Annotated in this window: 62 protein-coding genes and 1 tRNA gene (2 of these 63 only partly in view); 35 read left to right on the top strand and 28 right to left on the bottom strand. The window is 40.5% G+C overall.

Annotated elements, in window-relative coordinates:
• The 6 genes from PVK79_RS21800 to PVK79_RS21775 all read right to left on the bottom strand — a co-directional run.
• Positions 1–1640, bottom strand: the 5' portion of a protein-coding gene (locus tag PVK79_RS21800; RefSeq protein WP_257324741.1) for a M1 family metallopeptidase. Its footprint begins 931 nt before the window's first position; only the first 1640 of its 2571 coding nucleotides appear in the window; its start codon is at positions 1638–1640; the stop codon falls past the left edge of the window.
• A gap of 94 nt (positions 1641–1734) precedes the next feature.
• A complete protein-coding gene (locus PVK79_RS21795; RefSeq protein ID WP_149980621.1) occupies positions 1735–2415 on the bottom strand; it encodes a site-specific integrase in 681 nt (226 codons plus the stop codon).
• Positions 2416–2492: 77 nt separating this feature from the next.
• Positions 2493–2843 (bottom strand): DUF2750 domain-containing protein, encoded by a 351-nt coding sequence (locus PVK79_RS21790; RefSeq protein ID WP_145236925.1) that lies wholly within the window; start codon positions 2841–2843, stop codon positions 2493–2495.
• Between the two features lie 17 nt (positions 2844–2860).
• Positions 2861–3439, bottom strand: a complete 579-nt coding sequence (locus tag PVK79_RS21785; RefSeq protein ID WP_182758750.1) for a glutathione S-transferase family protein — start codon at positions 3437–3439, stop codon at positions 2861–2863.
• Positions 3440–3507: 68 nt separating this feature from the next.
• Positions 3508–3789: a peptidylprolyl isomerase gene (locus tag PVK79_RS21780; RefSeq protein ID WP_145236931.1), complete on the bottom strand. Its 282-nt coding sequence runs from the start codon at positions 3787–3789 to the stop codon at positions 3508–3510.
• Positions 3790–3874: 85 nt separating this feature from the next.
• Positions 3875–4447: a glutathione peroxidase gene (locus PVK79_RS21775; RefSeq protein ID WP_182731635.1), complete on the bottom strand. Its 573-nt coding sequence runs from the start codon at positions 4445–4447 to the stop codon at positions 3875–3877.
• A 124-nt stretch (positions 4448–4571) separates the two neighbouring features.
• Here PVK79_RS21775 and PVK79_RS21770 point away from each other — a divergent pair, with 124 nt between their 5' ends.
• The 3 genes from PVK79_RS21770 to PVK79_RS21760 all read left to right on the top strand — a co-directional run bounded on the left by PVK79_RS21770 (position 4572) and on the right by PVK79_RS21760 (position 8328).
• Entirely contained in the window at positions 4572–5060 is a 489-nt protein-coding gene (locus PVK79_RS21770; protein ID WP_182731634.1) for a GNAT family N-acetyltransferase, read from the top strand.
• 139 nt (positions 5061–5199) lie between these two features.
• Positions 5200–7113, top strand: a complete 1914-nt coding sequence (locus PVK79_RS21765) for an ATP-binding protein (protein ID WP_257324737.1) — start codon at positions 5200–5202, stop codon at positions 7111–7113.
• A gap of 84 nt (positions 7114–7197) precedes the next feature.
• The gene (locus PVK79_RS21760; RefSeq protein ID WP_257324736.1) at positions 7198–8328 is read left to right on the top strand and encodes a response regulator; all 1131 of its coding nucleotides are present in this window, start codon (positions 7198–7200) and stop codon (positions 8326–8328) included.
• Positions 8329–8353: 25 nt separating this feature from the next.
• Here the strand turns inward: PVK79_RS21760 and queG are convergent, their stop codons facing one another.
• The 4 genes from queG to PVK79_RS21740 form a co-directional block, all read right to left on the bottom strand.
• Positions 8354–9487, bottom strand: coding sequence for a tRNA epoxyqueuosine(34) reductase QueG (gene queG / locus PVK79_RS21755; protein ID WP_257324735.1), 1134 nt, complete (start codon positions 9485–9487; stop codon positions 8354–8356).
• A 70-nt stretch (positions 9488–9557) separates the two neighbouring features.
• Positions 9558–10775, bottom strand: a complete 1218-nt coding sequence (locus PVK79_RS21750; protein ID WP_182758753.1) for a methyl-accepting chemotaxis protein — start codon at positions 10773–10775, stop codon at positions 9558–9560.
• A gap of 95 nt (positions 10776–10870) precedes the next feature.
• The gene (locus tag PVK79_RS21745) at positions 10871–11569 is read right to left on the bottom strand and encodes a glycerophosphodiester phosphodiesterase (protein WP_145236954.1); all 699 of its coding nucleotides are present in this window, start codon (positions 11567–11569) and stop codon (positions 10871–10873) included.
• Entirely contained in the window at positions 11566–12432 is an 867-nt protein-coding gene (locus PVK79_RS21740) for a DMT family transporter (protein ID WP_182731629.1), read from the bottom strand. The genes PVK79_RS21745 and PVK79_RS21740 overlap by 4 nt, the downstream gene beginning before the upstream one ends.
• 217 nt (positions 12433–12649) lie before the next feature.
• Between PVK79_RS21740 and PVK79_RS21735 the strand changes: the two genes are divergently transcribed.
• From PVK79_RS21735 to alr, 19 genes are all read left to right on the top strand, one after another.
• A complete protein-coding gene (locus tag PVK79_RS21735) occupies positions 12650–12976 on the top strand; it encodes a DMT family transporter (protein WP_182731628.1) in 327 nt (108 codons plus the stop codon).
• A 13-nt stretch (positions 12977–12989) separates the two neighbouring features.
• On the top strand, positions 12990–14090 hold the full coding sequence (locus tag PVK79_RS21730; RefSeq protein ID WP_425607868.1) for a sensor histidine kinase: 1101 nt from the start codon (positions 12990–12992) through the stop codon (positions 14088–14090).
• On the top strand, positions 14090–14704 hold the full coding sequence (locus PVK79_RS21725) for a response regulator transcription factor (protein WP_182718062.1): 615 nt from the start codon (positions 14090–14092) through the stop codon (positions 14702–14704). The genes PVK79_RS21730 and PVK79_RS21725 overlap by 1 nt, the downstream gene beginning before the upstream one ends.
• Before the next feature lie 120 nt (positions 14705–14824).
• Complete coding sequence (gene rnr / locus PVK79_RS21720; RefSeq protein ID WP_257324729.1) at positions 14825–17320, top strand: ribonuclease R; 2496 nt, start codon at positions 14825–14827, stop codon at positions 17318–17320.
• Positions 17317–18063, top strand: coding sequence for a 23S rRNA (guanosine(2251)-2'-O)-methyltransferase RlmB (gene rlmB / locus PVK79_RS21715; RefSeq protein ID WP_145236971.1), 747 nt, complete (start codon positions 17317–17319; stop codon positions 18061–18063). Before rnr ends, rlmB begins: the two co-directional genes overlap by 4 nt.
• Before the next feature lie 253 nt (positions 18064–18316).
• The gene (rpsF, locus tag PVK79_RS21710; RefSeq protein ID WP_145236974.1) at positions 18317–18658 is read left to right on the top strand and encodes a 30S ribosomal protein S6; all 342 of its coding nucleotides are present in this window, start codon (positions 18317–18319) and stop codon (positions 18656–18658) included.
• A gap of 54 nt (positions 18659–18712) precedes the next feature.
• A complete protein-coding gene (gene priB, locus PVK79_RS21705) occupies positions 18713–19030 on the top strand; it encodes a primosomal replication protein N (RefSeq protein ID WP_182731625.1) in 318 nt (105 codons plus the stop codon).
• Between the two features lie 12 nt (positions 19031–19042).
• Entirely contained in the window at positions 19043–19270 is a 228-nt protein-coding gene (gene rpsR / locus PVK79_RS21700) for a 30S ribosomal protein S18 (RefSeq protein ID WP_002962753.1), read from the top strand.
• 36 nt (positions 19271–19306) lie between these two features.
• A complete protein-coding gene (gene rplI / locus PVK79_RS21695) occupies positions 19307–19759 on the top strand; it encodes a 50S ribosomal protein L9 (RefSeq protein WP_145236982.1) in 453 nt (150 codons plus the stop codon).
• 277 nt (positions 19760–20036) lie between these two features.
• The gene (locus tag PVK79_RS21690; protein WP_310736427.1) at positions 20037–20474 is read left to right on the top strand and encodes a type IV pilin protein; all 438 of its coding nucleotides are present in this window, start codon (positions 20037–20039) and stop codon (positions 20472–20474) included.
• A 2-nt stretch (positions 20475–20476) separates the two neighbouring features.
• Complete coding sequence (locus tag PVK79_RS21685; RefSeq protein ID WP_257324707.1) at positions 20477–20926, top strand: GspH/FimT family pseudopilin; 450 nt, start codon at positions 20477–20479, stop codon at positions 20924–20926.
• Positions 20926–21339 (top strand): type IV pilus modification PilV family protein, encoded by a 414-nt coding sequence (locus PVK79_RS21680; protein ID WP_182778612.1) that lies wholly within the window; start codon positions 20926–20928, stop codon positions 21337–21339. Before PVK79_RS21685 ends, PVK79_RS21680 begins: the two co-directional genes overlap by 1 nt.
• Positions 21339–21863: a PilW family protein gene (locus PVK79_RS21675; RefSeq protein WP_182731622.1), complete on the top strand. Its 525-nt coding sequence runs from the start codon at positions 21339–21341 to the stop codon at positions 21861–21863. The genes PVK79_RS21680 and PVK79_RS21675 overlap by 1 nt, the downstream gene beginning before the upstream one ends.
• The gene (locus PVK79_RS21670) at positions 21863–23695 is read left to right on the top strand and encodes a pilus assembly PilX family protein (RefSeq protein ID WP_182731621.1); all 1833 of its coding nucleotides are present in this window, start codon (positions 21863–21865) and stop codon (positions 23693–23695) included. The genes PVK79_RS21675 and PVK79_RS21670 overlap by 1 nt, the downstream gene beginning before the upstream one ends.
• A 191-nt stretch (positions 23696–23886) precedes the next feature.
• Positions 23887–24438 (top strand): RNA polymerase sigma factor, encoded by a 552-nt coding sequence (locus PVK79_RS21665; RefSeq protein ID WP_182758759.1) that lies wholly within the window; start codon positions 23887–23889, stop codon positions 24436–24438.
• Complete coding sequence (locus PVK79_RS21660) at positions 24425–24907, top strand: hypothetical protein (protein ID WP_182731620.1); 483 nt, start codon at positions 24425–24427, stop codon at positions 24905–24907. The genes PVK79_RS21665 and PVK79_RS21660 overlap by 14 nt, the downstream gene beginning before the upstream one ends.
• An 11-nt stretch (positions 24908–24918) precedes the next feature.
• On the top strand, positions 24919–25863 hold the full coding sequence (locus tag PVK79_RS21655; protein WP_145237012.1) for a DUF4097 family beta strand repeat-containing protein: 945 nt from the start codon (positions 24919–24921) through the stop codon (positions 25861–25863).
• A gap of 100 nt (positions 25864–25963) precedes the next feature.
• Entirely contained in the window at positions 25964–27343 is a 1380-nt protein-coding gene (gene dnaB, locus PVK79_RS21650) for a replicative DNA helicase (protein WP_145237015.1), read from the top strand.
• Positions 27343–28422, top strand: a complete 1080-nt coding sequence (gene alr / locus PVK79_RS21645; RefSeq protein WP_182778616.1) for an alanine racemase — start codon at positions 27343–27345, stop codon at positions 28420–28422. Before dnaB ends, alr begins: the two co-directional genes overlap by 1 nt.
• A gap of 9 nt (positions 28423–28431) precedes the next feature.
• On the opposite strand, the gene PVK79_RS21640 is transcribed toward alr, so the two are convergent.
• Positions 28432–28671, bottom strand: a complete 240-nt coding sequence (locus PVK79_RS21640; RefSeq protein ID WP_145237021.1) for a DUF2960 domain-containing protein — start codon at positions 28669–28671, stop codon at positions 28432–28434.
• 131 nt (positions 28672–28802) lie between these two features.
• Between PVK79_RS21640 and PVK79_RS21635 the strand changes: the two genes are divergently transcribed.
• The 3 genes from PVK79_RS21635 to PVK79_RS21625 are packed head-to-tail and all read left to right on the top strand — an operon-like array spanning position 28803 to position 30518.
• Positions 28803–29054 (top strand): hypothetical protein, encoded by a 252-nt coding sequence (locus tag PVK79_RS21635; RefSeq protein WP_145237024.1) that lies wholly within the window; start codon positions 28803–28805, stop codon positions 29052–29054.
• A gap of 25 nt (positions 29055–29079) precedes the next feature.
• The gene (pnuC, locus tag PVK79_RS21630; RefSeq protein ID WP_145237027.1) at positions 29080–29703 is read left to right on the top strand and encodes a nicotinamide riboside transporter PnuC; all 624 of its coding nucleotides are present in this window, start codon (positions 29080–29082) and stop codon (positions 29701–29703) included.
• A gap of 8 nt (positions 29704–29711) precedes the next feature.
• Complete coding sequence (locus tag PVK79_RS21625; RefSeq protein ID WP_257324706.1) at positions 29712–30518, top strand: phosphotransferase; 807 nt, start codon at positions 29712–29714, stop codon at positions 30516–30518.
• On the opposite strand, the gene PVK79_RS21620 is transcribed toward PVK79_RS21625, so the two are convergent.
• Positions 30515–30697: a helix-turn-helix domain-containing protein gene (locus tag PVK79_RS21620; RefSeq protein WP_145237033.1), complete on the bottom strand. Its 183-nt coding sequence runs from the start codon at positions 30695–30697 to the stop codon at positions 30515–30517. The two genes, PVK79_RS21625 and PVK79_RS21620, sit on opposite strands and share 4 nt — an antisense overlap.
• 256 nt (positions 30698–30953) lie before the next feature.
• Between PVK79_RS21620 and PVK79_RS21615 the strand changes: the two genes are divergently transcribed.
• Together PVK79_RS21615 and PVK79_RS21610 are read left to right on the top strand one after the other, a co-directional pair.
• Positions 30954–31028: transfer RNA gene (locus PVK79_RS21615), tRNA-Arg, on the top strand.
• Positions 31029–31381: 353 nt separating this feature from the next.
• Positions 31382–33487 carry an ATP-binding response regulator gene (locus PVK79_RS21610; protein ID WP_145237036.1) on the top strand — a complete coding sequence of 702 codons (2106 nt, stop codon included), beginning with the start codon at positions 31382–31384 and terminating at the stop codon, positions 33485–33487.
• A 6-nt stretch (positions 33488–33493) separates the two neighbouring features.
• Here the strand turns inward: PVK79_RS21610 and PVK79_RS21605 are convergent, their stop codons facing one another.
• The gene (locus PVK79_RS21605) at positions 33494–34465 is read right to left on the bottom strand and encodes a zinc transporter ZntB (RefSeq protein ID WP_145237039.1); all 972 of its coding nucleotides are present in this window, start codon (positions 34463–34465) and stop codon (positions 33494–33496) included.
• Between the two features lie 149 nt (positions 34466–34614).
• Between PVK79_RS21605 and PVK79_RS21600 the strand changes: the two genes are divergently transcribed.
• From PVK79_RS21600 to PVK79_RS21590, 3 genes are read left to right on the top strand one after another with little or no spacing between them, the layout of a single operon-like run.
• Positions 34615–35043: an ATP-dependent zinc protease family protein gene (locus PVK79_RS21600; RefSeq protein WP_145237042.1), complete on the top strand. Its 429-nt coding sequence runs from the start codon at positions 34615–34617 to the stop codon at positions 35041–35043.
• A gap of 10 nt (positions 35044–35053) precedes the next feature.
• Positions 35054–35959, top strand: coding sequence for a 30S ribosomal protein S6--L-glutamate ligase (rimK, locus tag PVK79_RS21595; protein ID WP_145237045.1), 906 nt, complete (start codon positions 35054–35056; stop codon positions 35957–35959).
• Positions 35946–37004, top strand: a complete 1059-nt coding sequence (locus tag PVK79_RS21590; RefSeq protein ID WP_145237048.1) for a succinylglutamate desuccinylase/aspartoacylase family protein — start codon at positions 35946–35948, stop codon at positions 37002–37004. The genes rimK and PVK79_RS21590 overlap by 14 nt, the downstream gene beginning before the upstream one ends.
• Before the next feature lie 72 nt (positions 37005–37076).
• Here PVK79_RS21590 and PVK79_RS21585 read toward each other — a convergent pair whose 3' ends face one another.
• From PVK79_RS21585 to recQ, 4 genes are all read right to left on the bottom strand, one after another.
• Complete coding sequence (locus tag PVK79_RS21585) at positions 37077–37643, bottom strand: mechanosensitive ion channel domain-containing protein (RefSeq protein WP_149980644.1); 567 nt, start codon at positions 37641–37643, stop codon at positions 37077–37079.
• A gap of 52 nt (positions 37644–37695) precedes the next feature.
• Positions 37696–39402 carry a BamA/TamA family outer membrane protein gene (locus PVK79_RS21580; protein ID WP_425607899.1) on the bottom strand — a complete coding sequence of 569 codons (1707 nt, stop codon included), beginning with the start codon at positions 39400–39402 and terminating at the stop codon, positions 37696–37698.
• 69 nt (positions 39403–39471) lie between these two features.
• Positions 39472–39771, bottom strand: coding sequence for a DUF3630 family protein (locus PVK79_RS21575; protein WP_257324702.1), 300 nt, complete (start codon positions 39769–39771; stop codon positions 39472–39474).
• Positions 39772–39786: 15 nt separating this feature from the next.
• Positions 39787–41610, bottom strand: coding sequence for a DNA helicase RecQ (recQ, locus tag PVK79_RS21570; protein WP_257326410.1), 1824 nt, complete (start codon positions 41608–41610; stop codon positions 39787–39789).
• A gap of 110 nt (positions 41611–41720) precedes the next feature.
• Here recQ and PVK79_RS21565 point away from each other — a divergent pair, with 110 nt between their 5' ends.
• A complete protein-coding gene (locus PVK79_RS21565) occupies positions 41721–42176 on the top strand; it encodes a thioesterase family protein (protein WP_149980646.1) in 456 nt (151 codons plus the stop codon).
• 52 nt (positions 42177–42228) lie between these two features.
• Positions 42229–43152, top strand: coding sequence for an EamA family transporter RarD (gene rarD / locus PVK79_RS21560; protein ID WP_149980647.1), 924 nt, complete (start codon positions 42229–42231; stop codon positions 43150–43152).
• Here rarD and PVK79_RS21555 read toward each other — a convergent pair.
• Together PVK79_RS21555 and PVK79_RS21550 are read right to left on the bottom strand one after the other, a co-directional pair.
• Complete coding sequence (locus PVK79_RS21555; RefSeq protein ID WP_257324699.1) at positions 43149–44384, bottom strand: response regulator; 1236 nt, start codon at positions 44382–44384, stop codon at positions 43149–43151. The genes rarD and PVK79_RS21555 overlap by 4 nt on opposite strands.
• 89 nt (positions 44385–44473) lie before the next feature.
• A complete protein-coding gene (locus PVK79_RS21550) occupies positions 44474–44848 on the bottom strand; it encodes a MaoP family protein (RefSeq protein WP_145237075.1) in 375 nt (124 codons plus the stop codon).
• A 91-nt stretch (positions 44849–44939) separates the two neighbouring features.
• On the opposite strand from PVK79_RS21550, the gene PVK79_RS21545 reads away from it, so the two are divergent.
• Both PVK79_RS21545 and PVK79_RS21540 read left to right on the top strand, forming a co-directional pair.
• A complete protein-coding gene (locus PVK79_RS21545; protein WP_145237078.1) occupies positions 44940–45815 on the top strand; it encodes a LysR family transcriptional regulator in 876 nt (291 codons plus the stop codon).
• Between the two features lie 159 nt (positions 45816–45974).
• Complete coding sequence (locus PVK79_RS21540; RefSeq protein WP_182735124.1) at positions 45975–46892, top strand: porin; 918 nt, start codon at positions 45975–45977, stop codon at positions 46890–46892.
• Between the two features lie 50 nt (positions 46893–46942).
• Here PVK79_RS21540 and recG read toward each other — a convergent pair whose 3' ends face one another.
• From recG to asnC, 3 genes are read right to left on the bottom strand one after another with little or no spacing between them, the layout of a single operon-like run.
• Entirely contained in the window at positions 46943–49024 is a 2082-nt protein-coding gene (gene recG / locus PVK79_RS21535) for an ATP-dependent DNA helicase RecG (RefSeq protein ID WP_182718081.1), read from the bottom strand.
• 60 nt (positions 49025–49084) lie between these two features.
• The gene (trmH, locus tag PVK79_RS21530; RefSeq protein WP_182732244.1) at positions 49085–49771 is read right to left on the bottom strand and encodes a tRNA (guanosine(18)-2'-O)-methyltransferase TrmH; all 687 of its coding nucleotides are present in this window, start codon (positions 49769–49771) and stop codon (positions 49085–49087) included.
• Between the two features lie 54 nt (positions 49772–49825).
• Positions 49826–50284 carry a transcriptional regulator AsnC gene (gene asnC / locus PVK79_RS21525; protein WP_257324695.1) on the bottom strand — a complete coding sequence of 153 codons (459 nt, stop codon included), beginning with the start codon at positions 50282–50284 and terminating at the stop codon, positions 49826–49828.
• A 198-nt stretch (positions 50285–50482) separates the two neighbouring features.
• On the opposite strand from asnC, the gene asnA reads away from it, so the two are divergent.
• The gene (gene asnA / locus PVK79_RS21520; protein ID WP_257324694.1) at positions 50483–51478 is read left to right on the top strand and encodes an aspartate--ammonia ligase; all 996 of its coding nucleotides are present in this window, start codon (positions 50483–50485) and stop codon (positions 51476–51478) included.
• Positions 51479–51529: 51 nt separating this feature from the next.
• On the opposite strand, the gene PVK79_RS21515 is transcribed toward asnA, so the two are convergent.
• The 6 genes from PVK79_RS21515 to PVK79_RS21490 all read right to left on the bottom strand — a co-directional run.
• Positions 51530–53134, bottom strand: coding sequence for a flagellar assembly protein A (locus PVK79_RS21515; protein ID WP_145237098.1), 1605 nt, complete (start codon positions 53132–53134; stop codon positions 51530–51532).
• A 153-nt stretch (positions 53135–53287) separates the two neighbouring features.
• Entirely contained in the window at positions 53288–53680 is a 393-nt protein-coding gene (locus PVK79_RS21510) for a RidA family protein (RefSeq protein ID WP_145237101.1), read from the bottom strand.
• 12 nt (positions 53681–53692) lie between these two features.
• Positions 53693–55798 (bottom strand): bifunctional GTP diphosphokinase/guanosine-3',5'-bis pyrophosphate 3'-pyrophosphohydrolase, encoded by a 2106-nt coding sequence (gene spoT, locus PVK79_RS21505; protein WP_145237104.1) that lies wholly within the window; start codon positions 55796–55798, stop codon positions 53693–53695.
• A gap of 128 nt (positions 55799–55926) precedes the next feature.
• Entirely contained in the window at positions 55927–56202 is a 276-nt protein-coding gene (rpoZ, locus tag PVK79_RS21500; protein ID WP_064667923.1) for a DNA-directed RNA polymerase subunit omega, read from the bottom strand.
• A gap of 117 nt (positions 56203–56319) precedes the next feature.
• Positions 56320–56940, bottom strand: a complete 621-nt coding sequence (gene gmk / locus PVK79_RS21495; RefSeq protein ID WP_145237107.1) for a guanylate kinase — start codon at positions 56938–56940, stop codon at positions 56320–56322.
• A 112-nt stretch (positions 56941–57052) separates the two neighbouring features.
• Positions 57053–57671 carry the 3' portion of a YicC/YloC family endoribonuclease gene (locus PVK79_RS21490; protein ID WP_145237110.1) on the bottom strand. Its footprint extends 242 nt past the window's final position, so only the last 619 of its 861 coding nucleotides appear in the window; its start codon lies off the right edge, out of view — the gene reads right to left on this strand; the stop codon is at positions 57053–57055.

Genomic DNA, 57671 nt, shown 5'->3' with positions numbered 1-57671 from the left:
AATGCAGCAAATTGTTTATCATCCATCACCCAGCGGTAATAACCTAAAGCGCCTTGATCTGGATAAATCCACTCAGGTTCAAATTCAAGTTCAACAGTTTGATTGGCTTTAGTTAGTAATACATTGGCAGTTTTAACTTTATCGCCAGCACCGTATTTTATTGCAACTGGCACATTCCAAAGCTGTGCAGGAGCATCAACGCCCGCGTTAGTAAAGCGGCTTTGATTAATGGTAATCGTTTTACCTTGCTGAGTTACTTTGATCAGTGGGAATGAAGATTGTTCGATAAACGATTTTAAAACCGCTGCCACATCTTTATTTGACGCTTTACCAAGGGCTTGCCATAAGTCGGCTGCTTCGGCGTTTTTATACGAGAACTCTTTTAAATAAGCGCGAATACCCTGCTGGAAAGCCTCTTCGCCAATCCAGTTTTCAACCATAGCTAATACCGAGCTGCCTTTGCTATAAGCTAAGCCTAGGCCGTCCATAATATCGGCTTCGGTTTTGATTGGTTTACGAATTGGCTTAGTACTTAAACGAGCATCTAACGCCATAACGTTATTTTGCGGCAGGTCTAAATGTGATTCAAATTCAGGGTTAAGCTGGGCTGTGATTTTAGCAGCCATCCAGCTTGCAAACGCTTCATTTAGCCATAAGTCATTCCACCATTTCATGGTTACTAAGTTACCGTACCACTGGTGAGCAAGTTCATGAGCGATGATAGATACATTACGTTGTTTTTTATTGCGAGTCGCTGTAGCCAAATCAAGCAGCAAAATATCTTCACGGTAGGTAACTAAGCCTGCGTTTTCCATGGCACCGAATGGAAACTCTGGAACAGCGACTGAATCTAGTTTTTTATAAACGTAAGGAATACCAAAGTAGCCTTCAAGCGCGGCCAACACTTTTGGCATTGCTTGCTCGGCATATTCACCTAAGTGAATTTTACCTTGTGGCGTGATCACACGACCTGGAATTGGCATGCCTTTGACTTCACGCTCCTCAAATGGACCGACAGCCATGGCCACTAAGTATGAAGGAATTGGCGGTGTTTTATCAAAAAAGTGAGTGGTCATATCGCCATTAACGGTCGTTTTTAACTCAGGTGTATTGGCATACACTTTTTGAGAGCTAGGTGCTGTAATCGTTAATTGGAATGGAATTTTATAACTTGGTTCATCAAATACAGGGAATGCGCGGCGGGCATCGCTCATTTCAAATTGGGTAAATAAATACGGCACACCCTGATCTAAGGTTTTATACAGGCCAACACTTTGGCGATTATAGGGGGCAGTGAAGTCGACTTTAAGCGTGTATTTACCTGGTTGAATTTGCTCATCGCAGCTAAATTTTACTTTACCTGTTTTTAGCATTTCAGCACTTAAGTCACAGTTTTCTGCCCCAAGCAGTTTTGCCATTTGCGTTGCGTAAGCAACACCATTTAGCTCGATATAGTTAGTTGGCTTAAGTACTTCAAGGGCGATTTCGGTCATACCGCTAAAGGTTTCTTGAGCTGGATCAAGCGTTAGAGATACGTGTTGAGAACTTGGTTTTGCGAGCTTTTCTAGGACAAACTCATTAGCATGAGCTGAACTTACTGCAACGGCCACACTGAGTGTGAGTAGGCTTTTAATAAACATAGATATCCCTGATATTTTCTTGTTAGAGTTTTGTGCTCAGTTATCGTAACAGTTTTTAAGCAGTGAGTAATGAGCTAGTTGGTAACAAAGTTTGTCAAATGGTGTGGCGCTGATTAAAGCGGTGCCAATCAATGTGCTGGTTGATCACGCGTATTTGTTGGCAGATCTGATTAAGGGTGATTACATCGCTAAATTCAGTCAATTCATATTCATTAAAACCCAGCAGATAATTAAAAGCATCTTTATTGCCTGCTTGAATTGCATAAATGCGGATTTGCTGCTCAAAATTGAGCCTGAGACTGCTGACAGCGGTTTTCATACCAAGTTGATCGATATTGGGAATATCACACTTTTGTAAGTAGCCGGCACGCTCTCCTTCACCAGAGAACCAAATGCGAACTTTCTCGCTATAGCGACCTGACTTAGATGGTAAGTCAAACAATAGGCGATTGTGTCCTTGTTGTTTAACTGCTGCGATATACTCGTTTAAGCCAGCATCAAAAAGTGCTTGATGGATAGGCACAATACGGGCTTTTATTTTACCGTGGGTATGGAAATGAAAACAAAGGATCTGTTGATGTTCAACAATATCGCACAGTTGTAAATGGCCAATTTCATCACTGTAAGCTCCGCTGTAATAAGCGATTAAAGGGAGCCAAAAATGCCAGTGTTTCGGCTGTTCGCGAGGTAAGCGTTGATCACCATATATATAGCCATGGTAAAGCGTATGTAATTCCATAGCGGAAAAAGGGCGGCGACCAAGATGGGACTTCAACGTAATACCCTGAAAGTAAAGATTTGCGCTAGTTTATAGCAAATAAACCAGCGCAGTAAAGCAATGTTAAATAATGCTTATTCGCTTAGTGCGCGTGCTAATCCAACCGGCTCGATTTCAACACATACTTGGTCGTCATTCCAGTTTAGGCCAACCAGTGCGTCATCTTCTTTTAGATCTTCAACCCAGTCATCTAAAAACTCATCCAAGGTGATTTGCAGTGGGCTGTAATCGGCCCATTCTTCTTTACACTGGGCTTTTGCTGTTGCTTCACTTTCCCACAATAGTAGTACATCGGTGTTTTCAAATTGGTTAGAGTCACAAACCACAAAACCGCCATCTTCAGCACCTAGCGCCCAGATTTGTTCACTTTGACGTACTTTTTCAACAAAACTAACTAGTTCTGATTCAATTTCGATATCACTCATGTGTTTACCCTTAAATGTTAATTACGTGGATCGGTTTGCTGCACTGCCTGTTGCTGAGCAAATGAATAATAGAAATTCATTAACTCGGTATGTGCCGTTAGATCCGTTAACTCGCGGAAGCAAATCCAATCAAGTAAGCAGTATAAACTGATGCACAGGTATTCACAGCTTTTAAATTCTGCATCTGCAAAATGGTTATTTAAATAGCTTAATGTTTCAGCAATGCGTTCATTTTGTAGATTAAAAAATAATTTATCATCCTGTGTATCGAATCCTGAACGCTGACAAAGTAATAGCTCAACCAGCGAATCATTGCATGCATTTATGATTGTTAGTAGGTGCTCTTGTTGCCAATTCAGACGAGTTTGACTGTGTTGTTCGAGCAAAAAGCGGATGATGTTATTTGAATCAGCTAAAGTTTGCTGCTTAGTGATTAGCACTGGAATTTTTCGGGCTGGATTATTTTGTATCATCAGCTGACGATCAGTGTCTGAAAAAATATCTAAGTTGATAAACTCAAGACTACATTGATTTAACAGTGCCCAAATACGAATGCGGCGTACAAATGGCGAGGTTGTTGAGCCTAATAGTTGCATGTGCTTTCCTTAGGATAAAAAGAAAGCCGCAGAGGCGGCTTTCTTTTAGGTTAGTAATAAAACCAACGTTATTCTGTACGACTAGTCACTTCAAGTAAGTGGTAGCCAAACTGAGTTTGCACAGGACCTTGTACTTGATTAATCGGTGCTGAAAATACCACTTTATCAAATTCAGGAACCATCATACCAGGACCAAACTCACCTAATGCACCGCCATCCTGACCTGAAGGGCAGTTTGAATGTGCCTTAGCTAACTCAGCAAAATCTTCGCCTTGTTCAATCTTGGTTTTTAAATCTAAGCACTGCGCTTCGCTGTCTACTAATATGTGTCTTGCACTTGCCACTGTCATAAAATCTCCCGTTTCAAGGTGGTGTTTTTTTAATCAAATCTTACGTTATTCTAGTTCAATAATAACTACTTGTACCAGTATAAAATTAAATATCTGAAATTGCTTGTTCTATTGCTTTAACTAACTTGTCTGAATCAGGCTTGGTTTTGCTATTAAAACGTTCAACCTGTTTGCGATCTGCAGATACAAGATATTTATAAAAGTTCCAATTTGGCGAACTCGTTTGGGCATTTAAATGTTTAAATATAGCATTAGCATCACTGCCTCTGACTTCGCTGGTGGCAAACATCGGGAAAGTTACGCCGTAATTTACAAAGCAAACTTTAGCGGTGTCTTTTTCGTCATCTTCTTCTTGGAAAAAATCATCAGAAGGAAATCCCAGTATCACTAAACCTTGATCTTGGTATTTTTGATACAGTGCTTCAAGACCTTCAAACTGTGGCGTAAAACCGCAGTTGCTTGCCGTATTGACTATTAATAAGGGTTTATTCTTGAATTGACATAAATTAATGCTCTCTTTAGAGCGAAGTTTGCGCATAGTAACATTAGTGAAGTCATCACATGATGTAGCCTCAACCTGCTGTTGGCTTGTTTGCTCTGGCTGTGCATAAACACTACAACTGAGTATTGCGCAGCATAATAATAATTTTTTAAACATACCGATTCCTTAACTTGTTGTGGCTGATCACCCTAGATGGCAGTCTACCGTTTATTTTGCAGTAGTGTCAGTTTAACTCATACGTTACTATGCAATGAATTGATCAACAACCGCTAAAAACAAAATGACAATACGATTAGCAAATAGTAATGATTTAGCCGCTATAGTTGCAATTTATAATGAAACAATCGCAAGTAGAATGGTTACAGCCGACACCGAACAAGTAAGCATAGCAGACAAGCAAAGTTGGTTTAATAGCCATACCGAGCAGCGGCCTATTTACGTTTATGAGCAAGACTCGAAGGTGATAGCTTGGCTTAGTTATAAGTCATTTTATGGCCGTCCAGCCTATGATGGTACGGTAGAGGTCAGTATTTACATTACAGCCAATGCACAAGGTCAAGGGCTTGGTAAACGTTTACTTACTTTTGCCCAAGAGCAAGCTAAGCCATTAAATATTAAAGTACTACTGGCATTTATATTTAGTCATAATATACCGAGTGTTAAATTGTTTGAGCGTTTTGGTTATCAACGGTGGGGAGAGTTGCCTAATGTAGCAATTATGGATGGCAATCACTACAGCTTAACTATTTTAGGTAAGCACTTAGGGTAGCGGTACTCCCAAAAAATAACCTCTTTGATTATGTTAATGCAGAAAACTTAGGCTACGCTTTTACAATCTCAAGTTGATGAAAAGCGTGGTCAAAGCTGTGCGGAAAATATTGATAGTTGATAGCAGTAGCATTTTAGCGATGCGAATAAAAGTATTGCTCGAATTGATTGGCTGTGAAGTTGAGTTGATTCATTTTTCAATGCTACATGAGTGCACTGCGTTTAGTTGTTATGATTTAGTGGCTGTGGCTCATGGCGTTCCATTAGCTACCGCAAATTCTTTAGTAACGCAGATCAATCAAGATCGCTTTTTGCTTCTCGCCCCTAAAGTTGAAAACAATGAACAACTTTCTTCATTTAGTGATCTTAATCGGCTGGTGCCAAATGCTATTGTAATTTATCCATTTTTTGCGAATAAAGAAATCAGCACCTTGCTGGAGAGTGTTTTAGAGCTTGGCTCCGATAGTGTTTTAGTATTACCAACGGTATTGCTGGTTGATCATATCCCCCAGCGGCTTGAAAAAATAGCAAATAGCCTGTTAGGCGCCCATATTAAAACGATTACAGCTCATAGTATTAGCTCTGCGGTAACTCAAGCGCAAGGGCATGAAATTGATCTGTTATTGAGTGATTTTAGTCTGCCTGATGGCTCAGGTTTAGAAGTGTTCGCCGCTCTCAAAGTACTATATCCGCAATGTCGTTGTTTGTTATTTACCTCAAAACCAAATCAAGTGTCGATGATTGAAGCAATTCGTCAAGGGGTGGAAGACGTATTGGTTAAACCGATCAATGAAAATATGATACTGCAATCTGTGCATAAACTTTGGCAAACTGAGTTGTTAAGACGGCATAACACAGAGTTAGTTGAACGTTTGCAAGATACCGTTGATGCACTTATTGAAAAGGATAGCTTGTTACGCGTTATTTATAAGCATACACCTGATGCGATTATGTTATTTGAGCGTAATGGTGAAGTGATTGAAGCAAACGATGCTTGCTCTAAACTCTTTAATTTACCTGCAAAAATACTTAAAGGTAGCTCAGTTTTTACTTTATTAGATACGATGTCTGCTGAGCAAATTAAAGAAAAAATAGCGACGTTAAATAAAAATCGTCAATTTAGTTGTGATGTATATCTGCCAATGAAAGAGGGAGAGGCTATCCCATTAGTTGGTTCGTTTAATGAGATTGACCATCATGGTAATATTGCACTCGCGGTTATTTTTAAGAATGTTACTCATCTTAAACTTAAAGAGGAGCTGTTGCTCGAGGCAAAAGATATGCTTGAAGAGCAAGTACGTGCCCGAACATCGCAGCTTGAGCATGCTAAAAATGTCGCCGAGGCAGCAAATCACAGTAAATCAGAGTTTCTTGCTAATATGTCCCATGAATTACGTACTCCTATGCATTCAATATTAAGTTTTGCTCGCTTTGGTTTAGATAAACTCGGCAGAGGTGATATTTCAGTTGAAAAGCTACAGAAATATTTATCTCGCATAGAGTGTAGTGGCGAGCGGCTGCTCTCATTACTTAATAATTTACTCGACCTATCTAAACTCGATGTTGGTAAGTTCCCTTTTAATCCGCGCCCGCACAACCTGAGTAATATTATTAAAACCAGTATTGATGATGTGTCAGGTACCGCTATGGAAAAAGAGATTGAAGTACAGTATTTGCCACCAAAACCGCCTATTATAATTGACTGTGATGAAGAGCAAATAAATCAATTATTACGTAATATCCTCGGCAATGCGTTGAAATTTAGTGTTCAGCATAGCCGTATTGAAGTCGTTTTAACTAATCAACAAGGGCAGGCAATTATTGAAGTGATTGATAGTGGTATAGGGATACCTGATGATGAACTTGAGTATGTGTTCTCAAAATTCGTACAGAGTAGCACAACTAATAGCGGTGCTGGTGGAACAGGGCTTGGTTTAGCCTTATGCCGTGAGTTTGTCTCATTACATGAAGGAGTTATTTCTGCTCATAACAATAGCTTAGGAGGCACGACGATTCACATCGCTCTGCCTTTAGAAATAAAAAGTTTCAGCTGAGCAATAATAAATTACTTAGCCTGACTGGTAAGAGTTTTTTTTACGACTAAACTATTAATATGAATTATGAAATGGATGACAATTATGCCTGTAACCAGAATTCTAGCTGTTGATGATGAGCCCTTTAATTTAGAAATTATAGAAGAAATATTATTAGATCTTGATTTTGAATTAAAGATGGTTAGCAGTGGTCCTGAGTGCCTCAGTATCGTGGAAGAGTTTGCGCCACAAGTAATTTTACTTGACGTGAGTATGCCACAAATGAATGGTTATGAAGTATGTAGAAGACTAAAAGCAAACCCCCGTACGGCTCATATCATAGTCATGTTTGTATCAGCCAGAGGCACAGTAGAGGAGCGGATGGAAGGGTATGCTGTAGGTGCTGAAGATTATATTGTTAAGCCATTTGGACAGGATGAACTTAAATCGAAACTGAAAATTCTTAACCAAGTACTGATTGAAAAAGAATCGTTAGAACAGCAAGTTGAAGAAGCCACATCAACTGCATTTAATGCCATGGCAAATAGCAGTGAAATGGGGCAAATAGTTAATTATATTGAAAATATTGGTATGATTAATAATACTAAAGCGCTGGGTGAAGCCTTAGTTCATTGTTTAAGATCGTTTGATTTACAAAGTAATGTTGAGTTTAGAGCTAGTATTGATGCTCCTGAGCACTTTGCCCTAAATGGAACGTGTTCGCCAATTGTAATTGAATTGTTTGATATGCTCAAAAATAAGGGGCGGCTACATGAGTTTTCCCATCGTATCTTAGTTAATTATGAATTAATTAGTTTATTGATTTTAAATATGCCAGATCACGATCCTGATAAGCATGGCCGGATCCGTGACCATGTGTGCTTTATTGTCAGTGTCACAGAGCAACAGCTACGAGCAATCATGACTCGTGAAGCTTTACAGTCGCAACAAACAAAGCTAAATGATGCAATTACTATGGTGAATAGCAAGTTTCATGGCTTAATTGGGCTGTTAAATGAAAACCGTAAGAGTAATGAAGCGGTGTTCAAGCGTTTACAAGAAGAGTTAGAACAGCGTATTCCATCAATGGGGTTAGACGAAGATCAAGAAGTGTTTATTTATCAGAAGGTAGATCAAGCGATTCAAAACTCAGTTGCCCGTGAAGAGTCTGTGCAGGGAGTGAAAGCCGCTTTTCATGAAATTGAGCAAGACCTATCTATCTTATTGAAAAAGTAACAGTAAATAATCAAGGGGTGTGAAGCTACGCATCTCTTGGTAAGCCCTTTTCTACGATACGTATCAAACGGGCGGTTTTTCGTAGCAATTTATCTTGTTTTGAGCATTGTTGCTTAAGCGCCCACTCTATATGCTCTTTTACCAACTCGGTTGATTGATCATAGCTGGCGCTGAGCGCGTCAACGATCGATTGGCTAAATTGCGCATTACCTAAACCTACAGCAATATTTCGTAGCCAGCGCTGATGGCCAATTCGACGGATCGGACTGCCTTCGGTATTTTTTAAAAAGGTAGCTTCATCCCAACTAAATAAATCAAGTAAATCTTTATCTTTTAGTTGTGTTCGTGGGTGAAAGTCGGCTTCATCGGTAATTTGCCCGTAGCGGTTCCATGGGCAAACTAATTGGCAATCATCACAGCCGTAAACGCGATTACCTAATAGTGAGCGATACTGCTCAGGGATTGGTCCTTGCAGCTCAATAGTAAGATAAGAAATACACTTGCGTGCATCAACCACGTAAGGCTCTACAATTGCGCCGGTTGGGCATAAAGTAATGCAGGCTACGCATTTTCCACATCCCTCAAACTCATTGGGCTTATCAATTGGTAAAGGGATATCAACAAATAACTCACCCAAAAAGAACCAAGAACCGGCTTCTTTATTGATTAGCAAGCTGTGCTTTCCACGCCAGCCTAAACCTGCTTTTTCAGCAAGTTGACGTTCTAATACTGGTGCTGAATCAACAAATGGCCGATAGCCTAATTGACCGATTTGCAGCTCAATTTTTTGACCTAATTTCTTTAATCGATTACGTATCAGTTTATGATAATCACGCCCTAACGCATAACGACTAATATAAGCTTTATCGGTATTTTTGAGGGTTTTAGCAAAGCTTGCATCGGGGGGCAGGTAATTCATTTTTACTGATATAACCCGCACAGTACCAGGGACTAGCTCCGCAGGGCGAGCGCGTTTCATTCCATGAGCGGCCATATATTCCATATCGCCGTGATAGCCTAAATCAAGCCAGCGCTGTAATTGTGCTTCGTGTTTGCTTAAATCAATGTCAGTGATGCCAACTTCAGCAAAGCCAAGTTCTTTACCCCACTGTTTTATATCAAGGGCTAACTGCGTGTGATCGGATATTGAACTACTCACATGGGTACATCATTAAGAAAAAATAACGGCGCAATTTAACACATTTACAGCGCAGTTAAAACGCTTGTACTTAGACAAAACGCTTTAACTGCTGCTGAGTTTGCTCACTTAGTTGTTGTGATAATTGACAATCACTTAACGCTACATCAATTTGTGCTTTTGCTTGGCTGCCTAATGCAACGATTTGTTCAACTGATTGATGGGTTTGATTTTGTGTCTGTTCGAGTAAGTGCACAGCGCTTACAATTTGCTGTAATTGTTGTTGATTGTGTTCAAATTCAACAAGCCGATCGGTAAATCCATGGGATGTATTACTAATGGTTGTTTCTGCATTATGTGAATAACTGACAAGTTGCTCAGATTCTTTATTTGTTTGATTTACTAAAGAATCCATTTGGTTGATGAAATCGCTGATCTGGCGAGTTGCATCACTTACTTTAACCGATAAAGTTCTTACTTCATCTGCTACAACCGCAAAACCACGACCTGCTTCACCCGCACGAGCGGCTTCTATTGCAGCATTGAGCGCCAACAAATTAGTTTGATCTGAAAACTCTTCAACCATTTTCAGGATGCTACGAATATTCTCGCTGTTTTGTTTTAAGCCAGAAATCGTTTCTGAAAAACTGCTCAATACATGACTAATCGATTTAACTTGAGTGACTAGTTTTGTGAGTTCTTGTGCAGAGTGTGTAACAAAGTTTAAATGCTCTGCGTTTACTTGATGAACATCATCGGTATTGGTAACGATACTTTGCAGACTATCAGTTATTTGATTACTGGCTGCGGTTATTGTTTGGCTAAAATCAATTTGTTGTTCGCTTAGCTGCGCCGTATGTTGCATTGACTCAGTCACTTGATTATTACTTTGTGCGCTGGCCTGCGAACTTTGGTAAGTGGTAGCGAGTAATTGGCTTAGATGATCAGTAAAGGTATTGTACTGTTGGCTGATCTCACGAAATTCATCATAGGTAAAGTGGGGGAGTTTAGCTGCTAAGTTTGCATCTTGGCGGTTAATTTTTATTAAAGTATCACGCATTGCTGTAACTGGGCGCACGATCAGAAAGCGCATGTAAAAGAGTGTAAAGGCAAAGCCGGCAATAATAATCACCGTGAGTAACCAAAATAGGCTAGTGTCTGCGTCTTGCGTAGTTAGACTTTTATATAACCAAATCAAAGTAATAGCTTGGAAAAAAAATACAAAGCTAAGATTGCCAACAATCTTTCGGGTTAAAGTAAAAAAGAAGCTTTGTTCTATAAAGTTATAAATACGCATATACCCACTCATCAATTGCCCGCTCGGCTGTTGTATTGTTTTACTCAGTATCGTTCAAATTCACTTTAATTCAAGAATATAGGATGAACGGCAGCCATTTTTGATAACTACAGTGAGTTTAAAATCATTTTCGTGTTGCATGGGTAATTAGTAAAAATTCCGTCGACACCAAAACTCAGCATTAACTCAATATCTTCTTGTTTATCAACCGTGTATGCATAAACTTGTAAGCCGCGTTGTTTGGCATCCGCGACAAACTCATGGTTAATAAAGTTTTTATCAACATGAATACTAAACGCCTGTAAGCGCTGGGCAAATTCGGCATAGTTGATAGGAATGGAGCCCGTTAACGCGCCAATTTTTAGCCAAGGTAGTTTTTGTTTAAGCCACATTAATTGATGATGATCAAATGAAGAGACTAACAGCATATCCTGAGATAGTTTGTTATTAACGATATTTAACTCAATCAGCTCAACAAATTTATCCAACGAGAAAGTGTGTTTTAACTCAAGGTTTAAGAGCACTTTATTGGCTGTCCAATCAATAGTTTGCTGTAGGGTTGGGACAAATTCGCCATTGCCAGCATCAAAACATTGAATTTGCTCTCGGGTGAGTTTATTTATTTTGCCACGGCCGCTGGTGGTGCGATCTAGCCAAGTATCATGGATGATCATGTAATCATCCAAACAGCTTTGTACATCGACTTCAATACCATCGACTTCAATTTCGACTGCTGCGGTTATCGCACTCTGGGTATTTTCTGGATAAGTGCCACTGGCGCCGCGATGAGCAAAAACTTTTATCATAATGTGTGTTTCCGAGTAACTGACCATGTTTCGTAAAATGCTGCACTGATCACTAAAGCACCGCCAAGCAGGGTCTGTAGTGAAGGTTGTTCATGCAACAGCAAAAAAGCTAAAAATGTGCCGTATAAAGGCTGTAAACAAGAAATAAGTCCCGCTGTTGATGCTGATAAATACTGTAAACTTGCTGCAAATAAAGAGTGCGGAGTTGCAGTAAAAATTACGCCAGCGACGAGCAATAACCCTAGATCTTGGTTCGATATATTAATCACTGGTACTTCAATAAAAGCACATAATAACAAGCTAGCCACTAATGTTTGATAAAACATAGTTTGTGGCCCACCGTAGTGGCTAAAGTATCGCTTATGAACAATATTTCTAAATGCGAAAAAAAATGCTGAAATAACACCTGTTACCACGCCTAAGGTGACATCATTACCCATATCTGCATTTGGGGTCAGCAAATAGATCCCAGTTATTACTACACCTGCGCTGAGCAAATCGTTTACTTTGGGTTTACTACCATTAAAGAATGGTTCAATAAATACGGTGATCACAGGGTAGGTAAAAAATGCAATCATGCCAACCGCAATCCCAGCCATTTGCATACCAGCAAAGTAGGTGACCCAATGTATACCTACAGCAGCTCCTAACAACAAAGCAATTAAGTAATCTTTAGCACAGCTGAGTTTAATTGCTTTTTTTTGCCATAACAGCAATATCATAATAGCCAGACCCGCGATGGCTGCGCGGTACACGGTAATATCTAATGCGTTTAGATTTATTAATTTGGCAAATAGTGCTGTGCCACCAAAAAGTAATACCGCAATGTGTAAATAAACTAAACTTTGCTGTTGAGCCTGCATCTATGAACCTTTTTATTTTTTTAATACCAGCACTTTGCCTGTTATCAAAGAGCTTAGTGTCTAGGTGTTATGACTAGGTATTGTGTATCTTTATGTATGACAAAAGTCAGTTTTATTCATGACAATTTACACTACACTCACTCATCATTAAAAGGGATAGTTAAGTTATTAAAGGTAATAAACACCATAAATTTAATAACTAAGGAGTGATAAATTGATGAATATTGCAGCGTGGGTTAGTTTACTAATAGCAGGTATATTTGAGGTCGTGTGGGCGTTGTCTATGAAGCAATCCAATGGTTTCACTAAATTATGGCCAAGTGTGATTACTTTTTTAGCGATGTGGGTAAGTTTTGCATTTTTATCATTTGCTTTAAAGTCTTTACCTTTGGGTATTAGTTATGCTGTATGGGTAGGAATTGGTACTTTAGGAATAACGATTATGAGCTTTGTGTGGTTTAAAGAGCCATTATCTGCTTTTCAAATTGGTTGTATTATTTTGATTCTTATAGGTATTGTTGGTCTGAAAGTGCAAGGCAATTAAATTAAGGATGAGTATGCTACTTAATAAATTAACCCCAAAGACTAAAGCAAAATCCTTTTGGAGTTGGGGGCATTTACTTTTTTCGGTTTTTTATTTATTGCCTACCATTTTTAATTTTTCCCACTTAAGTACACTTAATATCAGTGCTACTTTAGGTTTTTATATAACATTTATTACACTGTATATTCAGGCTGTAAATAAAAAACAAGGGGAAGTAACGAAATTATTTATTGCGATGCTCTTAGTGTGTATTTTTGCAAGCTTTTTAACGACAGGTAGCTCTACATTATTTGGTTTTTCAGCTTTTATTGCCGGTTTTAGTTTTGCAAAATTATCTCGAGCGATGTCAGTTACAGGGGTCTTTATTGGTGTGGTGTTTAGTACTTATATTACAGATATTGATAACCCACAATATTTTTTAGGTGGCTCATTAATATTGAGTATTGCACTTTTTAGTTTTGGTGTCGCTACGCGTAAAGAGCATATTCATAAAATTCGTGAGCAAGAAAGTGCAAAACAATTAGAGCAATTAGCAGCTATTGCTGAGCGCGAGCGTATTGCTCGCGATTTACATGATATTCTAGGCCATTCTCTTTCATCTATTGCTTTAAAAGCAGAGCTTGCTAATAAATTAAATCAAGGTGAACGTTACACACAAGCAAATACTGAAATTGCCCAAGTTGCAGAGCTTGCAAGGCAGCTATTGAGTGATGTGAGAAGTGCTGTCAGTGATTTAAAACAGCTCAATCTTGCGAGTCAAATTTCACAATTAAAACAAAGGCTAATCGAGCAAGGTTTTGAGGCCGATTTTAACGTGAAGTTAAATGCGTTACCTGCGAAAGTAGAAGGCATAGCAAGTCTTATAATTAAGGAGGTTGTTACTAACTTACTACGCCATAGCAGCACCAAGAAATGTATAATTAGCATAACGCAAAATCAGCAGCAATTAATAATCAATGTGATTGATCATGCACCAGGCAGCTCAATAAAACCTGGAAATGGCTTAAATGGCATTAAAGAACGAGCAGAGCAGCTAGATGGTAAGGCTACATTTACCTGTGAGGATAACTTTAGTTTAAATGTGATACTGCCTTTAACAGCGAAGGGTTTCTGATGATCAAGGTGTATTTAGTAGAAGATCAGGGGCTTGTGCGCGACGCAATCGCAGCATTATTAAGTCTAGATTTTAATATTGAGGTAATTGGTCAAGCAAGTAACGGGCAAGATGCATTAACAGCCATAAACATGCTAGACAGTAACTCTCTTCCTGATATTATTTTAACCGATATCGAAATGCCTAGCATGAACGGCATCGAACTCAGTGAGCAAATTGCATCAAAATACCCTGCTATAAAAATAGTTATTATGACCACCTTTTCGCGAGCGGGTTATATTAGGCGTTCTTTAAGTGCTGGCGTTAAGGGCTTTATTTTAAAAGAAGCCCCGAGCGATGAATTAATTAGCGCGCTTAAAAAAGTAATGCACGGGCAAAAGGTTATTGATCCTGAGCTTGCTATTAACGCATTAGATGATACTGATCCGCTGACAGATAAAGAACGAAAAGCATTACAACTCGCAAGTGAAGGGTTGAAAACAGCCGATATTGCCGCAAGGTTATACTTAAGCGAGGGCACGGTACGTAATTACTTATCAGACGCTATTGCTAAATTAAATGCCATAAACCGAGTAGATGCAGCGCGTATAGCCAAACAAAAAGGTTGGTTATAACGCCGTAATAAGCTGTTTAAAGCAAGTAAAAGCGCTTTCTTAAAAGTTTCATAGCTTTTGCCTGTCTCATTGATCGGTTATGGGTTAAAATAACATCATAACCAATTAACAAGATAGTGAATGTCAAACCAAGATCCTAATCTCAGTCGAGAACAAGAAAAGTACGAAAACCCTGTCCCAAGTCGTGAGTTTATACTTACTCATATAAAAGACCGTGCCAAGCCTGCTAATTTTCATCAATTATGTGAGGAGTTAGCGGTAAACGATGATGAGCGTCAAATTGCTTTTAAGCGTCGTTTACGTGCCATGGAGCGTGATGGTCAACTCTTCTTTAATAAATTTAAATGCTACGCCTTAATTGATGAAGCTGGGCTTGTTAAAGGCAAAGTAATCGGTCACCGTGACGGGTTTGGCTTTTTAGAAGTCGAAGGCGAAAGTAAAGACTGGTTTATTGCCAAGCATCAAATGAGTTCGGTGCTGCATGGCGACATAGTACTGGCTAAAGGCACCAAACGAGGCTCCGGCGGCAAGTGCGATGCGCGTATTATTAAAGTGCTGGCTGGCGAGCGAGCACCGATTGTTGGTCGCTATTTTGTTGAGCATGGCATAGCAGTGGTGGTGGCGGAAGATCCACGTATCACCCAAGATATTATTATTTTGCCGGGCAGTGAAAACGGCGCACGTCACAACCAAATGGTGCAAGTGCAAATTACCCAAAACCCTAACCGTAATATGAATGCGGTAGGGAAAATCATTGATGTACTGGGTGAGCATTTAGCCCCTGGTATGGAAATTGAAGTGGCACTGCGTAATCACGATATCCCGCATGTATGGCCAGAAGCGGTTGAAAAGCAGGTTGAACACTTAGGTGAGTTTGTCGAAGAAGGTGACAAGCAAAATCGAGTTGATTTACGTGATTTACCATTGGTTACGATTGATGGTGAAGATGCTCGCGATTTTGATGATGCGGTGTATTGTGAGCCTGTTGAATCGGGTGGTTGGCGGTTATGGGTAGCGATTGCTGATGTATCCCATTATGTCGCAATGAATACCCCACTTAATGCCGAGGCAATCGAACGTGGTAACTCAGTGTATTTCCCTGAGCAAGTTATTCCTATGCTGCCAAAAGTATTGTCCAATGGCTTGTGTTCATTAAATCCAAAAGTTGACCGTTTATGTATGGTCGCAGAAATGCTGGTATCGGCTGAAGGTAAATTATCAGGCTATCGTTTTTACGAAGCGGTGATGAATTCGCATGCGCGCTTAACCTACACCAAAGTAAACGCTATTTTACAAGGTGATGAGAAGTTACGTACTGAATACGCACCGGTCGTGCCACATTTAACTGATTTACAGCAAATGTATATGGCATTAAAAGCCGCCCGCCAAGAGCGCGGAGCGATTGAGTTTGAAACCCTTGAAACACGCTTTGTATTTAACGCTCAGCGTAAGATTGAATCAATAGTGCCGGTGCTGCGTAATGACGCCCACAAGCTGATTGAAGAATGTATGATTTTAGCCAATGTGTCTGCGGCTAAAATGCTTGAAAAACACGAAGCCAGCGCGCTTTATCGTGTTCATGCTGAACCAGATGGTGAAAAACTGGCTAACTTTAGACAGTTTTTATCAGAGTTGGGTATTGAATCAACACTCAGTGATGAGCCAACACCAAAAGAAATTACCCATGTGTTAGCCAAGCTTGGCGACCGCCCTGATGCTGAACTTATCCAAACTATGCTACTGCGTTCGATGAAGCAGGCAGTATATCAAGCTGAAAACATCGGTCACTTTGGTTTGTCATTAGGTGAATATGCACATTTCACCTCGCCAATTCGTCGTTACCCAGATTTAGTCGTACATCGTGCGATTAAAGGCATTTTGAAAGCCCAAGGTATGGTTACGTCGGGTGCGTATGTTTATAGTGACGAAGAAGTCGCGCAATTGGGCGAGCAGTGTTCGAATACGGAGCGTCGTGCAGATGACGCAACCCGTGAAGTAGCTGATTGGCTGAAATGTGAATACATGCAAGATCATGTGGGCGACGAATTTGAAGGAGTGATCTCATCGGTTACTAACTTTGGTTTGTTTATTCGCTTAGCTGATTTACAAATTGATGGCCTTATCCATGTCACTAATTTAGGCGATGAGTATTTTCAATATGATGGCGCTAAACATTGCTTGATTGGTGAGCATTCTCGTAAAGTTTATCGTTTAGGCGATAAAGTCACGGTTCAGGTGGCATCGGTAAGCTTAGATGAGCGTCGCATCAATTTAACGCTCAGTGGCGATGTTGCACAAGACAGATACGCGCGTCGTCGTGGTGATGCAAAAGGGCATCAGCCGGCAAGTGTTCGTTCGCAGCTAAAACGTGGCAAAATACCAGGTAAAAAAGCTGAGGCGAAAGAGCCTGGTGAACTTAGCGGTCGTTCTGAACAGGGAAAACCAAAGCCAAAAAAAAACAGTGCCAGTAGAGGTAAAAAGAAGCCTGCAGGAAAATCAGCGGATGCTGGCACTTCAACGACTGCAAAAAAACCAAAGAGAAAGGCCGTGAAAAAGCCGAAAAGACCAGGCAAAAATGCCCGTAAAAGTAAGAGTTCAGGAGCAAGTGATACGTGAGTAATGAATTAATTTTTGGCTTTCACTCTGTTGAAGCAATTTTCGCAAGTGAGCCTGAGCGTTTTATTGAAATTTATGCCCTAAAAGGACGTGATGATAAACGCTTATCTCCAATTATTGAAGAAGCGCGTAAATTTGGTATATCAGTGCAGTTTATGCAGCGTAAAGCGCTTGATAACAAATCAAAGGGTGAACAGCATCAAGGCATTATTGCTAATGTTATCGCAGCTCCTACTTTCAATGAAAAAGATTTAGATGCAATCATTGCGCGTGAAGAAACGCCATTTTTACTGGTTCTCGATGGCATAACAGATCCGCATAATTTAGGTGCTTGCTTACGTAGTGCAGACGCAGCCGGTGTTCACGCCATTATTGTGCCAAAAGATAAATCAGCAAAACTAAATGGCACAGCGCGTAAAGTTGCCTGTGGTGCAGCTGAGACAGTACCGCTGATCCAAGTGACTAACCTTGCGCGTACTTTACGTGAAATTAAAGATGCCGGTGTTTGGGTTGTTGGTACTGCTGGCGAAACCGATGTTCATGTATTTGATGCCAATCTAACTGGCCCTATGGCGATTGTTATGGGCGCTGAAGGTGAAGGTATGCGCCGCTTAACGCGCGAACATTGTGATGTGTTAGTTAAAATCCCAATGGCAGGCACTGTTTCAAGCTTAAACGTATCTGTAGCAACAGGTATTTGTTTATTTGAAGTACTGCGTCAGAGAAATACGACACAGCCATAAAAGAAAAGCTTTAAGCTTGTAGCCGTCAGTTTAGAGATAAAATTTGAAACCATGCTTGACTTAATAAGCATGGTTTTTCTTTTTGAGCGGATAGCTGATTTCTCAACTTACCACTTAAAGCTAAAAACCTACTTGCTTAATTTTCCGACTAAGCGTAAAATGCGCGCTCATTTCGGCCTATTTAATATTAATTCCTTGCCTTAAACCGACCGGCTGAAACGGTAGAAGGCTCTATTAACCGTAAGGAATATCCATGCGTCATTACGAAATCGTATTCATGGTTCACCCAGATCAGAGTGAGCAAGTTTCTGGTATGATCGAACGTTATACTGGTTCTATCACTGAAGCTGGTGGTGTTATCCACCGTCTTGAAGACTGGGGCCGCCGTCAACTGGCATACCCAATCAACAAGCTTCATAAAGCTCATTATGTTCTTATGAACGTTGAAGCACCTACTGAAGTAATCAGCGAGCTAGAAACTACTTTCCGCTACAACGATGCAGTGCTTCGTAACTTAGTTATGCGTACTAAAGACGCTGTAACTGAAGCATCTCCTCTTGTAAGAGAAGAGAAGAAAGAAGCACCAGCTGCTTAATTGTTTTGAGTCCAAGCATGGCACTTGATCAGCGATAATTTTAAGGTAAACCATATGGTCAGTCCTTTTATGAATCAGCTGGTTATTTCTGGGGTTGTTTGTAAAACACCTAAGTTTAGCCAAAGCCCTGCTGGTATCCCGCATTGTATTTTTGTTGTAGAACACAAATCAATGCAAATTGAAGCAGATCTTAACCGTAATAGTTATGTACGGCTTCAAGTGGTTGCTAGTGGTAAGCAAATGCAACAACAGACTCAACATTTGCACGTTGGGCAGGCATTGCAAGTGAGCGGTTTTTTAAATCGTCACGAAGGTCGTAACGGCCTTAGCCAATTGGTTTTGCATGCTCAGCATATAGAAAGAATTATTTGAGGAATTTATCTCATGGCACGTTATTTCAGACGTCGTAAGTTCTGCCGCTTTAAAGCGGAAGGCGTACAACAAATCGATTATAAAGATCTAGCTACTCTTAGAAACTATGTTACAGAAAGTGGCAAAATCGTACCTAGCCGTATTACAGGTACTAGCGCTAAATACCAGCGCCAGCTAGCAACTGCTATCAAGCGTGCTCGCTACTTAGCCCTTCTTCCATACACTGACTTACATAAGTAAGCAGCGGATTAACACGTTTTTAAAAGGTGTAGAAACATGCAAGTTATTCTACTAGATAAGATCGCTAACCTAGGTGGCCTAGGTGACCAGGTTGTAGTTAAATCTGGCTTCGCACGTAACTTCCTTTTCCCACAAGGTAAGGCAGTTCCTGCAACTAAAGCTAACGTTGAAACTTTTGACGCACGTCGTGCTGAGCTTGAAGCGAAAATCGCTGACCAGCTTGTTGCTGCACAAGCACGCGCTGATAAGCTTGAAGCATTAGCTGAAGTTACATTAGTATCTAAAGCCGGTGACGAAGGTAAGTTATTCGGTTCTATCGGTACTCGCGACATCGCTGACGCTATCTCAGCTGTTGGTGTTGAAGTTGCTAAGTCAGAAGTTCGTTTACCTCTAGGTACTATCCGTGAGACTGGCGAATTTGACGTATCAATCGCAGTTCATTCAGAAGTAACGGCTACTATCAAAGTAATCGTAATCGCTGAAGCTTAATTTCTAATTAAGCGAAAAAAGCCGTGCTGAAAAGCACGGCTTTTTTGTTTATTATTCTCACACATATCACTAGCTAGCATATCATTTCCCACATAAATATTGATTAAAGTCCCTTTTTTAGGTTTTTTATCTGGTATAGTTTGATTTAAAATAAAAACTAATTATTTATACCTATTAAAATGTAGCTGCATTGTAATTAGGTTACAGATTATTGACAGTGACAGCGTTGTCACTGTATATTGTTTGTGCACTGGGCATAGTGTTAAGGATGTTTAAATTGAAAGAGCAGATGATAAAAAATGCGAAGCTTTCTTCTGGTTTCACATTAATCGAGTTATTAATAGTCGTTGCCATTCTAGGCATATTATACAGTGTAGCTATGCCTTCATATATTGAGCATATGGAGCGTAGTCGCCGTGCCGATATTCAACAAGTAATGTTGCAACATGGTGCAGTATTAGAGCGTATTTATTCGCGTAATGGTGGTTATCCAAATGCTTTTGATACGGCAAAAAATACAGATTTTTATACTTTTACTTATACAGCGCTAAACCGCGTTAGTGGCGCTGCAGCTGATGCTAATTTTAAAAGTCGTGCTTTTACATTAACTGCAACCCCAAAAATCGGTTCTGCCCAAGCAGGAGATCGCTGTGGTGCATTAGTGATTAAGCATGATGGCACACAATCAGCTGATGCTAATAGTTGCTGGGAGTAACAATGACTAGAACAGCCGGTTTTACATTAGTGGAGTTGATGATTGTGGTTGGGATCGTTGCGATTATGGCGGTATTAGCGTTTCCTTCTTTTAGCCAGCAAATCATGCAAGATCGGGTTGTTACCACCGCAAATCAGCTCAATAGTGTGTATAAATATGCGCGCAGTGAGGCGGTAAAACGTAATCGTGAGATTAAGCTAGTGGTAAGTGGTGATAAATGGCAGGTAACAGCAGCTGTTAATGGTGTTGATACAGTATTAAAAGAATTCGTCATCCAACATCATGGTGTAACAGTTGGTTTAGTTGATCGTACCGTGTGGTCAAGTGGCGAAATCTCTGCGGCGAGCGAGATTTTAATTAAAGATGACAATGATAAAACGGTAGATTATTACTTGTGCATTTTAAAAAGCGGCCAAAATTGGTTAGCTGAAAAATCAGTGGCATGTGCATAATGATTAAACAAAGTGGCTTTTCATTATTAGAAGTGATGCTGTCAGTTGTTATCGCCGGTATTGCTTTATTAGGGTTGGCAGCAGCTCAGCTCAAATCGCTACAATATGCCACTAACAGTTTTAATTACACTGTATCGCTGGTGCAAGGGCAAAATACTTTAGAGCGTATTTGGCCTCGCTTGTGTGAGTTACAAACGACAAATCCAGCTTTATTCACGGATGCTAACTTTCGTGCCTCTTTAGACCCGCAAATCGATGATTATCAGCTGAGCTTACCTGTGGCGTATGCGCATGATATGCAAATCACAGTTTCATGGGCTGATGAGCGGATCAAGCAACAAGACCCTGCTCAATTAGAAAATCAAATTACCTTAAATGCTAGTTACCCTGAGCTACCAGTTGGGTGTATTTGATGATGGCAATTTATCGTCCGCGAGGTTATACCCTTGTAGAACTGATGGTGGCTCTAGCCGCTGGTTCATTCCTACTAGCTGGAGTTAGCCTTTCATACTCAGCTATTAAAGGCACTATTTCAGTTAGTAAAGAGCTTGAAAATGCGCAAGAAGTAATACGTTACACAAGTAAGGTTTTTACGCGTAGCATTAAACAAACACCAAGCGCACCTTTGGTTGCAGCAGATGGCTCGGCAATTACTGTTACTCAGCCAGCTGGGGTTATCACCTGTAATGGCAGTGTATCAACAGCTGATATAAATGAAGTTTATAGCCTAGTAGGCAATAATTTAATGTGTACATTAGGAGCAGCTCCAGCAGAGCGGTTATTGACGGGAGTCGCCCGGTTGAGTTTTGCAATTGATAATAACATTGTCACTATTAATGTTGGCCCAGATAATTTACCTGCGCAATTTGGAAACACTATTGCCATTGATATTGCGGTCTCTAATGTTATTTTAAACAATGCTTTTGGTGGTGTGTAATGGCTAAAAAACAAAGTGGTTTTACGCTTGTAACAGTACTTATCCTCACCAGTATGGCGAGTATTGTGGTACTTAATTCATTGCGTGAAAATATTATTCAAGAGCGTATGAGTGGCAATTTTCAAAAGAAAATAAATAGCCGTTTACTCGCTGAAAAAGGTGTTTTCGAAGAAGCTAAGTTATTACAGCAAGCTTTTTCAGATGATAAAACCTTAGATATCGATGGCTTGATCGCAGCGACAGGCACAGCATCAGGCCGCGGTTTGATTGGTGAAGATGCAACTTATAATGCCAGTATTAGTAAAAATGCTGCTGGAGAGCTGGAAATCATCAGCTTGGGTGAGCGTTATGGTGGTGATGCACAAAGTAATTTAGTCGCACGGTTTGGATTTACGCCAGGTAAAGGAGGCTCTGTTTTTGAGAACGCAATTGTGGGCTGTGAAGGGGTGTCACTCAGTGCCAGTGGTCGAATTGATAGCTATGACTCAAGTAAAGGGGATTACGATCCTGACAAGGCTGAGGCTGGCGCTGTCATAGGCACGGTTTATAAAGATAAGGATGTTACATTATCAGGTGCTTCAACTATTTGGGGGAGTGTTCATGCGACTGGCAGTATTACTTTTTCCGGCTCATCTCCAATCACAGGCACATTGCGTGCAAATAACCATATTACAATTGATTCGAATTTTACAGTATCGACTGATCCTGTTTTACCCGATGGTTTTCCACTTGATACAGCTGTAGGCGGAGATGTTTTATCGGCGGGAGGGGTTACCTGGAAGCAAGGAAAAATATTAGGCGTAGTTAGAGCAAATAAAGATCTTAACTTCCCTAATAACAGTGCGAGTACTGTGCTAGAAAATAGAAATAATGACGGCTTAGACGTTTTATATGGCGGCAAATTAAACGCAAAAGATTTAGCACCACACCTTGAACAAGGTGGTATTCCTTACTCAGATCCACGTTATAATGTATCACCAAATGTTGAGTTGGTACCTTTTCAAGATCCTGATAATTTTACAGCAGGGCAAACACAGTGCGATTCAATAAATATAACAACGGTTGTTGATGGTCTGGTTGATCCTAGCGCCGAAAATATTATTGTGAAACACGGTAGTTCAACACTAGTCTCTGATAAGCCAGAAACACGTGTTATCTACGAGTTAACGCCTGAGATAGCTCAGTCTAAGATTGAAAATCAAGGTGATTATGTATGGGAAAAGTGGTTAGGCGCACGTCCTGCGACACTTAATTATACGTTAAACACAATTGAGAACGTTGTTGATGTAAAAGTATTAAAAGCAGGTAACTTCTCATTAAATAATGGCATTTTAAAAGTCGCGGGTGGTGATGTAACCTTGATAGTAAATGGTCACTTCATGATGGAAGGCGCTTCAGAGATCCATATAGCACAAGGCAGCAGCTTAAGCCTTTATGTCAACGGTAAAGTAAAATTGAAAGCGTCTCCAGGGTCGATCACAATGAAGCATGGGTTAACCAAAACTGGTAAACCGGTATTTAGTATTTATTCCAGCAATGAACAAGCCAATGGTATTGATATTGATGCTGATGCTAATTTGTATGCAGCCATCTATGCGCCAAAGACTGATGTTAAAGTCGTCGCTAATGGTGGTTTCAGTGGCTCAATTCGGGGCAAAACGGTTTCAGCGTCTGGCAAAGGTGGTATTCACCATGATTCAAATCTAGCAAATATAAGTAGTGGTGGGGGCAGCGCGTCTGACGGCAAATTAGTTTTCCTTGGCTGGTCATATAAAGTACCGGAAAAAACCACTGAAGGGCCCGAAGAAGATCCCCCAGAAGCAACGTTATAAAACCACTTGATAAAACGGCTAGCTGATAAGTTAGCCGTTTTTTGTTAAAAATAATTTCATGTCATTTAAACCTTTTCACTTACATCTCACGTCTAACTATTCAAGAAACTTAAAATTCTGAAAGATCGTATTTCCTGAGTGCTTAGGTATACTCATTTCATAATAATAATCATAAAGGGACAACATCAACGATGTTGATAGATGCAAAACATGCTTTTACACAGCTAAGCGAAGATGCACTTATTAACCGTGTAAAAAGCGGTGATCAAAATGCTTATGCTGCACTTTATGAATTACATGTAAAGCGGGTTTATGGATTGTGCTTACGGTTACTCGCAGATCGCGAACATGCCGAAGATGCAACTCAAGAAGTATTTGTGCAGCTGTGGCATAAAATCGCTAGCTTTGAAGGACAGTCACAGTTTTCAACTTGGCTGCACAGTGTCACCAGTAATATTGCGATTAGCTATTTACGTAAACATAAGAATTGGTTGCAAAAAGTAGTGAGCTTCGAGCAAAGCGGTATGGATGAACAAAGCGCAACAGATTGCCAAGGTCTAAATGGACTCGACAAGTTAGTATTACGACTACCTGAGCGAGCTCGTATGGTATTTGTGCTGCACGCCATTGAAGGTTATCGCCATGAAGAGATTGCCACTATGTTAGGAATGGCAGTGGGTTCTAGTAAGTCGCAATTTCATCGCGCCCGTCAGTTATTAAAAGAGTGGTATGAAAATGAGTAAGCCTAATTTTGAAACATTTTTAGCTGAGTCAATCAATAACACTGAGTCAGAGATCTCACCACAAAAAGATTTATGGCCAGGTATCGAAAAAGCATTAACGCATGCTCCTCAGGCGCAAGGTAAAGCTGCGCTGTGGCCTAAATTAGCGGGTGTGGCAGCATGCTCAGTGGCGGCTTTATTAACCGTGCAGTTGCTGTTTTCCGGCTCTGAGCCTGCGACAAGTGTGGTGATGAGTGACTATTTTACCCAGCAAAAACAAACCTTGTTGGTGCAATATCAAAATCAGCCTGCATTGACAGATAACTGGCAACAGCAATTAACAGAATTAGAGGACGCTGAGCGGGCAATAAAGCAAGCCCTCGACAATGAGCCTGAGAATCCAGCGTTATTAAAAATGCTAGCACAGGTTTATCAGCAGCAATTAGATCTAATCAATAAGGTGCATGCACCGAAGTGGCAACAAATTTAGGAGTATCAACCATGAAAACATTACTATTAGCACTAACTTTATTGCCGTTTTTCGCCTCTGCTGGTGAGAAAATCAATGAACAAATTGAGGTGCCCGCTAATAAGCGTATTTTTATAGATAACCAACGCGGTGATGTACGTATTGAGGGCTGGGATAAATCACAATTACAGATCACCGGTGAGCTTGATGATAAAGCACAAGGGTATCGTTTAGAAGTGGCAGGAGATCGTATCGAATTTATCGTTAAAATGCCGCGTAACAATAATAACGGTTGGAATAGTGGCGATGGTTCTCAATTAGTTATTTATATGCCAAATAGCAGCGAACTTGAATTTACCGGTGTTAACGCCACTATCAGTGCTAAAAATTTGATCGCCGGGGCTGATATTGATGTCGTTAATGGTGATATTAACTTACAAAACATCAGTGGCAATATTAGTGTGGATACCGTTAATGGTGATGTCAGTGCGATAGGCTTAAAAGGTGATATACGCTATGAAACCGTAAACGGCGAAATTAATGACAAAGACTCACAAGGCACGCTGCGCTTTACTGCTGTCAATGGTGATATTAAATCCAAAACAGCAGCTCAAGAAGTTCGCTTAGAGAATGTTAATGGCGATATCGACTTTGCTTTTCAGGCATTAAAAAGCTTACGTATTAGCACGGTAAATGGTGAGAGTGAAATACATATTAATGAGTTACTAAAAGGTGCGCAAATTACTTATGAATCTGTTAGTGGCGATGCCGATTTTTACTTCCCGACGGATGTTTCTGCGCGGTTTGAAATTGAAGCGCATGCCAATGGTAAAATTATTAATGAGTTGAGTGACGATAAAGTTAAAAAAGCGAAATATGGGCCATCAAGTGAATTGGAGTTTGCGGTTAATGGTGGTGATGCTGATATTGAAATAGACACTATCAGTGGGCGCATAGAATTACGTAAGCAAAAGTAATCTCCCGTAGCAAAGTAGGAAAAGAAATCCTGCTTTGCTCTTTGCACAACGTAGCCAAGTAGATAGAATAGAGGCCATTCATTGTTAGTATTGCGAAGTTATGGCTAAACCAGATAAACAAGTCGACACTCTTAAAGTTCCTCCTCATTCCATTGAAGCAGAGCAATCTGTTTTAGGTGGCTTAATGCTTGATAATCAAGCCTTTGACCGTGTTGCCGAGTTGGTCGTTTCGCAAGATTTCTATACACGTACCCATAAGCTTATTTTTGAAGCCATGGTCGAGCTTGCTGAAATAGGCGATCCAATCGATTTGATCACCATATCAGAGAGCTTAGAGAAAAAGAATTTACTCAGTGGTATCGGTGGTTTTGCTTATTTAGCTGAAATTGCTAAAAATACGCCAAGTGCGGCGAACATCGACGCCTATGCGAATATCGTACGCGAACGTGCTGTGGTACGTGAAATGATTGGCGTTGCCAATGAAATAGCCGAAGCAGGTTTCAATCCGGAAGGGCGCACCAGCCACGATTTACTCGACTTTGCAGAGAGTAAAGTGTTTAAAATTGCTGAGCAGCGGACAAAAAGTAACGATGGTCCGCAAAGTATTCACAGCATCTTAGAAAAAACAGTCGATAAAATCGAAGAGTTGTACCAGTCGCCACAAGATGGTGTGACGGGGGTAAGTACCGGTTATGCCGATCTAGATAAAATGACCACTGGTTTGCAGCCATCAGATTTAATCATTGTGGCCGCCCGTCCGTCGATGGGTAAAACCACATTTGCGATGAACTTAGCTGAACATGCCGCAATGACACAAGATAAGCCTGTGCTTATTTACTCATTAGAAATGCCCTCGGAGCAGATTATGATGAGGATGTTGGCATCCCTTGGTCGAATTAATCAGACCAAAGTGCGCACCGGTCAATTGGATGATGACGATTGGGCGCGTCTTTCATCAACTATGGGGCTACTGATGGAAAAAGGAAAGATGTATGTTGATGATGCATCAGGTCTAACTCCAACAGATGTTCGCTCACGTGCGCGTCGTATAGCTCGTGATCACGGTGGGATAAGTATGATCATGGTCGATTACTTGCAGCTGATGCGCGTTCCCAGCCTCTCTGATAACCGTACTTTAGAAATTGCTGAAATCTCACGGTCACTTAAATCATTAGCAAAAGAACTCCAATGCCCAGTCGTAGCACTGTCGCAGCTAAACCGTACTCTAGAGCAGCGTGCCGATAAACGCCCAATTAACTCCGACTTACGTGAATCAGGCTCTATCGAGCAGGATGCCGATTTAATCATGTTTATCTACCGCGACGAAGTATATAACGAAGACAGTACTGAGAAAGGGATTGCTGAAATTATCATAGGTAAACAACGTAATGGTCCAATTGGTAAAGTACGTTTAACTTTCCAAGGTCAGTTCTCGCGTTTTGATAATTACGCCGGACCTGCGGTAGACGACGATTACTGATGCGTTTAGCTATTGCCGAAATTAACTTACAAGCACTTGCTCATAATTTAGCGCAAGTGCGACAGTTTGCGCCTAACAGTAAAGTTATGGCGGTATTAAAAGCCAATGCTTATGGCCATGGTTTAGTGAAAATAGCGCAGCACCTTAATGATGCTGACGCATTTGCAGTGGCACGAATAGATGAAGCTCTAGCACTGCGGGCGGGTGGGCTGACCAAGCCTATTGTGTTGCTGGAAGGTTTTTTCCATCAAGATGATTTGCCGATTTTATTAGCCAATAACTTTCAAACCATTATCCATGATGAAAATCAGCTCAGAGCACTTGAAAATGCAAAGCTCGATGAACCAATCAGTTGCTGGTTAAAAATCAATACCGGTATGCATCGTTTAGGAATTGCACCAACGCAGTTGCATGATTTTTATCAGCGCTTGCAAGCAACGAATAACGCTAAAGATACAATCAATTTAATGACGCATTTTTCCAGTGCCGATGATGTTAATGATCCCAAAACAGCTGAGCAAATTGCTTTGTTTGATTCATTAGTGCAAGGCAAACAACAAGCACATTGTTTAGCAAATTCGGCTGGTATTATTGCTTGGCCTGCAGGTCATGGCGACTGGGTACGTCCAGGCTTGATGATGTATGGTGTATCACCAATGCTTAACACTTCTGGCAAAGACCATCAGCTGAAGCCAGTGATGCGCTTAACCACTAAGGTCATTGCAATTCGCGATGTTGATGCCGCGCAAGGTGTTGGTTATGGTGGTTGTTGGCAAAGTGCTCAGCCGACTAAGCTTGCAGTGGTGGCCATGGGCTATGGTGATGGTTATCCGCGCCATGCTAGACATGGCACACCTGTAGTGATTGCTGGCAAACGTTATGGTATTGCTGGCAACATCTCTATGGATATGATCAGTGTTGATATTGGTGCAAATGCTGATGGCATCAAAGTCGGCGATGAGGTGGTGATGTGGGGCCCAGAATTACCCGTTGAAGAAATCGCCCAATGTGCCACGACAATCCCTTACGAGTTAGTCTGTAATATTACCCCACGGGTAAGCTATGAATATTTAGAGTAATGCTAAGCGTTACTCTTTGATAAAATACACATCGCTAAAACCCATGCGAGCAAACTCTTCATCACGAAAATTACGCACTGCCGCAGAACCTTTTGAAGTCATAGCAATTTGCTGTTCCATCTTTAAGTAATTTGTTAAATCAATCCCTTCAGCCGCGGCAATAGCCTGATACATATCGCGATATTTATCTTTTGCAAAATTAATTTCGCGAGGCTGATTTTTAAATTTGTACGTAATGCGTCGTGCCATGAGTCACTCATAAAATAATTTAATTGCGTTAATTTTACACCTTCTTCGACATCCGCTCTACCTTTGAATGACTTGTAGCTTAGCTCAAGTTACAATAACGGCCATATTTTTAAATAAACCAAGGAATTGTCATGAAATTATCTGTAGAGATCAGTAAGTACCCACTTCATCAAGATTATATCCCATTTATTAAGGGGTTTATTGATCGCTTAAATGAATATGACGATTTAAAAGTAATAACAAATACCTTGTCTACGCAAATTTTTGGGGATTACGATTTAGTAATGTCAGTGCTTAGTACAGAGATAAAACGTTCATACGAAGAGTTTGGCAAAGCTATTTTTGTTTGTAAATTCCTCAATGGTGATCTCTCTCCCCAATAGCAGCTAAAGCCTTAGTGGATCAATTATGGAATTTATTACAGAAACTCTCGCAGGGTTTACTGCAATGTCGCACTGGGAATATATCGCAGTGGCGCTCTCTATGGCATATTTGCTATTAGCAATAAAAGAAAATCTGTGGTGTTGGCCTGCGGCATTTTTTAGCACCCTTATTTATACCATAATGTATTGGAATGGTGCTTTATTAATGGAATCGCTATTGCATTTTTACTATATGTATATGGCGGTTTATGGGTGGGTAATATGGCGAAAAGGCGACGCTAATAAACATCAATTAGTGATTACCTCATGGTGCTTGCATCAACACTTATTCATTATTATTGCGACTTCGATTGTGGCATTAATATTTGGTTATGTGATGAACAATCACACCCATGCAGACTTTGCTTATTTAGATAGTTTTACAACCTGTTTTGCTGTTGTTACAACGTATTTAGTTGCGAAAAAAGTACTGGAAAATTGGCTGTATTGGATTGTTATTGATGCGGCTTCGATGTATTTGTATTACGAGAAAGGCTACTACCCAACATTAGCGCTGTTTATTTTTTACACCATAATGGCAGCATGGGGGTTTAAAACCTGGTATGAAGAGTATGAGCAAAATCAAGCTAAGCCTTTGGCGCAATTATAAGAAGCAGTATGACAGGTAAAGAAATTAGCGGCATTTTTGCCGCTTTTGATCCACAACTAAAGGTATTGAGCAATGAGCGGCTATTTAGCGGTTTAAGTAACGATAACTTTTTAGTGCGTACTGCACAGCAGGCTTTTTTATTAAAGTGCTATCGCGAGCATTGGCCAGTGCAGGGCTTGGCAGCACAAACTGTATTTGCGCAGCAGCAGGTATGCCCCAAACCACTGTGGACTGATGAAGTTAACAAGCTGGCGATTTTTGAATACCTAGAGGGGAATATTGCACAAGGGGATTACACTTTAGAGTTGCTGCAAAAGTTGATTGCTTTTCATTGCCATGATGTTGTTACTGAGGCGATGGATATAAAGTATGAGCTGGATTTTTATAAACAAACTCGCTTATATCAGCAATATCAAGCAAGCGTTGAGGATGCATTAAAGCAAATCGCGTTATTACCCCGTGATGAAGGTTTTTGCCATAATGATTTAGTAAAAGAAAACATTATTGTGAATAGCGAAGGCATGTTTTTAATTGACTTTGAGTACGCTAAAAGTAATGACGTATACTTCGATTTAGCAGCACTAACTGTTAGCTTTGCGTTGAATGATAAGCAAAAAAATAGCTTACTTTCAAACTACCAACAGCAATTGCCTGCTATTCAAAAATTTCACTATTCACTGCAAAAGCTTGAATGCTATCAGTTGGTGTTTTTAGTGTTGTGTATTTGTTGGTATAGCGCACGCTCAGTCGATAATAAAGTGACTGAGTTGCGTACGCAGTTGGATTGTTTGATTAGCTCAATGGAGCATCGTTAAAGACCACCAAAACGCGCCGCAAGTTCTTTGTATTTTGCAACTTCATCTGCATCAAATAGTGGTTCGCCGTTTTCATCAACAGATTTCGATATTAATAAACTTTCCCGGGCAAGACGCTTTACACGTTCAACTTTAACCCCTAAAAACTCCGCTACTTGCTCGGTTGACATTAAACTCATAGATACTTCCTCATGTTAAACCTTTTACAAGCGCCTTAAAAAGTCGTTAAACGGGCATTTATATGTTGCAAAATGGTTAGTGATTTTTATTAAGTATAATTTAATAGCTGTTTTTTGCTTGCTTGTGAAGTAATTTATTATAATTTGCTGAATTATTAAGCATCTAAGCGATAGAAGCTAGCATTTAATTGCATATGCCTTTATTATTGCTCGGCCTAAGCACTGATATCGCGAGTTGGTGTGGTGGCACAAATGTGCTCTCGTGGTGAAATGGATATCACGTGGCCCTCCGGAGGCTGAGTTGTAGGTTCGATCCCTACCGAGAGCGCCATTTGCAATAATGCCCAGCCTTTCATCAAAGGCTATCAATAATAACTCTCTATCTTACTCCACTGTGTTTGCCCTCAATCACACTCTTTTAGTACTCATGATGTAAATAAACCCCTACTAATATTTTGAATTAAATAAATTGCACAAGTGGTAAAACTGACAACTGGACTATACTCATAATTCATTATCTTAGGGAATTGTATTATGCACTACAGCTCGCCTCCATTAAAAATGGGGGGATTACAGTTTCATGTCCTTTTGCATACTAAGTAAGTCGAGCACAGTTGTTATTTGGCAATGCCTGTGAGTGTTGTGTTAAATGAGCTCTTTAGCAAAGGGTACTCTGGAGATTGAATGAATATTAAAACCCGTATTCTGGTGTTTGTCATTTTGTTTGAGATATTGGCTTATTCAACCCTACAGTTATTCAACACGCTAATTTACAAAGAATCTTTGGATGAATTTAAGCAAAATGAAATTCAGGCTGTGTTTAATGGCACTATTTCCCGTATCAATCATCTTACAGAACAAATGCAAGGTCATGCGATCGATCTGGCTCTAAGTGGTGAGCAGTTATACTTTCTGCGTCATCAAAAATCTACTCCCATGGCTGATATCAAGGAACTGGCTCAGCGCACGTTACAAAACAAGTTTACTAGTTTTGAGCAAGCTATGGGCGGAGGGCTTTGGTATCAACCGCAGGTACTGGATGAGCAGTATCGTTATTTTGGCCCATATGTATATAAAGAAAATAAACAGCTGCAATTTACGTGGGATCTCAATACACCACAGTACGATTATTTTTCTCAGGATTGGTACCAGCTTGCTGTACAGCAAGGGTGGGGATTAAACCAATCAAGCTATCGTCCTATATTTTGGACTAACCCTTATTACGATGATGCAGGCTCATTCTCGTTGATGATGACCATAGATGCGGTGATGCTTGACGATAACCGCAGTCCGATTGGTATGGCGACGCTCGACTGGTCTTTAGCTGAGTTAAGTGAGTTTTTAGTCAGCATTAAAGTGACCGAAAATGCACAATCATTTTTATTTCACCGGGATTCTGAGTTAATTATTGGCTTTACAGACAAGCCTCAAACGGTACAGCAGTTGACCGATGACTTTCCTTGGGCGGCAACATTAGTAGCTCAAAGTCGGTTAAGTAAGGTCAATAGCTTTGGGTTTGAGCAGCTAGCAATTGAAGATAAGTATATTTTTTATCAGCTTAGTGAGAGCGGTTTTATCTTTGGCTCATTAGTTCCTAAAAATGATTTAAGTAAACAAGTTGATAAAGTGTCTTCTTGGGCTTTAATCACAGGCAGTGGCATAGGGCTCGGCTTTATTATACTGATGATTTTTATCCTCAAAGCTTTGTTTAGCCCTTTTGATCAGGTATTAAATATCATAAAAAGCTCTATTCGTTATGGTAGTAATAAGCAAGTTAATCTACTGCCAGTTGAGTATGCTAAACGCAATGAGTTTACCCCAATTATTACTGCTTTAAATGATGTGTACTTACAAGTAAAAAGCTACGTCAGTGAGATTGAAGATGCGAATACCAAGTTGATGTCTTCACAGCAACAAGTAAAACAGTTAAATGCGGTACTTGAGCGTAAAGTGGCTCTGCGTACTGCTGAGCTTGAGACTAAGACCAAAGAAGCAACATTATCGCTGGAACAGCTAAAACGTACTCAGCAACAGTTAATTGAAAATGAAAAGCATGCGTCGTTAGGACGATTAGTTGCTGGAGTTGCTCATCAAATAAATACCCCATTGGGCATTTGCGTCACGGCTGCATCAGTACTGGAAAGCACCTCGAAAACTATTCATGGCAAAGCGGCTGCGGGTAACATGTCGAGAGAGGAGTTTAATCAGGCCTATGATCATATAATACAAAGCACAGAGTTATTGAGCGTTAATCTCCACAGAGCTACAAATCTAATCAATAACTTTAAACAAGTTGCGGTAGACAACGATACACAGGAAAATCGCTGGTTTAACTTAGGTGAGTATATCGATAATATTCTGCTGTCAATCCACTCACGTGTTGACCAAACCCCTCATAAAGTTAAATGCCAATACCAGCAAGAAATTCGTTTTTTTGCCTCACCAAGTGCATTCTCGCAAATTTTAGGGCAGCTAGTGGAAAATGCCTTAGTTTACGCTTTTGATGATTCAACGCCTGGGGAGGTGAACATTACAGTGAGTAAACATGATGAACAACTTCAGCTGATAATCAGCGATAATGGTAAAGGCATGCCAGAAGATGTCCGCAAGCAAGTATTTGACCCGTTCTTTTCTACGAATAACGCACAACTGAGCTTAGGTTTGGGGTTGCACATTGTTTATAATTTAGTAATACATAAACTAGCCGGTACGATAGAGTGCCAGAGTCAATTAGGTACTGGCACTACTTTTATCATTACTATACCAATCAATGTAATTGAACAACCGTGAGTATTTTTAAAGCCACTTTTTATTTTTGAAGTAAACGCCGATGGCACCGGTGATCACGACTAAAAATATAACAAAAAAACTAAATGCGTAAGGGCTCTCTGTACCAGGGATACCGCCTACATTTACGCCAAGTAAACCGGTTAAAAATCCTAGCGGTAAAAACAGTGCCGCAACCACCGACATCACATACATACGCTGATTTAATTGTTCAGAAACCTGATTAGTAATGGTTTGTTGAATAATTTGCGCACGTTCAATAGAGCTGTCCAACTCTTCAATAAAGCGGATCAGTAGATTGGTGGTTTCGTTTAACTTGGCTTTGTCGTTTTCACTAAGCCAGCTGTATTTGTTTGCCATTAAAGTACTGAGCGCTTCTTTTTGTGGCCTTAAGTAGCGTTTTAAACCAATTGATTGGCGGCGTAACTGCGACAGTCCTTGGTTATCAAAGCGCTTTGTCGGCTCGTCAATTTCATCTTCAAAAATATCGAGAGTGTCATCTAAGCCATCAATTACCCCTTGCATACGTGAGGTGAGATTTTGTGTAAGTTGGCAAACTAATTCAGAAATGCTAACTGGCCCAGTTTTTTCTTCTAGTGCAGCTAAAATATCTTGGACTGAAAGTAAACGGCGTTTTCGGGTAGTGACCACTACATTTTCATTGATAAATAAACGAATTGAGACCATGTCTTCAGGGCTCTGCGCAGGATTTAAATTCACGCCTCGTAAAAACAACATACAACCGTTAGTTACTTTGGTGATACGAGGGCGTGTTTCATCGGCTGTTAATGATGCAAGTTCATAATCAGTCAACAATTCACTGTTTTGTAACCAATCTATGGCTTCACTTTGGCTATAATCAAGATGAACCCACAATTTACCTTGCTCAGGCTGCCAGTTATGTAGGTCTGCGCTATTATCAATTGTGCGTGCGCCGCCTTGTTCATCAAGTATAAGTGCGTGTAGTAAACCATTGAACATAGTAAATTCTCATTAATCCTGTATGTTAATATAGTTGACTATTGAGTGACTTAGGTCAATTAAATTAGCTTATCATTTGGATAAAATTATTTCATTTGTGTTTTTATCCGTGTAGCGTATAAGACAGTTTTTTATTAAAGGGCACATTTATGACGGCAAAGATAATTGTTGGTTGGCGTGAGTGGTTAAGTTTACCTGAGCTTGGCATTAATCAAATTAAGGCTAAGATTGATACGGGCGCCCGTACGTCATGTATTCATGCTCTTAATATTGAAGAATATGAGCGAGAAGGCGAAAAGTGGGTTAAATTTATTGCTCAGCCTTTGCAAGAAGATGAGCACACTCAAATTGAGTGTGATGCTAAAGTAAAAAAGATGAAATATGTAACCAGCTCAAGTGGGCAGCGTGAGTTGCGGTATTTTATTGAGACTAAGCTCTGCGCTGGTGATAAAAGTTGGCCAATAGAAGTCACTTTGACCAGCCGAGCGAGTATGAAGTTTAGAATGTTATTAGGGCGCACAGCCATGGAAAATCGTATAGTCGTTGATCCGGCTTTATCTCATTTATTAGATAGTTAAGGTTTTAACTATGAAAATTGGTATTTTATCTCGTAACAAGAATTTATATTCAACGCGTCGTTTAATTGAAGCAGCTGAGATGCGTGGTCATGAAGTAAAAGTGATCGATGCATTACGTTGTTACATGAACATTAACTCTGAGCAACCAGAGATCCATTATCGCGGTGAAAATTTAAAAGATTTTGATACCATAATCCCGCGTATTGGTGCTTCAGTTACTTTTTATGGTTGTGCAGTACTGCGTCAGTTTGAAATGATGAATGTATTTCCTGTTAATGAATCAGTTGCTATTTCACGTTCGCGAGATAAATTACGTTCGTTACAGTTGTTATCACGTAAAGGCGTTGGTATGCCGGTAACCGGTTTTGCTAGCAAGCCAGATGACGTTAAAGACTTACTTGAAATGGTTGGCGGTGCACCTGTAGTTATTAAGCTGTTAGAGGGTACTCAAGGCATTGGTGTGGTGTTAGCTGAAACACGTAAAGCTGCTGAGAGTGTTATTGAAGCCTTTATGGGCTTAAAAGCTAATATCATGGTACAAGAGTATATTAAAGAAGCTGGTGGTGCTGATATCCGCTGTTTCGTACTTGGTGACAAAGTGATTGCCGCAATGAAGCGTCAAGCACAAGATGGTGAGTTCCGTTCTAATTTACACCGCGGTGGCAGTGCAACATTAGTGCGTATTACGCCAGAAGAACGTAGAACAGCAGTAGCTGCAGCTAAAGCAATGGGCTTGAACGTAGCTGGGGTTGATTTACTTCGTTCATCTCGCGGACCTTTGGTAATGGAAGTTAACTCTTCACCAGGTCTTGAAGGTATCGAAGTAGCAACAGGAAAAGATATTGCAGGTATGGTGATCGAATTTATCGAAAAAACCGCTGCAACCAAAAGGACCGCAACGCGTGGCAAAGGTTAGAATCAATAGTGCGTTTACTTTATTAGGTGAAACGGTGGGTGTCGGTGAGCGTAAGACGCTGGCCCTAGAAGCAGCTAAGCTGTACACCCATTCGCCGTTGAATATCCCAATAGAGGTAGTGAATGGAGTTCAAGCAGGGCCTGTTTTAATGGTCTGTGCGGCTATTCATGGTGATGAACTCAATGGCGTAGAGGTCGTACGCCAATTATTAGCAAAAATAGATGCTAACCAGCTGCGTGGTACGCTGATTGCTGTACCGATTGTTAACGTATTTGGTTTTATTCATAAGTCACGTTATTTACCTGATCGCCGTGATATGAATCGCAGCTTTCCAGGTTCTATTCGTGGATCGCTTGCTGGACGTATGGCACATATGTTTTTTTCGCAAGTGGCCATTCATTGTACGCATATTATTGATTTACATACTGGCGCAATACATCGCACCAATTTACCGCAAATTCGCGCAGATTTGAGTGATGAAGCAACGGCACAAATGGCGAATGCATTTGGTACACCAGCCGTTATTGATGCCTCACTTCGTAATGGTTCACTGCGAAGTGAGGCCGCGAACTTAGGTATTCCGGTGATCACATACGAAGCTGGAGAAGCGCTGCGGTTTGATCCAATTGCAATAGCGGCTGGTATGCAAGGCGTTGATTATGTCATGCGTCATTTAAAAATGATCCGTGGCAAGCGCGCTAAAAAGTTACCTGAGCCAATTATTGCCAGCTCAACCAGTTGGGTGCGTGCTGAAGTCGATGGCATTGTGCGTGCGCAAGTATCATTGGGTGAGCGAGTAATGAAAGGGCAAATATTAGCTTATATCAGTAGCCCGCTCGGTGATTCTGAGCTGGAATTATTAGCGCCAAGAAGTGGTATAGTGATTGGTCAACAAACTATGCCACTGGTTAATGAAGGTGATGCAGTGTTTCATTTAGCATATTTTGCTCACGCAAACAGCTTGGTAGAACAACAGCTTGAAACCTTTATTGATGAAATAAGTGATATTGAAGATGAGTTAAAAACAGCGGAATTAAATAATTAATTGCTGATTGCAACTGATCAAAAAAGCCGTTTAAGGATATTCTTAAGCGGCTTTTTGTTATGTGCTTTTCGTTTATTGCAGCTTTTTAGGTCCAATAGCGCGCTTAACCGCGATTGCTTTAGTAGGTTTCGGCTCTTTATTTAAAACCATCACCGGACGAGTAACAAATAGGTTATTAGGATAAATAACTCGGTGCCCATCAACATGTTCTAATACCACATTCATCAAGCCCATCTCGACAATACGCCCCTCAACAAAGTTCGCGCCGTCAATAACTCTAACCCAATAACCAACACGACAGTCATTTTGAATAAACATTAGCAAAAACGAGGTTAGATTGCTTAATAGCGACCAAGCTGCAAATAGTGCAACACCTAGCATGGCAAACAAAGATGAGCCAAGTACCAGTAAACCCCGTAATTCAATACCCCAAAAAACTAACACTAAGCACAGCATTACAAATGCGAGAATAATTTTCAGTAATAGTTCGGCACGATATTTACGGTGAATATCGACTTTGCCCTTAATAGTTTTTTCGAGTAATTTTTTAGTCAGTTTTAATAGTACAGGAAAAAGTAACAGAGCGACTAAAGTGACGATGAGTTTATACTGCGTGCTAAGAATATCTAACAGTTCCACAATCAATCCAAATGCGGTTTAGGAGCAACTAGTTTAGCGTTTTTAGCACACTTTAAAAGGAATTTTTTACAGTGACTAGCCATTGAATAGAATCAACATCATCACTTTTATCAAGTGGAGCGGCGATATCTAAATGGATCACAGTTCCTGCATTTGCTCTGCTTGGAGCGAGCCGTAACCCGATACCTATATTTTTCAATACTTGGCCATTTTTACCGTTATTTTGGTCATTAAACCAAGCGCGACCAATATCAAAAAATGCAGCTCCACCAACTTTAAACAGTTGAAGCAGGTCGTATTCCCAATAATAGCGTTTTTCAAGGTTAACTAAAAAACTACGATCGCCTTGTTGGTAGTCTAGCGGATAGCCACGTAGGCCATTTTCGCCGCCTAAGATTAGCTGTTTGTCGGGGGTTAGGTTTTTAGCATAGTCTAAGCGTATTTTGGTATACCACGATTGTTCAAAACTGGTGTTTAAATAATACTGCACTTGAGTGCTCGCGAGTAAGTTCTCTACTTTGCTTTGTTGTTCGTTCCAATTACCATCTAGGCTAGCATGAAAGCGCCAAAGGGTATTATCGCCACTAAAATGAGCTTTTTTCGCATCAAAAGAGTAAATAGCACGGCTATCGTCATTGCTTAATTCTTCACTTGCATAGCCTAATAAACCTTGCACATTCCAACCGAGATTTAAATCTTCAGTACGATAAATACTGTCGAAATTACGCACTTTTATGTAGTGATCCTCAAACCAATGACCACTGATATATGGATAGCTTAGCTCCCGTTTTTCAGCCAATGGTGTGACGGTATTTACTGTGCTCTCAAAAGCTTGCTGTTCATGGGTATAACCGACGCTAATGCGTTGAGTCCAATTATTAGCAAGCTGTTTAGAGTGGCCAAAGTGAATGCGATTATAGTCTGTTTTCTGGATAAATTGACTGAATACTTCACCACGTTTGTAAAGAGATTCAGTTCGTTGATCAGAAAAGCTTAATAAACCATAGCTGTAAGGTGTCTCAATAGAGTAAAAAGGGTAGCTAAGCTCGAATAAATGGCGTTTACCATCGTCGTTATCAGAGTATTCTATGCGACCACGGTAGCGGCTAGAAAGTATATTAGGATCATCATAAACAAACAGGTAACCATTTCGTTCAGCATCAGTAGTGCGAGCGAGTGATAAACGTTTACCCCAGCCAAATAAATTGGATTCACGAAAACCAATACTCGATTTATTTTCGCCACCGCTGCGGCTAAAGCTAATTTCTGGTAGTAACGTCCATAAGTCGCGGGTGATCACTTTCACATCTATGTCACCATTGCAGTTAGTTTCTGCTTTTATTCTGGCATCGTATAGATAACTTTGGCGACGTAATAAGCGCTCTGATTCGGCGAGTTTTTTCGGCTCATAGTGATCACCAGGTTCGAACAATAAAATACTTTTTATAACATTAGGCTCTGTGGTCATATGAACGCGATTAGCAAAGCGAAATAATGCGTTATTTTCTGCTTCTAAATTGGTATTGAAAACGTTGAGTTGCTCAAGTTCGACCTGGGCTATTTTTGCATTATTAGTTTTTTCTGGCAGCTGTATATCAACATCAAGTTGGCGACGTAGATTTTTTTCAGTGGGTGTAGTTGTGCGCTGATTACTGCAACTTTGCTGCCCGTCATTAAACGATTGCGCTAAGCCATAGGATGAATAGAGCAAAGTGCTGCAACAGCTAGACAATAAAAGTGCATAAGCGTTATTTATCACCATTGAAATCCTTGATTATGGGTTTTTAGCGTTTACCCACTACACACTAAGTTAGTGTATAAGTCTACCTCATTGTTGCAATAGTGTGAGGAAATAGTGTGCTAAGGCTGCTAATAAATGCTCAGCTTCAATGCCTTCGCCATTAATCCAAATGCTGTTACTGTAATGTTCAAAGTTTAAATTAAAGCTCTGCTGTGCATACGTAAAGCGACATTGGTGGCGATCCGCTCCCACTGCAAATTCACCAATTACTATTTCTGGGCCATGTAAAAATAACTGCGCCCAAAGCTCGAAATCATCATCGTTGGGCATTTCGCTGGGGATAATAATAATGGCATTATGTTGATTATCTAGTTGCAGCTGAGTCATCAATTTTCTCTTTATTTAAGACTGGGCTAAGTAGTCGCGTATGGCGTGTAAAAAAGGGCTGCCGTACTTATTGAGTTTAGTAAAGCCAACTCCTGACACTTTGAGAAATTCACTGTCATTGGTTGGCATTAGTTGCGCCATTTCTGCGAGGGTTTTATCGTTAAACACCACATATGGTGGCACATCATCCGCATCGGCAAGCTCTTTACGTAAGGCACGTAGTTTGGCAAATAGCTTTTTATCGTAATTAAACTGAGCGAGCTTGTCTTGGTATACGTGCTTCGCTTGCAGACGTGGTTCAGCCATTTGCAGCGCGTATTGACCTTTCAAAATAGCGCGAGCACCTTCGGTTAAGCGCAGTGCTGAGCCTTGGGTGATATCTTGACTCAGTAAGCCTTGGTGAATCAGTTGGCGTAAAATACTGAGCCAAAATTCACTACTGTGGTCTTTACCAATGCCATAAGTGCTGAGTTGGTGGTGATTGTTATCCCTAATGCGGCTGGTATTTGCTCCGCGCAGTAGCTCAACTATGTAGCCTAAACCAAACCGTTGTTCGGCACGATACACACACGAAAGGGCTTGTTGTGCCACTAAAGTACCATCAAAACTTTTTGGTGGATTTAGGCAAATATCGCAGTTGCCGCAAGGTTCGCGTTGATATTCACTAAAGTAGTTAAGAAGTATTTGTCGACGACATGTTTGTGCTTCTGCGAAGCTGGCCATGGCGTTAAAGCGTTGCTCTTCGACACGACGACGTTGTTCATCTTCAATGTCTTCAAAAAATCGCCTAACACGGCCAATATCGGCCGGATCAAAATACATAATAGCTTCAGCGGCCAAGCCATCACGGCCAGCACGGCCAGTTTCTTGATAGTAAGACTCGATACTTTTGGGAATATCATAATGCAGTACAAAACGGACGTTGGGTTTATTAATGCCCATGCCAAAGGCAACAGTAGCCACCACTATTTGAATATCGTCACGGGCGAAACCGGTTTGTACAAATTGGCGTTGCTCGTTACTCATACCAGCATGGTAAGCCGCTGCGTTCATTCCAGCATCAGCGATCTTTTCAGCTATTTCATCAACTCGTTTTCGACTGGTGCAATAAATAATACCACTTTGACTTTGTTGTTCTTTTAAGTAGCGAAGTAATTGCGCCAGCGGTTTGAATTTTTCTTCAATGGTGTAACGAATATTTGGTCGATCGAAACTACCAGTGTGTATATAGGGGTCATTTAAACTAAGCTGCTGGACAATATCAAACCGCGTGGCTTTATCAGCTGTCGCTGTGAGCGCCATCATAGGCACATCTGCAAAGCGCTGTTTTAGTTCGCTTAAGCGGCAGTAGTGAGGGCGAAAATCATGGCCCCAATGTGATACACAGTGAGCTTCGTCAATCGCAAATAAACTAATATTAAGATGACTTAAGCGCTCTTTAAATTCATGTTGCAGCACTTTTTCAGGTGCAACATACAGTAGCTTAAGCAAACCACTGTGCAGTTGTTGATATATTTGCTGCTGTTCGTCGCGGTTTAAACTGTTATTGATATACGCTGCTTTCACCCCGAGCGCTTGCAATTGTGATACTTGATCTTGCATAAGGGAAATTAATGGCGAAATAACGACTGTCAGACCGCTTAAGGCAAGCGCGGGCACTTGGTAGCATACTGATTTGCCGCCGCCAGTTGGCAGCAATACTAGCGAATCTTGGCCGTTAAGGGCTGCATTGATCACCGTTTCTTGGCCATCACGAAATTCGCTATAGCCAAACACTTGTTTGAGTATAGCTGCGGGACTGCGCACTACGGTGCTTGCTGTGGGATTTGGTGTATTCATCGCGGACATTTTAGAGCTTTTAGGCGACCTTGCATAGGTGCTTTTTATCGCACTTTCTTTTTAGTTGTGCTTTACTCATCTTACCAGTTATAAAGTTGCGGATAATAATAATGAATAAAGCCCAATTAATTGACCAAGTTGCTAAAGTTTTTGTAGAGCAAATGCCGTTTAACCAGTTTTTACAAATAAAAGTTAAATCACTAGATGCGGAACAAGCGCAAATAAGCTTTCCTTGGCAGGATGTTTTTATCGGTAATCCCGCTCAAAAAATTCTCCACGGTGGGGTGATCTCTGCGGTGCTTGATAATGTGGGGGGGATGCTCGCTGCGGCGGCGATGATAGATAAGCTCACTGAGCTTAATATAGTTAGTATTCAAACCAAGCTAGCGACACTCGGCACCATAGATTTGCGCACTGATTACTTGCGTCCAGGCAAAGGGCTTGAATTTACCGCTAGTGCCAAGCTAATTCGCTCCGGTAATAAAGTATGCGTATGTCGGATGGAGCTCCATAACGAACAAGGTATTCAAATAGCTTTTGGCACGGCAACTTATTTAGTTGGATAAAGCGTAGCTGGCAGGTAAACTAGCGGCCTTTCATCTACATCAGAAACAATCTATGCCAACTAATCCTGAACAGCGTAAAGGTGTTATCTTAGCCTGTATGGCTTTTTTTATGTGGGGCTTAGCACCTATTTATTTTAAATTACTACAGCATATATCAGCTTTTGAAATACTGATGCATCGTGTGGTTTGGTCGGTATTATTCATCGTCATCATCGTTGCAGTAATGAAGCAATGGCATAAAGTACAGCATGTGCTTAAACACCCTAAACTCATTGCTATGCTGGTTATTACGGCCACCTTACTTGGCTTTAACTGGGGGCTATTTATTTGGGCGGTTAATAATGATCATATGCTTGATGCAAGTCTTGGTTATTATATCAATCCGTTATTAAACGTACTGCTAGGTATGCTTTTTTTAAGTGAAAAACTACGCAAATGGCAAGCGCTAGCGGTTGCTCTGGCGTTATGTGGTGTGGTGATCCAAGTTATTAGTTTTGGCTCATTTCCGGTGGTCGCACTTTCATTAGCAGGGTCATTTGCGGTGTATGGCTTACTTCGTAAAAAGTTACCTATCGAATCATTGCCGGGGTTACTACTAGAGGCATTAATATTATTGCCAGTTGCTTTAGTATATTGGTGGTTAATGGCGCCATCGAATAGCTCTGATTTCGTAGCGAATGATTGGCATACTAATGTATTGTTGATCAGTGCAGGCGTTATTACCACACTGCCACTACTTTGCTTTACAGGTGCTGCCAAGCGATTGCAGTATACTACCTTAGGGTTTTTCCAATATATTGGGCCAAGTTTAATGTTTGTGTTGGCGGTGGTATTTTATGGTGAAGTATTTAGTCCTGAACGAATAGTAACATTTGCTTGTATTTGGAGTGCGCTGGCTATCTTTAGTTGGGATTCCTATCGACAATCACAAAAGCGTAAACGTGAAAATATCCCTGCACCCACTAAGCCTGTTTAAGCAATGACTTTATTGCGGCCAGTTTCTTTGGCTTCATAAAGCTTAATATCGGCCTGTTTTAATAATTCATCAATTTGATAAACAGGCCCGTGTGCGTAACCAATAGAGAGCGTAAATTGAATTTTTTCTTTGCTAAATTCAGGGCTATTGAGCTCAACAAAGTGACGAAAATTATCCAGACGTTTTAATATTTCATCTTTATTTGTGTCATTAAAATACACAGCAAACTCTTCACCGCCTAAACGAGCCGCCAAGTCTTTTGTAAAGTATTTTGCAAAACAAATTGAAAGTCCTTTTAGTACTTGATCACCAGCATCGTGGCCATAGGTATCATTGATTGCTTTGAAATGATCAATATCTAGCATCGCCAAAGAGGGAATTAACTCTTTTTTCTGCAGTTGTTTTAATGATTTTGTGGTTTCTTCAAAGAAGTAGCGACGATTAGGTAGTTTAGTTAAATAGTCAGTGTTCGCTTGCAAGCGAATGGTGGCAATTTGTTCCAGCATGTCAACGTTCTGGCTCAAACGGCAATAAAATTCTTCGTTATTAAATGGTTTGCGTAAATAGTCGTTTGCGCCATTTTTCAAAAAACGCGCCGAAAGATGCGCTGCATTTGAGCCGGAAATACCGATTATTGCTTTTTCATCATTACTGTATAAGCGACGAATTTCACCACATAACTCATCACCATTCATGTTAGGCATTTCGTTATCTGCAATTATAACGGCTATGTCGGGTGTTTGTTCGAGCACTGCAAGTGCTTCAATGCCATCACAGGCTTGTAATATTTGATATTTATGACGTTTAAGCAAGCTGCATATATGCAGTCGTGCTGATGGTGAGTCATCGACGACTAAGACTTTAACGTTTTCGTTGCGAGGTAAGCGCTGTAGTTGCTTTTCTAAATAATGGTAGGCTTGCTTGTTCTCTTTAGTGATGTAATCAATTATTGGATATTTTTCGACGATATCACGGGTCTTTGCATCTATATTGCCGGTCATTACTATAGTAGGAATTTGAGCTTCAATAGTGCAGGGTACAGCCTCTCCTTGTGGTGCGTCAGGTAGAATAAAATCTACTACAGCGCAAAAATAGTTATTTTTACTAATTAACTCTTTTGCTTGCGCTAAGGAACAGGCTATATCTGCATCATAGCCAACTTTAATTGCAATGTGCTTTTGCACTCGCGCTATAGTTGGCGTATCTTCAATGATGAGTATTTTTCGTGTCACGTAACACCTTGTTTTTGGCATCGCCAAGTTTATTCAGTTATACAAGTTGTAACTGTTAAAACACGAAAAAGCAAATAACACCATTACTTTTATAAACTATCAGACTCCGAATAGTAGTCTGGATTTTGTGGTGCAGGACTTGAAATTTTAGAACGCCCAAACAGAGTATGAAACTTTGCTTTACACGTCGTTAGCTTTAGGTATTTAATCCACGCACGTTCAATTGCGTTGGTTGGTTCTTGATTACCAGAGACAACGGCAAAAAATTGTTCTTGGATTTCATTTTGTGGTTCAAGGGTTTTATTATATAACCCTTTTAGAACAACACCGTGTTGTTCAAGGATACTGGCTTCTAGTAAGGTAAAATTACCGCTGCGGCCGAATCCGCGCGGAAAGTTTTGATCATCATAAAACTGACGTTGGCTTACAAATGCTTGGCGAAGTAGTGAAATATCATTGCTCATGGCTGTTTCCTCATACCCTATTTTCAAGCTGGAGTATGGATCAAGTTGCGCAATTTATTAAACAAAAAATTTTTATCGTGAGGATAAATAATTGGATATAGATTTATTGAAAACCTTTGTCGAAGTGGTACGTACTCGTCACTTTGGTAAAGCGGCTGAAAACCTTTACATTACGCAGTCTGCGGTGAGTTTTCGAATTCGTCAATTAGAACAAGGACTAGGGGTTAATTTATTTATCCGCCAACGTAATAACATCCAATTGACTGCACCAGGGGAGCGCTTATTACCCCATGCGCAAATGATTATTACTGGTATGCAACGAGCTAAAGTCGATGTTGCTCTTGCTGATAATATGCATAAGCAAGTAAGTTTAGCAGGGACGCCCAATATTTGGGATGCTTTTTTACAGTTTGGTATCACTAATATTGTTTCTGCAATGCCAGGGGTATCGCTGGTGGCTGAAGTTAAAGCACAGCAAGAAAGTACAAGGTTATTATTAGAGCGCACCTTAGATCTAGCGATTTTATTTGATCCACCAAAAGTGGATGAATTAGTAGTTGAGCGTATTTGCACCTTGCCAATTATACCTATCAGTGCATTTGAAGGAGCTGCTAATGATAACTTTTTTGATAATCAATATGTCTATGTTGACTGGGGAACTACCTTCTCACTTTGGCATGCACGGCAATTTACTGGCCACACTCCACCATATTTTCGTACCAGCACAGGACGCATTGCATTAGATTTGATACTACAATGTGGAGGTAGTGCATTTATTCCTGAAGTTTTAGCGAAAAGCCATATAGATAAAGGGGAGCTACATCGAGTGTCTGATGTGGAACATACTTCTCGGGATATTTTTGTCGCTTATCACAGAGATAATGAACAAAAACCCTTGCTTGAGACGTTGGTTAATTTATTACTGGAATTAACACCAACAATAAGCAGTGAATTTAGTGCTAAGTAAGCTATATATGACAGTTTTGTGTTGATTTGATGTCTTTTGTTGTTCCTTTTTATGAATAATATGAGTCATAAATATTTCTGTTGTAATATTTCTGTCATTTACCGCAGGCAAAATGCAGCGAATTAAAAATTAGTCTGTTGCGTTTATTGAGGAAATAATATGAAATTTGCAAAGTCGAGCCTATTACTAGCTGTGTTAAGTGGTTTATCTTTTTCTGCATTTGCTGATGTTGATGTGTATGGTAAAGCAAATGTCTCTGTGCAATCTTCGGATGACGGTGAAGGGTCATTCAGCGAAATTAAAAGCAATGCATCGCGAATCGGTTTTAAAGGTTCTGAAAACATCAGTGATGGCTTAGAAGCTATTTATAAGTTCGAATTTCAAGTTAATGTTTCTGATGATTCAAAAGACACGGTTACATCACGTAATCAATACGTTGGTTTAAAAGGTGGATTTGGTCAACTAGTGATTGGCCGTAATGATACTGCTTTAAAGCAATCACAAGGAAAGTTGGATTTATTTGATAACCTTGAAGGTGATATCAAAAATTTATTTAAAGGTGAAAACCGTCTTAGTGATACAGTTACTTATTCATCAAAGGATTTAAGTGGCTTTAAAGTGCTTGCAACTTACGTTGCAGAAAAAGACAGTGATGGCGATAGCGGTTATTCATTAGCACTTACTTATGGCGATGCTGGACTGAAGAAAAGCAATGTTTATGCATCAGTTGCTGCCGACAGTGAAGTTAATGGTTATGATGTTGTACGCGCTACCGTGCAAGGGAAGGTAGCTGATTTTAAATTAGGTGCAATGTACCAAAGCCAAGAAAAAGTGGATGGTAGCGGTGATGCCGATGGTTATTTAGTTAATGCGGCTTACACTCTTGATAGCAATACATTTAAAGTTCAATACCAAGTAATGGATTTTGATGCGGGTGATAAAAAGTCTGCCATCTCTGCAGGTGTTGATCACTCCTTGAGCAAAAACACCAAGTTATTTGCCTTCTACACTAATTTTGATATGGACAGCAATGTTGATCAAGATTACTTAGGTGTTGGCATGGAATACAAGTTTTAGTCTTTAGACTGTTGAAAAAGCCTTACTTATTACAGTAAGGCTTTTTACTATTAAGCTTGTGCATACACTGATTTACCCGCAAGCCAGCGATTGATTAGTTGTTCTACTTGTTCAGGATACTGGCGGAGCATTTGTAGTGCGATAGGTCTGACTAAGTTGAGTGTGTGCTTATCTCTGGTTAAGTCAGCAATTTTAAATTCCGCTAAACCTGTTTGTTTTGTGCCGAGCACTTCACCTGGACCACGAATTTCCAAATCACGTTCTGCAATTACAAAACCATCATTGCTATCTCTTAGAACAGCCAAACGTTTTTGTGCAGTATGAGACAGCGGTGCGTGGTATAAAAGCACACAATGGGATGCGATTGCACCACGACCAACTCGACCACGTAACTGATGTAATTGTGCAAGGCCAAGCCGTTCAGGATTTTCAATGATGATCAAACTGGCATTCGGCACATCTACACCGACTTCAATGACCGTTGTCGCCACTAATATATGAATTTTTCCAGCTTTGAACTCGCTCATAATAGCTTGCTTTTCTGCTGCTTTCATACGGCCATGAACTAATCCTATAGTTAACTCTGGCAGTGCATGAGTTAATTGCAGTGCGCTATCTTCTGCTGCTTGGCATTGCAATGCTTCCGATTCATCAATTAAGGTGCATACCCAATATACTTGACGACCTTGCTCGGTACAGGCTGTTTTTACACGAGCAATAATTTCATCACGACGCGTATCAGGTAGTGCAATGGTTTTAATTGGGGTACGTCCTGGTGGCAACTCATCAATCACGGACGTTTCTAAATCGGCATAAGCTGTCATCGCCAGTGTACGTGGGATCGGTGTTGCTGTCATAACCAGTTGATGGGGATAGCAATCACCAAAACGGCCTTTTTCTCGTAGCGATAAGCGCTGATGGACGCCAAAGCGGTGTTGTTCGTCAATAATAATAAGCACTAGGTTATTAAATGTTACTTGTTCTTGAAATAACGCATGAGTCCCAACAATCATTTGCGCTTCACCTGATGCTATTTTTTCAAGCGTTGCGCTGCGTTCTTTTCCTTTGGTTTTACCACCGAGCCATGCTGTAGTTATACCTAAAGCCGTAAACCAATTTTCGAAAGTAATGCCATGTTGTTCTGACAGAATTTCGGTGGGTGCCATTAATGCCACCTGATAGCCCTGTGCGATAGCTGTTAAGGCGCTCAGTGCCGCAACCAGGGTTTTACCTGAGCCAACATCGCCTTGTACTAAGCGCATCATTGGATAAGGAGACTGCAAATCGTTTTTTATTTCAGCGACGACTTTGTTTTGCGCGTTGGTTGGAGCAAAGGGGAGCTGCGCTAAAAAATCATGCTCCAGATGATTAATAGGGTTCAGAGCAACTGCTTTTACTTGCTGTCCTTGTTGACGTAATTTTAATAAGCTCAAATTTTGCGCCAGTAACTCTTCAAACACTAAACGTTGTTGAGCCGGGTGCAGGCCTTGCTCTAATGCGGTGATATCTACATCATTAGCGGGGCGATGTAAAAGTAGCAGTGCTTGAGTTAAATCCATACCAGCGTGTTGGAATTGCACTGGCAATAACTCTTCTACCTGATATTTTTCAAGTAATGCAATCGCCTGATCACTTAATGCACGGATCGACAGTTGTTTTAACCCTTCCGTTGTCGAGTAAACAGGCGTTAGTGTGGTTGCTGTTGGTTGTTCGCTCGGTGTATCGCTGAGGCTGTATTCAGGATGAGTCATTTCATAACCGACTCTGCCACGTCGTACCTCGCCAAAACAGCGGATCACCTTACCGCTACTTAAGGTATTCTTTTGTGCTGCAGTAAAATTAAAAAATCGCAGGGTGAGTCGTCCAGTACCATCGTTAACTTGGCAAACGAGCATTTTACGTTTACCAAAGGTAATTTGGCTGGTTTCTATGGTGGCTTCAATACTGACATGACTATGCACAGCTAAATCACTGATAGCATAAATACGGGTGCGGTCTTCATATCGAAGCGGTAGATGAAAGAGCATATCTTGCACTGTGCTAATGCCGAGTTTTTTTAGCCGCTCGGCCATCTTTGGACCAACGCCTTTGAGGTCAGTGATTGGGTAGCGGCTTAAAGTTGGCTTTGACACAATACGCTCAAATCTTTCATTTTTAGATACTTTTTAGTTTACGTGCGAACAGGCCTGTCATCAAGCATGTTTTAATTTGTGCCAAAACTCATCATCAGCGATGATTTCACCATTTTCATCGAGGGCTGGATAGGGTTGCGATTTTTCTTTGCATTTTTGTGCAATGATTGGATGGCAACCTTCAAATAGCATCTTATGTTTTATGCTCTCATCCAGCATAGTGCGCTCATATAAGCCGGCTTGCAGGCGTTGGTTTTGTGCCTCAAATAATATCAGTGCAGCGGCCACAGACACATTCAGAGACTGCGCCATACCTTGCATTGGAATAATAATGTTTTTATCTGCGTGGGCAAGTGCTTGTGGAGAGATCCCGGTTTTTTCTTGGCCGACAATAATGGCTGTTGGCAGAGTATAATCAATCTCACGGTAGTCAACAGCATCAGGGCATAAGTTAGTAGCGAGTATTTGTACTTGCGGATTATGCAGGCGCATCATAGCCACAGCGCTGTCGATATCTTTATGTAAGTGAGTTGCGATCCAATTTTTACTGCCCCCAGAGGTATTATTGGTGAGCCATTTTTGGTTTTGTGGCCATACTGCATGAACATTATGGCAACCCACAGCATCAGCGCTGCGAACAATTGCAGACAAGTTATGGTGTTTGTGCACATCTTCTAAGCACACGGTTAAATCGGTTTGACGACGATCTAGTACGTGTTTAATGCGATGATAGCGGGTGTTTTCCATTTTTAGCCTTGTCTGAACTCATAAAATTGCCGCTATTATACGGGAATTACCGTCTTAAGGCATTACTGAGCGGCTAATTGGGTTTTGCAGTGATATTAGCGTTTCGGTTGACTGAATAGCTTCGATAGCTTGAATCTTATTGATCAATACATCTTGTAAATGATCAATTGAACGGGTCATTACCTTAATAAAAATACTGTAGTTACCGGTTGTGTAATAAGCCTCAACGACTTCTTCAAGTTCCTTTAGGTGCAATAAGGTGTGTGGGTAGTCTCGAGCATTATTGAGGTTGATGCCAATAAAACAACATACATCGTAGCCTAACTGCTTGGCATTGACGCTAACTTGGGTGCCTGTAATGATCCCGGCTTGTTTCATTTTTTCAATCCGTACATGAATTGTACCTGCGCTAACGGCGAACCGTTTGGCTAATTCTGCATAGGCTGTGCGGGCATTATCCATTAATGCGTGGAGGATCTGTTTATCAAGATTATCGATTTGATAATTTTCCATATAAATATCATCTTTAAATTATTGAATCATCATTTTTTATACCACTAAATTAATCAAATTAATATGATAAAGGTGTTTTTGTTATTGGTTATTGAATTAAAGTGCAAAATGATTGAGGATTGCTTTAACGACATGGTTGCTCATAGTGCAATCATGCATTTATGCAAGTAACAATAACTGGGAATGAGGCCAATTATTATGAGTTCACACTTTGTCAAGCAACAGCTGCAAATTAGTAAAGTTAAACAGTATTTTTCACACCAGCTAGAACAACAGCTAGGGTTAATTGAAGTACAAGCGCCTATTTTGGCTAAAGTAGGCGATGGTATCCAAGATAACCTAAGTGGCACTGAAAATGCGGTTGCGGTAAAAGTTAAAACTATTCCAGCGAGTCAATTTGAAGTGGTTCACTCTTTGGCAAAATGGAAGCGAAAAACACTAGCTGAGCACGGCTTTGCAATTGGTGAAGGTTTATACACACATATGAAAGCGTTGCGCCCGGATGAAGAGTCATTAAGCCCCATCCATTCTGTTTATGTTGATCAGTGGGATTGGGAGAAAGTAATTTGTGCCAGTTCTGAGCGCTCTCTTGATAAGTTAAAAGAAACAGTACAAGCCTTGTATAAAGGCTTAAAAGCAACCGAGCAATTTGTTGCTGATGAATTTGGTATATCACCATTTTTACCCGCTGATATTACTTTTGTACACAGTGAACAGTTACGTCAAATGTACCCTGATTTTACCGCCAAGCAGCGCGAAAAAGCGATTACACAAGAATATGGTGCGGTGTTTTTGATAGGCATTGGTGGGGCATTAGCCGATGGTAAGATTCATGATGTACGCGCACCTGACTACGATGATTGGTCGACTCAGACCTGCGAGCAATACAGTGGCTTAAATGGTGATATTTTACTGTGGAACCCTGTGCTTGAAGATGCTTTTGAAATTTCATCAATGGGTATTCGCGTATCACCAGAAGCATTAGTTGCACAGCTTGCAATTACCGGTGACCAAGCTCGTTTAGAATTTGATTGGCATAAGCAACTACTAGCTAAACAATTACCACAGACAATAGGTGGTGGCATTGGTCAATCTCGATTGGCGATGTTGTTATTACAAAAACCTCACATCGGTCAAGTACAAGTAAGTGTATGGCCGGAGGAGTTAAAACAACAAGTGGCTGGTATTTTATAACGTAGACGAGACAATAGAGACTATCTGCTGTTAGTCTCTATCTGCTTGCGATCAACTGGTTTTAAATTCAATCTCTATTTTTCCTTCTTGCAGTTTTACGTTACAAGGAGGGTAGCTGCGATTTGTTCTTAATACTTTATCGAAAATGTGGATTTCTACCCCAGAATGCAATTTTTTATTGACCGCTAAATTAGCATTATCAAGTAGTTCATATAGACTTTGTTCTAGCGTTGTTAGGCGTTTTTCTAGCTGCTCTGCTTGTTGGCAATAATGTTGCTGAGTAGCTCCTATTTTAGCGAGCAATAGTTTTTTCTTATCTAAATCTTTTACTAAATCGGCCTTTTCTAGCGTTGCTTGCAGGGTGTCTAATTGCTCATCGGTTTTAGCTAATTCTTTAAGGCATTCATCGGTTTCAGTAGTAACAGACTTTCCTGAGGCAACCATGTTTATGAGCATTTTAGCGCCAGATTCATTACCAATTTCACCAGCGATAATCATTCCGGCATCCAGGATCTCGCCACCAAATAACTTCCCTTGTGGATTGTCTGCTTGGCCTATCTGTAAAAGCTTAGTCGCTTTCATTGCGCAGTGGCTAGCTTGGCGCTCAATAAAAATATTATTACCTTCAAGGTAGCTATATTGGGCGTGAGATAAATGAATATCACCGTTACAAATAATTTTGCACGAAAGTGTTTTATCATCTAGCTGGTGGCCAATCACACCTTGTTTAATGGTGATATTACCTTGCGCTGTCAGTTCTCCGGATTCAACCGTCCCCATCACAGTTATATCGCCTTTCGCGGTTACTTTCATGCCTGGCTCTATATTATGAGTGACAATAATGCTGCCATCAAAGTTTATATGGCCGCTTTTAACTGTGACATCGCCAATCGTAAAAATATCATCAACGCGCATGCCATTTTGTATTTCGACTGGTACGCCCGCAATACTTGAGATTAATTCAAGAGGATTAGTTTTTGATATTTCACTGCCCTCACCAGCAACTAGCGGGCTACTTTCTCCTGCTTTTGCCGGAAGTACATCGCCTTTTACGGTAAAACCTTCTTTACCAGGGGTTGCGGGTTGCTGTCGAACTAACAATGTACCGGGTTCAACACTTGCTAACTTGCCAAAGTCGCGCATATCGACAGTGCCATCTTCGCGCAGTTTCGGGGTATGCAAACGCTCTTTTAAAGTTAATACTTGAGGGAGTAATTTAGATGATTTGCCGTCTTCTGGTAAGCGACCTTTAGCGAGGATACCTTTAACGGTAGTGCCAGCGGGTAATTCAAATTGTTTTTGTAGCAGCTGCTCTAAAAATGCTTGTTTGTAGCCCCGAGCAACCCCAGCTTTGATCAGCTGCTGTTTCGCTTGATCAAGGGCTAAAACTTTGCCACCTTGTGCGAGTGTGAGTTCGCCTGTTGCTAACATTTTATCATCACTGAGTGTAACAGTTAGTGTGGCGTCATGCTTACTGGCAACCACTAAACTACGTTCGCTACTAGGCTCTTTAAAAAAAGCATTGATAGCATCATAGTCTATGCGACATTCACAGAATGTTGATTTTTCTAGAGCCTCAATAACAAAAGCGGCACTAGGCGGCGAATGTTCTATAACATCGAGTAGTACATTACCGTTATGAGCAAGCTTAAACACGGATCATCCTTTTACAACACTTAAGTTAAAGGTTTTTATAATTATATAAGGATAGAGTGCTAGAGATTTGAATAACTGTCAAGAAAATCGAGGAAAAGGGGACTGATGAGTTAATACACCTAAGCATAAATACCTAGGTGTATTGCTGTAAGCTTAATTTGTTGAAGGCAATTCCATAATACCGTCAATTTCAACTTGCACGTTTTTTGGTAATGCGCGCACGCCAATTGCTGCTCGGGCAGGGTAAGGTGCTTTGAAGTATTGGCTCATTACTTCATTTACCGTCGCAAAGTTAGATAGATCAGTTAAATAGATATTAACTTTTACCAAGTCTTGGATGTTGCCACCGGCTTCTTCACATACCGCACTAATATTTTTAAATACTTGATGTGTTTGTTCTGCGAAATCTTCAGAGATCACTTCCATCGTTGCTGGAACTAATGGAATTTGACCCGATAAGTAAACTGCTGTACCAACTTTTACTGCTTGGCTATAAGTGCCGATGGCAGCAGGTGCTAGATCCGTAGAAATAAATGCTTTATTCATGATTTTCCTATGTTATTTTTTACGATAGACTTTTTGCACATCAGGCATTACGCGAATGCGGCGCATGATATTAGCAACATGGACACGGTTTTTCACGGTGATCCCTAAATCTATCACGTATAAATTACTTTCTTTTTCATCTGTGGCAATTTCCACTATGTTTGCTTGGGTTGTAGCAATTACATTGGTTAGTTTTGCGAGTGCGCCTTGGTGGTTTATGATTTCCACACGCAGTGCTGCAATATATTCTTTTTCTGGATTATCATCCCATTTAACAACCAAGTACTTGGAGCGTTCAGTTTCCCAGCCGCGAATATTTTTACATTCTTGGCGGTGAACCGTGATGCCTTTACCTTGGCTTATATGTGCGGTGATAGCATCCCCAGGCACTGGTCGACAACATTTAGAATAATTAACTAGCATGCCTTCAGTGCCAATAATGGTCGCTTTAGCATTTTTAGTCATATCGCCTAAATCATCATTGTCATTTTGCAGTAAGCGGCGTGCGATCAGCATGCTCATTAAATTACCGCAGCCAATTTCAACTAATAGCTCTAATACAGTATTGAGTTCATGTTCTGCTAATACGCGACTAATATTTTCGTCAGGCAGATCATCGAACTTCGTTTCACCTAAAGCTGAGTCGAGTAAGCGACGGCCAAGTAATAAAGCTTCTTCATGATGTTGGCTCCTCAGGTAATTGCGAATTCCTAAACGTGCTTTACCGGTAACAATAAAGTTTAACCACGTTGCGTTAGGGTGCGCACCTGAGCTGGTAATCACTTCAACTGTTTGACCCGTATCTAATGCTTTACTTAACGGATGAGGTTTACGGTTAACGCGTGCACCCACACAGGTATTACCAACATCGGTATGGACCGCGTATGCAAAATCAACGGCGGTTGCACCCATAGGTAACTCGACTATGCGACCATCAGGAGTGAACACGTAAATTTCTTCTGGGAATAGCTCTGTTTTAACGTTTTCAACAAATTCAAATGATGAGCCTGCGCTTTGTTGTAATTCCAACAAACTTTGCATCCACTGACGTGCACGTTGTTGTGCAGTGTGGCCTGCGCTATCACCGGATTTTTTATACATCCAATGAGCAGCAACTCCTTTATCTGCCATGTGATCCATATCGTGAGTACGGATCTGGATCTCAACAGGGATCCCATGTGGACCAACTAATGAGGTATGCAACGATTGATAACCATTAGTTTTAGGTACTGCTATATAATCTTTAAAGCGAGTTTCAATTGGCTTATATAAATTATGGGCAACACCAAGTACCCGATAGCAGATATCCATTGAATCAACTGCAATTCTAAATGCGTAGATATCCATGACTTCATTAAACAGTAACTCTTTATTAAGCATTTTTTTATAAATACTATATAAGTGTTTTTCGCGCCCAGAAACAGTGGCTGTAATGCCAGCTTCTTCAAGGCGTGCTGTTATCTCGGTTTGGATATTTGAAATGACTTCTTTGCGATTGCCGCGCGCTTTGGCAACTTCTGACTTTAAAGCGCGATGACGCATCGGGTAGAGGGCTTGAAAACCTAAATCCTCTAACTCATTTTTAATATCGTGAATACCTAAACGATTAGCAATCGGCGCATAAATCTCTAACGTTTCGCGGGCAATACGTCGACGTTTGTCAGGACGTAATGCTCCAAGAGTGCGCATATTATGAGTACGATCAGCAAGTTTGATTAAAATAACACGAATATCTTGTGTCATTGCCATAATCATTTTTCGATAGTTTTCAGCTTGGAATTCTTTTTTATCTTTAAAGCTGAGCTTATCAAGCTTGCTTACGCCCTCAACTAATTCGGCGACTGTCTCGCCAAAAATTTCGGCTAAATCTTGTTGGCTAAAGTCGGTGTCTTCAATCACATCATGCATTAATGCAGCCATTAACGTTTCGTGATCTAAATGCATACCAGCCAGAATTTGGCTTACTTCAACAGGGTGAGTAATGTAAGGTTCGCCACTTGAGCGAGTTTGACCCTCATGGGCCTCTCGGGCTACCACATAGGCTTTTTGTACCAGCTCTACATCAGCAGCAGGTAAGTATTCTGATATTTTCTTTTTTAGACCTTCAAAAAGATACATTCACACTCCAATGTTCTCGTGAAGCAAATAGGTAACGGTATGTTAAGAATATACGATGAAAAGAAGGGATTGCCAACGGCTAGAATAGAAATACTATACCGTTGGCTAAATCAGACAAGGAAGTCAGATTATTGGTTGCCGCCTACAATAGCTGCAACTGCAGCCATTTCAGCCGCCTCTTGATGTTGTTGCTCTTCACGATCAATAAGATCCATTGATGAGCTATCTACTAAACCAAGTTCAATTTCACGTAAAGCAACAACCGTTGGTTTATCGTTTTCAGGATCAACCAGTGGCTTTTTACCACCGACCGCGATTTGACGGGCACGACGGGCCGCAACTAAAATTAAATCAAAACGATTACCAATTGCATCTACTGCATCTTCAACAGTTACGCGAGCCATCTTAGCACTCCAAATAAATTTTTAAGCAAAGACGTAGTTTACTGCACCGAGTCAGATTCGCCAATAGCTTGTGGTTAATTTAAACAAATAAAATACTTACTGAACCCAAATTAGGATTTAACGCAGTAAGTCTACGAGTAAATCTTGATGGCGAATAGCTTGGCTTTGTAGCGATAAGCGTTTTGCCAATACGATCGTCTCAATTTCCTTCAGCGCAGTTGCAAAATCATCGTTAACCACGACATAGTCATATTCATTGTAATGAGACGTTTCAGATTGTGCTTTTGCCATGCGACCAGCAATGATTTCTTGTGAATCTTGGCCGCGATTATTTAAGCGCGCTTCAAGCTCAACTTTTGACGGTGGTAGGATAAAAATGGTTTCAACATCAGCGACCAGATCACGAACTTGACGTGCACCTTGCCAATCAATATCTAAAAATACATCAATACCTGCTGCAAGCTGCTCTTCAATTGCTTGCTTTGATGTACCGTAGTAATTATCGAACACTTGCGCCCATTCAAAAAAATCATTCTTTTCAATTAATGATTTGAATTCATCAACATTTACAAAGTGGTAATGCACGCCATTTGCTTCGCCCGGACGAGGCGAGCGAGTAGTATGCGATACAGATACTTTCATATCATTATACTTAGTTAACAATGCATTGATTAAGCTGGATTTACCCGCACCAGATGGTGCCGATAAAATAAATAAGTTTCCGCGAGTTTGCGTCATTACTTTGCTCTCTACTAAAAATAAATAGGCTTGAGTTACAAGTAACTCAAGCCTTAGATAACACCATTATACTTTAATAACCAAACACTGCTCAAGTTGAGCCAAGAAACACTTACTCAATATTCTGGATCTGCTCACGCATTTGCTCTATCAATACTTTAAGCTCAACCGCAGCATTGGTGATGTCGCTATTGATTGATTTAGAGGCGAGGGTGTTTGCTTCGCGGTTAAACTCTTGCATCATGAAATCTAAACGACGACCACAAGCGCCACCTTTTTTAAGGATTTTTTTAGTTTCTTTGACATGAGATTTTAAACGGTCTAGTTCTTCAGCTACGTCTTGTTTTTGTGCAAGGTAGATGAGCTCTTGCTCAAGGCGAGCTTCGTCAATATTTGCAGTTAAATCTTCTAATTTTTGTGCTAATTTTTCACGCTGCCATTTGGCAATTTCTGGCATGTGAGTTTCAACTATCGCTACTTGCTCTAAAATAGCATCAAGGCGAGTGGCTATCATCTCTTCAAGATTAGCGCCTTCATCACCACGTGCAGATTTAAAATCTTCAATCACTTGATCAAAACCAGCAATGAGTGCGGTGTTAACGCTATCCATATCTAGCTCTTCAGCTTCCATAACACCAGGCCAACGTAAGATGTCGACAGGATTAATATCGCCATTACTTTGTTGTTGCACCCATTTGGCGCTATTGATCAGTTGTGCAGCCAACGCCTCA

The organism is Pseudoalteromonas rhizosphaerae, from assembly GCF_028885455.1.
Lineage (GTDB): Bacteria > Pseudomonadota > Gammaproteobacteria > Enterobacterales > Alteromonadaceae > Pseudoalteromonas > Pseudoalteromonas rhizosphaerae.
The sequence above is the reverse complement of the archived record's forward strand: the minus strand, read 5'-3'. Positions and strand labels throughout refer to the sequence as shown.

Bases quoted from the DNA above. Each gene is read 5' to 3' on its own strand.
- PVK79_RS21790 (WP_145236925.1), bottom strand. From the start codon at position 2,843: ATGAGTGATATCGAAATTGAATCAGAACTAGTTAGTTTTGTTGAAAAA.
- PVK79_RS21785 (WP_182758750.1), bottom strand. From the start codon at position 3,439: ATGCAACTATTAGGCTCAACAACCTCGCCATTTGTACGCCGCATTCGT.
- PVK79_RS21780 (WP_145236931.1), bottom strand. From the start codon at position 3,789: ATGACAGTGGCAAGTGCAAGACACATATTAGTAGACAGCGAAGCGCAG.
- PVK79_RS21775 (WP_182731635.1), bottom strand. From the start codon at position 4,447: ATGTTTAAAAAATTATTATTATGCTGCGCAATACTCAGTTGTAGTGTT.
- PVK79_RS21770 (WP_182731634.1), top strand. From the start codon at position 4,572: ATGACAATACGATTAGCAAATAGTAATGATTTAGCCGCTATAGTTGCA.
- PVK79_RS21765 (WP_257324737.1), top strand. From the start codon at position 5,200: ATGCGAATAAAAGTATTGCTCGAATTGATTGGCTGTGAAGTTGAGTTG.
- PVK79_RS21760 (WP_257324736.1), top strand. From the start codon at position 7,198: ATGCCTGTAACCAGAATTCTAGCTGTTGATGATGAGCCCTTTAATTTA.
- PVK79_RS21750 (WP_182758753.1), bottom strand. From the start codon at position 10,775: ATGAGTGGGTATATGCGTATTTATAACTTTATAGAACAAAGCTTCTTT.
- PVK79_RS21745 (WP_145236954.1), bottom strand. From the start codon at position 11,569: ATGATAAAAGTTTTTGCTCATCGCGGCGCCAGTGGCACTTATCCAGAA.
- PVK79_RS21740 (WP_182731629.1), bottom strand. From the start codon at position 12,432: ATGCAGGCTCAACAGCAAAGTTTAGTTTATTTACACATTGCGGTATTA.
- PVK79_RS21735 (WP_182731628.1), top strand. From the start codon at position 12,650: ATGAATATTGCAGCGTGGGTTAGTTTACTAATAGCAGGTATATTTGAG.
- PVK79_RS21730 (WP_425607868.1), top strand. From the start codon at position 12,990: ATGCTACTTAATAAATTAACCCCAAAGACTAAAGCAAAATCCTTTTGG.
- PVK79_RS21725 (WP_182718062.1), top strand. From the start codon at position 14,090: ATGATCAAGGTGTATTTAGTAGAAGATCAGGGGCTTGTGCGCGACGCA.
- rnr (WP_257324729.1), top strand. From the start codon at position 14,825: ATGTCAAACCAAGATCCTAATCTCAGTCGAGAACAAGAAAAGTACGAA.
- rpsF (WP_145236974.1), top strand. From the start codon at position 18,317: ATGCGTCATTACGAAATCGTATTCATGGTTCACCCAGATCAGAGTGAG.
- priB (WP_182731625.1), top strand. From the start codon at position 18,713: ATGGTCAGTCCTTTTATGAATCAGCTGGTTATTTCTGGGGTTGTTTGT.
- rpsR (WP_002962753.1), top strand. From the start codon at position 19,043: ATGGCACGTTATTTCAGACGTCGTAAGTTCTGCCGCTTTAAAGCGGAA.
- rplI (WP_145236982.1), top strand. From the start codon at position 19,307: ATGCAAGTTATTCTACTAGATAAGATCGCTAACCTAGGTGGCCTAGGT.
- PVK79_RS21685 (WP_257324707.1), top strand. From the start codon at position 20,477: ATGACTAGAACAGCCGGTTTTACATTAGTGGAGTTGATGATTGTGGTT.
- PVK79_RS21680 (WP_182778612.1), top strand. From the start codon at position 20,926: ATGATTAAACAAAGTGGCTTTTCATTATTAGAAGTGATGCTGTCAGTT.
- PVK79_RS21675 (WP_182731622.1), top strand. From the start codon at position 21,339: ATGATGGCAATTTATCGTCCGCGAGGTTATACCCTTGTAGAACTGATG.
- PVK79_RS21670 (WP_182731621.1), top strand. From the start codon at position 21,863: ATGGCTAAAAAACAAAGTGGTTTTACGCTTGTAACAGTACTTATCCTC.
- PVK79_RS21665 (WP_182758759.1), top strand. From the start codon at position 23,887: ATGTTGATAGATGCAAAACATGCTTTTACACAGCTAAGCGAAGATGCA.
- PVK79_RS21660 (WP_182731620.1), top strand. From the start codon at position 24,425: ATGAAAATGAGTAAGCCTAATTTTGAAACATTTTTAGCTGAGTCAATC.
- PVK79_RS21655 (WP_145237012.1), top strand. From the start codon at position 24,919: ATGAAAACATTACTATTAGCACTAACTTTATTGCCGTTTTTCGCCTCT.
- dnaB (WP_145237015.1), top strand. From the start codon at position 25,964: ATGGCTAAACCAGATAAACAAGTCGACACTCTTAAAGTTCCTCCTCAT.
- alr (WP_182778616.1), top strand. From the start codon at position 27,343: ATGCGTTTAGCTATTGCCGAAATTAACTTACAAGCACTTGCTCATAAT.
- PVK79_RS21640 (WP_145237021.1), bottom strand. From the start codon at position 28,671: ATGGCACGACGCATTACGTACAAATTTAAAAATCAGCCTCGCGAAATT.
- PVK79_RS21635 (WP_145237024.1), top strand. From the start codon at position 28,803: ATGAAATTATCTGTAGAGATCAGTAAGTACCCACTTCATCAAGATTAT.
- pnuC (WP_145237027.1), top strand. From the start codon at position 29,080: ATGGAATTTATTACAGAAACTCTCGCAGGGTTTACTGCAATGTCGCAC.
- PVK79_RS21625 (WP_257324706.1), top strand. From the start codon at position 29,712: ATGACAGGTAAAGAAATTAGCGGCATTTTTGCCGCTTTTGATCCACAA.
- PVK79_RS21620 (WP_145237033.1), bottom strand. From the start codon at position 30,697: ATGAGTTTAATGTCAACCGAGCAAGTAGCGGAGTTTTTAGGGGTTAAA.
- PVK79_RS21610 (WP_145237036.1), top strand. From the start codon at position 31,382: ATGAATATTAAAACCCGTATTCTGGTGTTTGTCATTTTGTTTGAGATA.
- PVK79_RS21605 (WP_145237039.1), bottom strand. From the start codon at position 34,465: ATGTTCAATGGTTTACTACACGCACTTATACTTGATGAACAAGGCGGC.
- PVK79_RS21600 (WP_145237042.1), top strand. From the start codon at position 34,615: ATGACGGCAAAGATAATTGTTGGTTGGCGTGAGTGGTTAAGTTTACCT.
- rimK (WP_145237045.1), top strand. From the start codon at position 35,054: ATGAAAATTGGTATTTTATCTCGTAACAAGAATTTATATTCAACGCGT.
- PVK79_RS21575 (WP_257324702.1), bottom strand. From the start codon at position 39,771: ATGACTCAGCTGCAACTAGATAATCAACATAATGCCATTATTATTATC.
- recQ (WP_257326410.1), bottom strand. From the start codon at position 41,610: ATGAATACACCAAATCCCACAGCAAGCACCGTAGTGCGCAGTCCCGCA.
- PVK79_RS21565 (WP_149980646.1), top strand. From the start codon at position 41,721: ATGAATAAAGCCCAATTAATTGACCAAGTTGCTAAAGTTTTTGTAGAG.
- rarD (WP_149980647.1), top strand. From the start codon at position 42,229: ATGCCAACTAATCCTGAACAGCGTAAAGGTGTTATCTTAGCCTGTATG.
- PVK79_RS21550 (WP_145237075.1), bottom strand. From the start codon at position 44,848: ATGAGCAATGATATTTCACTACTTCGCCAAGCATTTGTAAGCCAACGT.
- PVK79_RS21540 (WP_182735124.1), top strand. From the start codon at position 45,975: ATGAAATTTGCAAAGTCGAGCCTATTACTAGCTGTGTTAAGTGGTTTA.
- trmH (WP_182732244.1), bottom strand. From the start codon at position 49,771: ATGGAAAACACCCGCTATCATCGCATTAAACACGTACTAGATCGTCGT.
- asnC (WP_257324695.1), bottom strand. From the start codon at position 50,284: ATGGAAAATTATCAAATCGATAATCTTGATAAACAGATCCTCCACGCA.
- asnA (WP_257324694.1), top strand. From the start codon at position 50,483: ATGAGTTCACACTTTGTCAAGCAACAGCTGCAAATTAGTAAAGTTAAA.
- PVK79_RS21510 (WP_145237101.1), bottom strand. From the start codon at position 53,680: ATGAATAAAGCATTTATTTCTACGGATCTAGCACCTGCTGCCATCGGC.
- spoT (WP_145237104.1), bottom strand. From the start codon at position 55,798: ATGTATCTTTTTGAAGGTCTAAAAAAGAAAATATCAGAATACTTACCT.
- rpoZ (WP_064667923.1), bottom strand. From the start codon at position 56,202: ATGGCTCGCGTAACTGTTGAAGATGCAGTAGATGCAATTGGTAATCGT.
- gmk (WP_145237107.1), bottom strand. From the start codon at position 56,940: ATGACGCAAACTCGCGGAAACTTATTTATTTTATCGGCACCATCTGGT.